At 72.9% G+C, this 51,065-nt stretch carries 42 protein-coding genes; 25 read left to right on the top strand and 17 right to left on the bottom strand.

The genetic code is table 11. The annotated features are described in order from the left end of the window. From IEZ03_RS38130 to IEZ03_RS24255, 4 genes are all read left to right on the top strand, one after another. The coding region (locus IEZ03_RS38130; RefSeq protein ID WP_506269204.1) for a phosphoketolase family protein at window positions 1–407 on the top strand (407 nt) is incomplete at its 5' end. 36 nt (window positions 408–443) lie between these two features. Then, window positions 444–1,511, top strand: a complete 1,068-nt coding sequence (locus tag IEZ03_RS24265) for an acetate/propionate family kinase (RefSeq protein ID WP_184881058.1) — start codon at window positions 444–446, stop codon at window positions 1,509–1,511. A gap of 424 nt (window positions 1,512–1,935) precedes the next feature. Beyond that, on the top strand, window positions 1,936–2,121 hold the full coding sequence (locus IEZ03_RS24260) for a DUF397 domain-containing protein (protein ID WP_184881056.1): 186 nt from the start codon (window positions 1,936–1,938) through the stop codon (window positions 2,119–2,121). 384 nt (window positions 2,122–2,505) lie between these two features. Further along, on the top strand, window positions 2,506–3,768 hold the full coding sequence (locus IEZ03_RS24255) for an HNH endonuclease signature motif containing protein (protein ID WP_184881054.1): 1,263 nt from the start codon (window positions 2,506–2,508) through the stop codon (window positions 3,766–3,768). Window positions 3,769–4,125: 357 nt separating this feature from the next. On the opposite strand, the gene IEZ03_RS24250 is transcribed toward IEZ03_RS24255, so the two are convergent. From IEZ03_RS24250 to galE, 3 genes are all read right to left on the bottom strand, one after another. Beyond that, window positions 4,126–5,394, bottom strand: a complete 1,269-nt coding sequence (locus IEZ03_RS24250) for an acyl-CoA dehydrogenase family protein (RefSeq protein ID WP_184881052.1) — start codon at window positions 5,392–5,394, stop codon at window positions 4,126–4,128. 187 nt (window positions 5,395–5,581) lie between these two features. After that, entirely contained in the window at window positions 5,582–6,442 is an 861-nt protein-coding gene (locus tag IEZ03_RS24245) for a hypothetical protein (RefSeq protein WP_184881050.1), read from the bottom strand. A gap of 316 nt (window positions 6,443–6,758) precedes the next feature. Continuing rightward, window positions 6,759–7,763, bottom strand: coding sequence for a UDP-glucose 4-epimerase GalE (galE, locus tag IEZ03_RS24240; protein WP_184881048.1), 1,005 nt, complete (start codon window positions 7,761–7,763; stop codon window positions 6,759–6,761). Window positions 7,764–8,062: 299 nt separating this feature from the next. Here galE and IEZ03_RS24235 point away from each other — a divergent pair, with 299 nt between their 5' ends. The 8 genes from IEZ03_RS24235 to IEZ03_RS24200 all read left to right on the top strand — a co-directional run bounded on the left by IEZ03_RS24235 (window position 8,063) and on the right by IEZ03_RS24200 (window position 18,340). Next, window positions 8,063–8,725 carry a response regulator gene (locus IEZ03_RS24235; protein ID WP_184881046.1) on the top strand — a complete coding sequence of 221 codons (663 nt, stop codon included), beginning with the start codon at window positions 8,063–8,065 and terminating at the stop codon, window positions 8,723–8,725. A gap of 110 nt (window positions 8,726–8,835) precedes the next feature. After that, window positions 8,836–10,290 (top strand): YveK family protein, encoded by a 1,455-nt coding sequence (locus IEZ03_RS24230; protein ID WP_184881045.1) that lies wholly within the window; start codon window positions 8,836–8,838, stop codon window positions 10,288–10,290. 4 nt (window positions 10,291–10,294) lie between these two features. Continuing rightward, window positions 10,295–11,443 (top strand): DegT/DnrJ/EryC1/StrS family aminotransferase, encoded by a 1,149-nt coding sequence (locus tag IEZ03_RS24225; RefSeq protein WP_184881043.1) that lies wholly within the window; start codon window positions 10,295–10,297, stop codon window positions 11,441–11,443. Between the two features lie 44 nt (window positions 11,444–11,487). Beyond that, window positions 11,488–12,624 carry an SDR family NAD(P)-dependent oxidoreductase gene (locus IEZ03_RS24220; RefSeq protein WP_184881041.1) on the top strand — a complete coding sequence of 379 codons (1,137 nt, stop codon included), beginning with the start codon at window positions 11,488–11,490 and terminating at the stop codon, window positions 12,622–12,624. Window positions 12,625–12,630: 6 nt separating this feature from the next. Then, window positions 12,631–13,893, top strand: a complete 1,263-nt coding sequence (locus IEZ03_RS24215) for a glycosyltransferase (RefSeq protein ID WP_184881039.1) — start codon at window positions 12,631–12,633, stop codon at window positions 13,891–13,893. Continuing rightward, window positions 13,890–16,646: an O-antigen ligase family protein gene (locus IEZ03_RS24210; RefSeq protein WP_184881037.1), complete on the top strand. Its 2,757-nt coding sequence runs from the start codon at window positions 13,890–13,892 to the stop codon at window positions 16,644–16,646. Before IEZ03_RS24215 ends, IEZ03_RS24210 begins: the two co-directional genes overlap by 4 nt. A 2-nt stretch (window positions 16,647–16,648) precedes the next feature. After that, the gene (locus tag IEZ03_RS24205; protein ID WP_132054445.1) at window positions 16,649–17,392 is read left to right on the top strand and encodes a sugar transferase; all 744 of its coding nucleotides are present in this window, start codon (window positions 16,649–16,651) and stop codon (window positions 17,390–17,392) included. A gap of 21 nt (window positions 17,393–17,413) precedes the next feature. After that, window positions 17,414–18,340: a hypothetical protein gene (locus tag IEZ03_RS24200; protein ID WP_184881035.1), complete on the top strand. Its 927-nt coding sequence runs from the start codon at window positions 17,414–17,416 to the stop codon at window positions 18,338–18,340. A 12-nt stretch (window positions 18,341–18,352) separates the two neighbouring features. On the opposite strand, the gene IEZ03_RS24195 is transcribed toward IEZ03_RS24200, so the two are convergent. After that, a complete protein-coding gene (locus IEZ03_RS24195; protein WP_165966328.1) occupies window positions 18,353–18,526 on the bottom strand; it encodes a hypothetical protein in 174 nt (57 codons plus the stop codon). A 182-nt stretch (window positions 18,527–18,708) separates the two neighbouring features. Continuing rightward, window positions 18,709–20,118 carry a Rieske 2Fe-2S domain-containing protein gene (locus IEZ03_RS24190; RefSeq protein WP_373293675.1) on the bottom strand — a complete coding sequence of 470 codons (1,410 nt, stop codon included), beginning with the start codon at window positions 20,116–20,118 and terminating at the stop codon, window positions 18,709–18,711. A gap of 461 nt (window positions 20,119–20,579) precedes the next feature. On the opposite strand from IEZ03_RS24190, the gene IEZ03_RS24185 reads away from it, so the two are divergent. The 6 genes from IEZ03_RS24185 (at window position 20,580) to IEZ03_RS24160 (ending at window position 25,838) form a co-directional block, all read left to right on the top strand. Next, window positions 20,580–21,341, top strand: a complete 762-nt coding sequence (locus IEZ03_RS24185; protein ID WP_184881031.1) for a sensor histidine kinase — start codon at window positions 20,580–20,582, stop codon at window positions 21,339–21,341. Then, entirely contained in the window at window positions 21,338–21,985 is a 648-nt protein-coding gene (locus IEZ03_RS24180; RefSeq protein ID WP_184881029.1) for a response regulator transcription factor, read from the top strand. Before IEZ03_RS24185 ends, IEZ03_RS24180 begins: the two co-directional genes overlap by 4 nt. 108 nt (window positions 21,986–22,093) lie before the next feature. Continuing rightward, the gene (locus tag IEZ03_RS24175; protein WP_184881027.1) at window positions 22,094–22,990 is read left to right on the top strand and encodes a cytochrome P450; all 897 of its coding nucleotides are present in this window, start codon (window positions 22,094–22,096) and stop codon (window positions 22,988–22,990) included. An 86-nt stretch (window positions 22,991–23,076) separates the two neighbouring features. Further along, window positions 23,077–24,405 (top strand): sensor histidine kinase, encoded by a 1,329-nt coding sequence (locus tag IEZ03_RS24170; RefSeq protein ID WP_184881025.1) that lies wholly within the window; start codon window positions 23,077–23,079, stop codon window positions 24,403–24,405. Window positions 24,406–24,433: 28 nt separating this feature from the next. Beyond that, window positions 24,434–25,135, top strand: a complete 702-nt coding sequence (locus tag IEZ03_RS24165; protein ID WP_184881023.1) for a response regulator — start codon at window positions 24,434–24,436, stop codon at window positions 25,133–25,135. 91 nt (window positions 25,136–25,226) lie between these two features. Continuing rightward, window positions 25,227–25,838 carry a response regulator gene (locus IEZ03_RS24160; RefSeq protein WP_184881021.1) on the top strand — a complete coding sequence of 204 codons (612 nt, stop codon included), beginning with the start codon at window positions 25,227–25,229 and terminating at the stop codon, window positions 25,836–25,838. Between the two features lie 33 nt (window positions 25,839–25,871). On the opposite strand, the gene IEZ03_RS24155 is transcribed toward IEZ03_RS24160, so the two are convergent. From IEZ03_RS24155 to IEZ03_RS38125, 3 genes are read right to left on the bottom strand one after another with little or no spacing between them, the layout of a single operon-like run. Further along, on the bottom strand, window positions 25,872–27,338 hold the full coding sequence (locus IEZ03_RS24155; RefSeq protein ID WP_184881019.1) for a serine/threonine-protein kinase: 1,467 nt from the start codon (window positions 27,336–27,338) through the stop codon (window positions 25,872–25,874). 22 nt (window positions 27,339–27,360) lie between these two features. Further along, a complete protein-coding gene (locus IEZ03_RS24150; protein WP_184881017.1) occupies window positions 27,361–29,031 on the bottom strand; it encodes a serine/threonine-protein kinase in 1,671 nt (556 codons plus the stop codon). Beyond that, window positions 29,031–31,100 carry a serine/threonine-protein kinase gene (locus IEZ03_RS38125; RefSeq protein WP_229808530.1) on the bottom strand — a complete coding sequence of 690 codons (2,070 nt, stop codon included), beginning with the start codon at window positions 31,098–31,100 and terminating at the stop codon, window positions 29,031–29,033. Before IEZ03_RS38125 ends, IEZ03_RS24150 begins: the two co-directional genes overlap by 1 nt. A gap of 272 nt (window positions 31,101–31,372) precedes the next feature. Here IEZ03_RS38125 and lysX point away from each other — a divergent pair, with 272 nt between their 5' ends. Beyond that, window positions 31,373–34,702: a bifunctional lysylphosphatidylglycerol synthetase/lysine--tRNA ligase LysX gene (gene lysX, locus IEZ03_RS24135; protein ID WP_184890369.1), complete on the top strand. Its 3,330-nt coding sequence runs from the start codon at window positions 31,373–31,375 to the stop codon at window positions 34,700–34,702. On the opposite strand, the gene IEZ03_RS24130 is transcribed toward lysX, so the two are convergent. Next, complete coding sequence (locus tag IEZ03_RS24130) at window positions 34,699–34,890, bottom strand: hypothetical protein (RefSeq protein ID WP_194506013.1); 192 nt, start codon at window positions 34,888–34,890, stop codon at window positions 34,699–34,701. The two genes, lysX and IEZ03_RS24130, sit on opposite strands and share 4 nt — an antisense overlap. 473 nt (window positions 34,891–35,363) lie before the next feature. On the opposite strand from IEZ03_RS24130, the gene IEZ03_RS24125 reads away from it, so the two are divergent. After that, window positions 35,364–36,548 (top strand): hypothetical protein, encoded by a 1,185-nt coding sequence (locus tag IEZ03_RS24125; protein ID WP_184881011.1) that lies wholly within the window; start codon window positions 35,364–35,366, stop codon window positions 36,546–36,548. Window positions 36,549–36,556: 8 nt separating this feature from the next. On the opposite strand, the gene IEZ03_RS24120 is transcribed toward IEZ03_RS24125, so the two are convergent. From IEZ03_RS24120 to IEZ03_RS24105, 4 genes are all read right to left on the bottom strand, one after another. After that, window positions 36,557–40,705 (bottom strand): hypothetical protein, encoded by a 4,149-nt coding sequence (locus tag IEZ03_RS24120; RefSeq protein WP_184881009.1) that lies wholly within the window; start codon window positions 40,703–40,705, stop codon window positions 36,557–36,559. 168 nt (window positions 40,706–40,873) lie between these two features. Further along, window positions 40,874–41,077, bottom strand: coding sequence for a PspC domain-containing protein (locus tag IEZ03_RS24115; protein ID WP_184881007.1), 204 nt, complete (start codon window positions 41,075–41,077; stop codon window positions 40,874–40,876). A gap of 186 nt (window positions 41,078–41,263) precedes the next feature. After that, complete coding sequence (locus IEZ03_RS24110; protein WP_184881005.1) at window positions 41,264–41,929, bottom strand: HAD family hydrolase; 666 nt, start codon at window positions 41,927–41,929, stop codon at window positions 41,264–41,266. A gap of 35 nt (window positions 41,930–41,964) precedes the next feature. Continuing rightward, entirely contained in the window at window positions 41,965–42,615 is a 651-nt protein-coding gene (locus tag IEZ03_RS24105; RefSeq protein WP_184881003.1) for an MBL fold metallo-hydrolase, read from the bottom strand. 105 nt (window positions 42,616–42,720) lie between these two features. On the opposite strand from IEZ03_RS24105, the gene IEZ03_RS24100 reads away from it, so the two are divergent. The 3 genes from IEZ03_RS24100 to IEZ03_RS24090 are packed head-to-tail and all read left to right on the top strand — an operon-like array spanning window position 42,721 to window position 45,124. Next, on the top strand, window positions 42,721–43,788 hold the full coding sequence (locus tag IEZ03_RS24100) for a phosphotransferase family protein (RefSeq protein WP_184881001.1): 1,068 nt from the start codon (window positions 42,721–42,723) through the stop codon (window positions 43,786–43,788). Then, the gene (locus IEZ03_RS24095; RefSeq protein ID WP_184880999.1) at window positions 43,785–44,885 is read left to right on the top strand and encodes an Rv3169 family protein; all 1,101 of its coding nucleotides are present in this window, start codon (window positions 43,785–43,787) and stop codon (window positions 44,883–44,885) included. Before IEZ03_RS24100 ends, IEZ03_RS24095 begins: the two co-directional genes overlap by 4 nt. Beyond that, window positions 44,882–45,124 (top strand): hypothetical protein, encoded by a 243-nt coding sequence (locus IEZ03_RS24090; RefSeq protein ID WP_184880997.1) that lies wholly within the window; start codon window positions 44,882–44,884, stop codon window positions 45,122–45,124. The genes IEZ03_RS24095 and IEZ03_RS24090 overlap by 4 nt, the downstream gene beginning before the upstream one ends. A gap of 71 nt (window positions 45,125–45,195) precedes the next feature. Here IEZ03_RS24090 and IEZ03_RS24085 read toward each other — a convergent pair whose 3' ends face one another. From IEZ03_RS24085 to IEZ03_RS24075, 3 genes are all read right to left on the bottom strand, one after another. After that, a complete protein-coding gene (locus IEZ03_RS24085; RefSeq protein ID WP_131955792.1) occupies window positions 45,196–45,495 on the bottom strand; it encodes a Fe-S cluster assembly protein HesB in 300 nt (99 codons plus the stop codon). A gap of 142 nt (window positions 45,496–45,637) precedes the next feature. Next, complete coding sequence (locus tag IEZ03_RS24080; RefSeq protein WP_184880995.1) at window positions 45,638–46,597, bottom strand: LLM class F420-dependent oxidoreductase; 960 nt, start codon at window positions 46,595–46,597, stop codon at window positions 45,638–45,640. A gap of 10 nt (window positions 46,598–46,607) precedes the next feature. Further along, complete coding sequence (locus tag IEZ03_RS24075) at window positions 46,608–47,375, bottom strand: SDR family oxidoreductase (protein ID WP_184880993.1); 768 nt, start codon at window positions 47,373–47,375, stop codon at window positions 46,608–46,610. A gap of 188 nt (window positions 47,376–47,563) precedes the next feature. On the opposite strand from IEZ03_RS24075, the gene IEZ03_RS24070 reads away from it, so the two are divergent. Both IEZ03_RS24070 and IEZ03_RS24065 read left to right on the top strand, forming a co-directional pair. Continuing rightward, entirely contained in the window at window positions 47,564–48,013 is a 450-nt protein-coding gene (locus IEZ03_RS24070; RefSeq protein WP_184880991.1) for a Zn-ribbon domain-containing OB-fold protein, read from the top strand. Window positions 48,014–48,027: 14 nt separating this feature from the next. Continuing rightward, window positions 48,028–49,218: a lipid-transfer protein gene (locus IEZ03_RS24065; protein ID WP_184880990.1), complete on the top strand. Its 1,191-nt coding sequence runs from the start codon at window positions 48,028–48,030 to the stop codon at window positions 49,216–49,218. 3 nt (window positions 49,219–49,221) lie between these two features. Here the strand turns inward: IEZ03_RS24065 and IEZ03_RS24060 are convergent, their stop codons facing one another. Continuing rightward, complete coding sequence (locus IEZ03_RS24060; RefSeq protein ID WP_184880988.1) at window positions 49,222–50,826, bottom strand: serine/threonine protein kinase; 1,605 nt, start codon at window positions 50,824–50,826, stop codon at window positions 49,222–49,224. Window positions 50,827–51,065: the final 239 nt, after the last annotated feature.

The following is a 51,065-nucleotide window of genomic DNA, read 5'->3' as shown; positions in this document are numbered from 1 at the left end:
ACGTCGTCGACCTCATGCGGCTGCAGCCCGACAGCGAGCACCCGCACGGAATGCCGGACCGCGACTACGACGGACTGTTCACCACCGACAAGCCGGTCATCTTCGCGTTCCACGGCTACCCGTACCTCGTCCACCGGCTCACCTACCGCCGCGCCGGGCACCCGAACCTGCACGTCCGGGGCTACAAGGAGGAGGGCACGACCACCACGCCGTTCGACATGGTCATGCTGAACGACCTGGACCGCTACCACCTCGTCATGGACGTCATCGACCGCGTCCCCTCGCTCGGCGGGCGGGTCGCCCACATCCGGCAGCGGATGGCCGACCAGCGGCTCGCGGCTCGCGCCCACACGCGGCTGCACGGCGAGGACGCGCCCGAGGTCAGCGACTGGACCTGGCCGTACTGAGACCCTCCGGTGACGGAGTGCTACTGAGGAGCGGTGATGAGGGTACTCACGGTCAACCCCGGGTCGAGCAGCCTGAAGGTGAGCCTCCTGGACGACGACGACACCGTCCTCGCGGTGGAGTCCGGAGTCGGCCACGAGATGGCCCCGATGGTGACCGACATGCCGCCCCCGGACGCGGTCGGCCTGCGGTTCGTCCACGGCGGCACCGACTTCCCCGGGCCGGTGCTCATCGACGCCAAGGTGACCGGGCGGCTGCACGAGCTGGCCGACCTGGCGCCGCTGCACCAGCCGGCGTCGCTGGAGGCGCTGGCGGAGATCACCGCGGCGCTGCCGGGCGTCCCCGCCGTCGCCTGCTTCGACACCTCGTTCCACGCCACCCTCCCGGACGCCGCCGCCACGTACGCGCTCCCCGAGGAGTGGCGCCGCCGGTTCGGGCTGCGCCGCTACGGGTTCCACGGCCTGTCGTTCGCCTACGCCGTCCGCCGGACGGCCGAGATGCTCGGCACCGTCCCCACGCGGACGGTCGTCTGCCACCTCGGCGCCGGGGCGTCCCTCTGCGCCGTCGCCGAGGGCCGCTCGGTCGACACCACGATGGGGTTCACGCCGCTGGAGGGCCTGGTCATGGCGTCCCGGGCGGGCAGCGTCGACCCCGGCATCCCGCTGTGGCTGGTCAGGCACGGCCTCTCCGCGGAGGACGTCAACACCGCGCTGGAGCGCGACTCGGGACTGCGCGGCCTCACCGGGATCGGCGACATGCGCTGCATCCGCGCACTGGCCGCGGAACGGGACGCGGACGCGCTGGCCGCCCTGGACGTCTACCACCACCGGCTCCGCGCCTGCGCCGCCGCGATGACCGCCTCGCTCGGCGGTCTCGATGCCCTGGTGTTCACGGGGGGCGTCGGCGAACACGACCCGTCCGTGCGGATGCGCCTGGCCGAAGATCTCGCCTACCTCGGCGTCTCCATCGACCCGGACCGCAACACGGCGGCGGACGACGACACCGACATCACGGCTCCCGGCGCCTCCGTCCGCACACTCGTGATCGAGGCCCGCGAGGACCTGGAGATCGCCACCGGGACCCGCCGGGTCCTCGGTAACGAGTAAGACCCAGCCGCCCCGACCGGCGGTCGAACTCCGCTGATGATGGGCTCTGGCCTGGGAGAGGGCGCATGGAAAACAAGTCCGTGTCGGTGTTCCTGGGATGTTGTGGCCAATTCGGTGACGACCGTACGGCCGATGTAGGCGCCCCCGGTTCCACGTTGGATTTCCTCTGCAAGTTATGAACGAGCCACTTCTTCGCGCACGCGGGAGATTTGAAGACGTCGCACCTACTTTCCCACGGCGGCCGCCGCTCTCGGAATTCTCCCGGATGGCGGCGAGGTAGGGTACAAAGACAACGCAGTCAGCGGCGACACGACCACCGATCGCCTCGAAATCAAACGGCTCACCGGGCTGTTGGCGTCAATTCAGTCCGCCGCGTACCCGGTGGACCAGTCCTCGAACTGATAGCAAAGGTGGCGAAGGAAAAGTGGACCTGAGCACCGCCGTATGGCGCAAGTCGAGCCGCAGCTCCAACAATGGCGGCGACTGCGTCGAAGTCGCCCGCATCAGCGACACCGTCGCCATCCGCGACAGCAAGAACCCCCACGGAGCCAAGCTCCTCCTCACCCCCCATGACTTCAAGAACCTGACCCGGTCTCTGAAGAACGCCTGATCTCCGGGGGCCCTGTCGGGTTCGCGTGCTGGCTGTACGTAGCCGCAGTTCGTGGTTCGCGAGCCCATATTCGGCGGCCGTGCGGTGGGGGCGGCGCTGCTTACGGGGCCGCCCCCACCGCCAGCCAAGAAGCTCCGCCGTCAGCCCTTCCAGCGTTGACCCTTTCAGTGTTGGCCCTTCAGCGTTGGCCCTTCAATTTGCTTCGTTTCTTTTGTGACACGGAGTCGATGGGGTGGGCGGCAGGTTCAGCTAGGCGAGGCGGTGCCCGAATTTTCGGGTTAGTTCTTTTGTTGGTCGCCGCGAACTCCGACGTGGCTTAAGGGTGACAATTTTGGCTCCCCGCTATGGGCTTTTAGAGGGGTGGGTGGGCCTTAGAATTGAGGCATGGAAAGAGTTGCGGTCGATCTGGCGGTGGCGTCCACCATGGAATTGGTGAACGCCGCGTCCGCGATCGCGGCCGAGCTCGCCCGGCGTGAGCCGCCTGAATCGGCGGCCGCCTGCCTGGAACTCACCGAAGCCCTTTCCACGGCCAACGACATGAACGAGGCCGCCCTCACTGGATTCGTCTCCGTTGTGGACGCCGGTCGTGAGGTGCAGCGCTGGGGTTTCCCGTCCACGCAGTCGTGGCTGCGCAACCGGCTCGGCATGCGCGACGCCCGAGCCAAGGAACGGCTCGTCCTCGCCCGGCAGCGGCACCGCCTGACCGAGGTCACCGGACGGTGGAGCGCCGGTGACCTGCCCCTCGGCTACGCCGCCACCATCGCGGGAGCGGTCGCCCGGCTTGACGATGAGGACTGCGCAGCAGCCGAGAAGATCCTGCTCGGCATGGTCGACCAGGACTTCTCCGCTGGGAAGGTGGCTTCGTTCGGCCGCCGTATCCGCGACGTGATCGCAGAGCGGGATGGCACCGAACCCGCACCCGACGGTGCTCAACGGGGCTATGACCGGTCCTGGATCGACTCGACGCGTTCCCTGGACGGCGGGCGGTACATCAAGGGATGGCTGAACGCCGAAGACGCCGCCATCTGGGACGGAACGCTCGGGCCGCTCGCCAAGCCCGCCGGTAGCGATGACCGCCGTGACCTGTCCGAGCGGACCGCGGCGGCGTTGTCCTCCGTGCTGTCGGGCGGGCACAAGGCCACCAAGGTCACCGTCATCTGCGACCTGGACACCCTCACCGGCGGCACCGCACCCGGAAGACTGACCGACGGTACTCCCATCCCCGCCGAGCAGGCTCGCCGGATCGCTCTGGCGGCCGGGGTCTCGCCCCTGCTGCTGGGACGCGGTCACGTGCCGCTCTACCTCGGCTACCGGGAACGGTTCGCCACACCTGGGCAGCGACGGGTCCTTGAGGCCCTCTACCCCACGTGCGCGGTGGTGGGCTGCGAAGTCCCCGGGACGTTGAGCGAGGTCGACCACGTCAACGGATGGGCGCTGGGCAACAGCCCCACCGACATCGACCAGCTCACTCTCACCTGCGGATTCCACAACCGGTACAAGGCCGCGCACCCTGGTCGGATCACGGTCCGCCGAGATACCGAAGGCCGCTACAGCTACCGCCTCCAGCAGCCCGGAACCGACGTCGGACGCGAAACCGGGACGCCCATCGCGGTCGGCCGTCCACCCCCTTGGAATCAGGCCGCCTGAACTTCGGCCGCCCCGTCCTTCGGCTGCGCACCCGTTCCGCCAGAAGATGCAGCCGCCCATCACGCTGCTCAGTGCCTCATGGGTGTGCTGTGGACGGTGTCGTCAAAGGCCGAGGGCAGATCACACCGAGCCTCAGCACCGCCGCCCAGATCCGTGGCTCCGGCGGCGCCCCAGAGGACGCCGGTCGGGCAGGGCCCTGGGGAGGTGCGACTGCCCGGGAGCGTGATCGGCGACACGGTTCACTTCGATGACCGTGGCTTGGGAAGACGTCGCCGTCCGCCCCAGCAGGCCGGCCGTCGCGGCCGCGGTGCGTGCGGTGGGTGAGCAGGGCCTTGGTCGCTCGCACCGCGCCGCTCCTCAGCCCTTGGCGTCGGCGACCTTGTGCGGGCCGGCGAAGCCGAACAGGTAGCCGGCGACCCTGCGCATCTGGATCTCCTCGGCTCCTTCGGTGATGCGGTAGCGGCGGTGGTGGCGGTAGATGTGCTCGAACGGGGTGTGCCGGGTGTAGCCGAGGCCGCCGTGGACCTGCATGGCGCGGTCGGCGGCGTCGCACACGAACCGGTTGGCCCGGTAGTTGCACATCGAGACCCGGTCGCTGATCTCCATGTGCGGGACGCGGTCCAGCTCCCAGGCGGTCTTGCGGACCAGGCCGCGCAGCATCTCGGCCTCGGTCTGCAACTCCACCAGCGGCCACTGGATCGCCTGCCGGGTGGCCAGCGGCCGCCCGAACGTGACCCGCTCACGCGCGTAGGCCACGCTGCGGTCGATGCAGTACTGCCCGGCCCCGACCCCGGAGGCCGCCTGGCGGATCCGGTTCTCGTGCACGAACGTCTGCGCCACCGCGAGCCCCTCGCCCACCTCCCCGAAGACCGCGGAGTGCGGCACCCGCACATCGCGGATGGTCACCTCGGCGTGGTCGGTGGGCATGTTGAAGGTCCACCAGTGGAAGTCGACCGAGAAGCCCGGCGCGTCGGTCGGCACGAAGAACGCGGTGCTCCCGCGGGCGTCGCCGGGCTCGCCGCCGGTCCGGGCGAACACCACGTCGTGGGTGGCCGAGTGCATCCCCGAGTTGAACCGCTTGGCGCCGTTGACGACCCAGTCGCCGCCGTCGCGGACCGCGCTGGTCTGCATCCAGGTCGCGTCGCTACCGTGATCGGGCTCGGTCAGCCCGAAGCCGATCCGCTTGGCGCCGGTCAGCATCGGCTCCAGGTACTCCTGCTTCTGCTCGGGCGTCCCGAACTCCAGCAGCATGTGCGCGAACGGGAAGTTCCCGACGACGGACGCCTCGTTCTGCAGGTCGTTGTGCAGGCCGAGCCCCTTGTGCGCCAGATGCTCGCGGATCACCGCCATCTCCAGGTTCGTCCCACCCGAACCCCCGGCCTCCTCCGGCAGGCCGTAGCGCAGCCACCCCGCCGCGTCCGCGCGGCGGAACATCTCACCCAGCAGTTCCTCCCACTCCGTGCGCGGCACACCCCCGTTCTCGAAATCGGTACGGGAGTACTCGCGGCGGTGGTCGAAGAACCGCTCGTTGTCGTCCTGGGCCTGCAGCGGCACGATCTCCCGCTCGATGAACGCGTCCAGGTCCGCAAGACGCCGGGTCAGCTCCTCCGGAAGATGGAAATCCATACAATCTCCTCAACCTTTGTGGTGCGGGCCAGCATGGCACCCGCCGCCGCCCGGCAGGAAGGGCGGGGTCACCGCACGCTTACTTCCGCCCTGCCGACGTCGGCGGCCTCGCGCTGGCGCGTCCGTCGGCCGACCCCGCACGCTCCTTCCGCCGATGACGCCACCCGGGGACGGGTGGCGCGGGTCATCAGGCCGCCCGCAGGACGGACAGTTTCCGCGGCGCGACGGTGCGGACCGTGACGCGCACCCGGCGCCCGCTCCCGCGCGGTCTGGAAGCGCGCGGATGCTTGAACACCGTGCGGCCGAGCACCGCCGCATAATCGGGGTGGTCGACGGATGGCGGCGGGGGCGGGGGCCGGGAATCCCAGTCCCCGGGAGCCAGTCCGGAAATCCATTCCCATACGTGGAAGAAACGCCCCCAGGGTATTTTCACCGTATAGGCGCTGGCGACTTTGAACTCCGTGCCGAGACTCCAGGAACGCCGGGTCATCGGCGCCACGTCCTGCCCCACGACGTCCACTTCGGGAAGTGAGACGTACCTGGACCGGAAACGGGTGCGGAAGTGCGACGTCTTGACGTCCATATACGCCTGCAGCCGGCCGTCCCCCGACATCGTGAGGCCGAAGTCCGGCGGGTTGAGAAAGCGCAGCCGGCCGCTCATCGAGGCCCGTGCCTCGTAGGAGAGCCCGGTGTTCCGCATTCCCAGCGCCGAGCCCACGGAAAAGGAGCCGCCGACGCCGGCGCCTCCTTCGAAGGTGAGCGCCATGGCGTCCCGGGTGAGCGTACTGGTCACCCCGCCGCCGATTCCCCGGTAGAAACTGAACTTGAGGTCGAGGCCGGCGTCGTCCACGGGGATCGAGACGGCGGAATCCCGGCCGGCGTCCGCGTTGTCACCGGAATTTCGCCGCAGCGCCGCCCGTGCGGCGGAGTACGGCACGTTTCCCGGTAACGGCCCCTCGCCGGAGAGATCCCGCGAGGCGCAGGAGACGTCGACGACACAGCCGCAGGCGCGGACGAGATCCGTCCGCGCCTTCGGGACGATCAGCATGGCCGGAGCGGCCAGGACCATGGCGGTCACCATGATGATCCGGACACGCCTGTCCCTGCATGCTCGTTTCATGATTCCTCAGTCCGCACACCTGCCCCACCCGTACAGAACAGCGACACTATAACTCTAAGTATCCAAAGAAACACATAGAGTAACCACTGGCTTCTTTACGCGACATAGCGGCGTGGGCCGGGTATGTGGGGCGGATGGCACGGGATGCCCCCGGCACGGGAGGAACACGACGAGCCGGGCCCGGCGCACCGCCTCCGCGAGATGGGGGGAGGCGGTGCGGCGGGCCCGGGAGCGGATCGGCCGGTCAGGACGCGGCGAGTTCGCGCCGGCGTTCGGCCCACTGGAGGGAGTGGCGGATGGCGTCCTCGATGGTGTACTCGGCCTTCCAGCCGAGCAGGTCCCGCGCCTTGGCCGGGTCGACGAACGCGCCGACGACGTCCCCGGGGCGGGCGGGGGCGTCCTCGGCCCGGAAGCCGTCGCCGACGACCTCCCGGAAGGCGTCCACCAGCTCGCGGACGGTGGTCCCGTCGCCCGTGCCGAGGTTGATCACCTGGTAGCCGGAGCGGTCCCCCAGCGGCGGGATGATCGAGTCGAAGCGCAGGGCGGCCTCGTAGAAGGCGCGGGCGATGTCCCAGACGTGGATGTAGTCGCGGATCGCCGTGCCGTCCCGCGTCGGCCAGTCCACCCCGGTGATCTTGAAGGGGACGCCGAGGTCGTGGCACTCGATCATCTTGCCGAGGGCGTGCGTGGGCTTGCTGCTCTGCAGGCCGGTCCGCAGCCGCGGGTCCGCGCCGATCGGGTTGAGGTAGCGCAGCGAGACCACCCGCAGCCTCGACGCCTTGGTGAGGTCCTCCATCAGCAGCTCGGCCATCATCTTCGAGCGGGTGTAGGGGTTCTGGGGCTCCAGCGCGGAGGTCTCCGACACCGAGAGGTCCGGCTCGGGGCGGTACATCCCCGCGGTGGACGCGAAGATCAGCCGGTCCCGGCCGTTGCGGATGAGGTGGCCGGCGAGGTCGAGGGTCTTGCTGAGGTTGACCCGGTAGTAGCGCAGCGGGTCGGCCATCGAGTCGGGCACCACGATCAGTGCGGCGCAGTGGACGGTCGTGACGATGTCGGGGTGCTCCCGGAAGATCCGGTCCACCAGCTCGCCGTCGCCGATGTCGCCCCGGTAGAAGATCCTCCCGTCGGTGAACTCCGGCCGGCCCGTGACGAGGCTGTCGAGCACCACGGGCGTCACTCCGCGTTCGGCGAAGGCGGAGGCGATGGTGCTGCCGATGAAACCGGCTCCCCCGGTGATCAGGACTTTCATGTGGCATCCCCTGACAGCCGTGCGTCCCCTGAAACTGGTCACGCTCAGGATCAGGAGGCGGTCGCGGAGGGTCAACGGCCCGCACCCCAGGTGACCGGGTCCGGACGCCGGTGAACCGGCGGGACCCTCCGGACGTCCGCGCACGAGTTCTTCTGCGGCCGTCACCAGCGGGGATCCCGGGAGCGCGCCGGACGGCCCGGCGGACGTCCGAAACGGGCGGCGGGCGGACGGGTGCGGCGGGCGGGCGAGTACAGCATTTGCAGGATCCCCCGCGCGCCGGCAGCGGTCATCGTCGGTGGATGCAACCGACCCGCGTCCTCATCGTGGACGATCACGCGCTCTTCGCCGAGGCCCTCGCGGCCCGGCTGGGGCGCGAGCCCGATCTGGTGATCCTGCCGATCGCCGCCGATGTGCGGCGCGCCCTCGCGCTGACCGCCACCGAGCGCCCGCGGGTGCTCGTCCTGGACCTGACGCTCGGCGCGGAGAACGGGCTCGACGTCCTGGACCGGGTCCGCGAAGCGCACCCCGACGTGCGGGTCGTCGTGCTGACCGCGATGAGCGATCTGGACGCGCTGGTCCAGGCCGTCCGGCGCGGCGCCGTGGGCTGGCTGGAGAAGACCGAGAGCGCGGACCTCGTCGCCCGGGTGATCAGGTCCGCGGCCCGGCGGGGCGGCTGGATCCCGCCGGACGTGCTCGGCGAGGTGCTGCGCCGGCTCGTGCGCGGCGACGGGGAGCCGGTCGGCGGGGCCGCGCTCCTGGCCGGGCTGACGCCGCGCGAACGCGAGGTCCTGCAGTGCATGGTGGACGGCCTCGGCCGCGCGGAGATCGCGGAGCGGCTGGGCCTGTCGGCGAACACCGTCCGCACCCACACGCAGAACCTGCTCTCGAAGCTCGACATGCACTCCGCGCTGGAGGCCATCACGCTCGCGATGCGCGCCGGCATGCGCCCCACCGACCCCTGACCCCCTCCCCGCACCTGGTGCAAACGGCGTAGACGGGGGTCGTCTTTTGGGCGATTGCCCGCGTGACGGGCCTTCCTACGCTCGCCGTGACGAGGCCGAAGGGGAAGATCGTGGAGCTCGACGAAGTCGCGGCGCGGGTGGTTCGCAGCTACTGGGTGCTCTTGACGGTCATGACCGTCCTCCCGCTGACGCTGGTGGCGCTGCTGATGAGCGGCCGGGAGCCGGTGGCGGTGGCGCAGTCGCGGCTGCAGGCCGGTGCGACGTCGGCGGACGCGGCGGCCGGCGAGGCGGGCGCGAGCGTCGTGGTCAGCCAGGTGAAGGCGTTCGCGACCAGTGAGGGCCTGCTGACCGAGGTGCTGCTGGAGCAGAAGGTCGACCGGTCCGCGCGCAAGGTCGCCAAGTCGGTCGAGGTGACCGGGCTCGGGTCCTCCACCGTGGTCGAGCTGTCGGTGAAGGACCGGGACCCCGCCGTCGCGCAGCGGCTCACCGACGCCATCGCGACCAAGGTCGTCCGGCAGATCAACCACTCCAACCAGGACGCGATCCGCAAGCAGGTCGACGAGATCGACGAGCGGATCGGGGACCTGGAGGACAAGCTCGGGCCGCTGGCGCGGCGGGCGGGCGGCGCGTTCCCCGACATCTCGGCGGCCAACGAGCGGGAGCGGGTGCAGGCGGAGCTGAGCGGCCTGCGGTCCAACCGCTCGGACCTGATGACGCAGCTCACCTCCGCGGGGACGGCGTCGGTGGTGCAGCACGCGGTGCCGGCGCCCCGGCGCGACCCGACGGTCATGATGGCGGCGATCGCGGGGCTGGCCGGGCTGGTCGGCGGCATCCTGATCGCGGTCTTGGCGGAGATGGTCCGGCCCACGATCCCGGGGCCGCGGCGCGTCGCGCGGCGGCTCGGGGTGCCGATACTCGGCTGGGCCGACCGCGGCCCCGCGCAGCTCGCCGACCTCGGCCGGCGGGTGCGGCTGGCGGCGAAGAAGGAGGACGTCGGCCGGGTCACGCTGGTCGGCGCGCCCGGACCGCTGCCGCCGCGGCTGGTGTCGACGGTGGCGGCGGCCGTCTACGGCGACGAGACGCGGCCGGTGCAAGCCGGGGCGGCGGGGGCCGGGGCGGCGGGGGCACGTCCCGGCCGCGCGTCCGAGAACGGCGTCCCTGACGGCGGCGCCCCCGAAGGCGGGGAGGACGCCGGCGACGGCCCTTCCCTGAACAGCGACGGACCCGGCGGCCGGAGCGGCACGTCCGTGGTCCGCGCCGGCGGCGGCACCGCGGTCATGGCGAAGAAGCCGGGCGAGGTGTCGCCGTCGGAGACCACCCAGCCGGTCGCGGTCCGGCGCGCGTGCCACGTGCACGCGTTCGAGGACATCGACCCGGGCGCCGACGAGACGGTCGGCGTGGTCGTGGTGGTCGGGCGGGTGACGACGGTGGCGGGGCTGGAGACGGTCCGCGACCTCGTCGCCGCGTCCGGCTGGCCGCTGCTCGGCGTCGTCGGCGCGTCGCGCAAGGCGACGACCCGCATTTCCGCACGCAGGCCCGCCAAGGGGCGCGAGACCAAGGAGTAGCCAGATGAGTTCAGCCGTTCCGTTCTGCGTCCCGCCGCTCACCGAGGGGGTGCCCGAGGCGGTCGCGAAGGTGCTCGACGGCCGGTGGCTCACCACGGGGCCGGACACCGCCGCGTTCGAGCAGGAGTTCGCCGACCACCTCGGCGCCGCGCACGTCGTCGCGGTCGCCTCGTGCACCAGCGCGCTGGAGCTGAGCCTGCGCGCGATGGGCCTGCCGCCGGGGTCGCCGGTGCTGACGCCCAGCCTGACGTTCTGCGGCGCGATCAACGCGATCCTGCACGCCGGGCACCGCCCCGTCTTCGCCGACATCGACGAGGAGACGCTGGTGCCGAGCCCGGACACGGTCGCCGCCGCGGCGGCCCGGGTGGCGCCCGCCGCGATGGTCACCCAGAACCAGGCCGGCTACCCGGTGGACGTGCCGGCGCTCGCCGAGGCGGCCGGCCTCGACCGGTCGCGGGTGGTGGAGGACACCGCGCACGGGCCCGGCGCGGCGCGCGGCGGCGCCCCCGTCGGCTCGTCCTCGCATGCGGCGTGCTTCTCCTTCTACGCGACGAAGAACATGCCGATCGGCGAGGGCGGGGCCGTCGCGACGAGGGACGAGGAGTTCGCCGACCGGGTCCGGGCGATGCGGCTGCACGGGATGAGCAAGGACTCGTGGAAGCGGTACCTGCCGGGCGGTAGCTGGCGGTACGACGTGAAGGAGATCGGGCTGAAGGCGAACATGACCGACGTCCAGGCGACGATCGGCCGCGCCCAGATCCGCTCGCTGCCGGGCTGGCAGCAGACCCGCCGCGAGCTCGTCGCCCGCTACGACGAGGCGCTCGCCGGGGTGCCCGGGGTCGTCCTCCCGCAGCGCGAGAGCCTCGACGGCGTCCAGCACGCGTGGCACCTCTACCAGGTGCGCATCCCGGACCGCGACGCGGTCGGCGACGCGATGCGGGAGGCGGGCGTCGGGACGTCCGTGCACTTCATCCCGGCGCACCAGCTGTCGGCCTACCGGTCGATCCTCGGCGAGGACGAGTGCGGCGGCCTCCCGGTCACCGACCGGGTCGGCGAGGAGCTGCTGTCGCTGCCGCTCTACCCGGGCCTGACCGCGGACGGCCAGGACCGGGTCGTCGCCGCCCTCACCGAGGCCCTGCGGACCCGGGCCTGACCGTGCGCTGGATCCCGCCGCACCGCCCGTCCCGGGGGTTCCGCATGTCGTTCGGCAACCGGGCCGCCGCGCCGCCCGCCGCGCCGCCGGCCGGTCCGTTCAGCCCGCTGCTGGACCGGGCCGAGATCCCGCTCGGCGACCCGCGCGGGCGGCGCCTGCTGCGCGGCCGGCGGGTGCTCGTCACCGGCGCGTGCGGGACGGTCGGCGGCGCGCTGTGCCGGCGGGTCTGGCGGCTCGGCCCGGCCGCGCTGTGCCTGGTCGACAAGGACGGGCGCGGGCTGGAGCGGCTCGCCCGGGAACTGGCCGCGCGGCCGGGCGGCGGGCGCGTCACCCTCGCCGAGGCGGACGTGCGGGACGCCGCCCGCGTCGACGCCGTCGTCGGGGAGGCGCGGCCCGAGCGGCTGTTCCACGCGGCGGGCCGGTACCGGCTGGCCGAGGTCGAGCACGACCCGTGCCGCGGCGTCGCCGACAACGTGCTCGGCACCAGGCACGTCCTCGACGCGGCGGTGCGGCACGGGGTGCGGCGCCTCGTGCTCGTCTCGTCCGACCGGGCGGCGGAGCCGACGTCGGTGCTCGGCGCGACGATGCGGCTCGCGGAACTGCTGCTCCAGACGGCGACGGGCGGCCCGACGTGCTTCGCCGCCGTCCGCGTCGGCGACGTCATCGGCGCGCCGGGCACGCCGTTCGGCCCGCTCGCCCGCCGCATCGCCGCGGGCGAGGTCGTCACGATCGCGCACCCGGAGGCCGCGCGGCACGTCATGACGGTGACGGAGGCGGCGGGCCTGCTGATCGAGGCGGCGGCGCTGGCGGAGGAGGCGGAGACGTTCGCCCTCGACATCGGCAGCCCCGTCCCGGTGCTCGACCTGGTCCAGCGGTACGCCGCGCAGCTCCGCTCGCCCGCGGTGACGATCAGGTTCCGCGGGCTCGGTCCCGGCGAGAAGCTCGCCGAGAAGGCGTTCGCCGACTCCGAGCGGCGGATCCGCACCGCCCACCCGAAGATCTGGGGGACCCGGCCGCTGCCGCCGCCCGGCGGGGTGCCGCGGCTGCTCGACGCGCTCGCCGCGGCGGCCGAGGCGGGCGACGCGGACGAGGTGCGGCTGCTGCTGCGCCGCCTGCTGCCGGAGTACCGGCCGGCCAGGCGTTCCCTCCCGGCCAGTGAGGTGATCCGTGAGTACAGGTAGGAACCCGTGAGTACAGGTAGGAAGCTGCGCGTCGCGCAGGTCATCACCCGCTTCAACGGCGGCGGCGGCCGGGTGGCGCTGAACGGGGCGCTCGCGCTGCCGGACGGCACGTACGAGCGCGCGATCGTCACCGGCGGCGTCGGCATGGACAGCGAACCCTCGGCGGGCCGTTCCGCCGCGGGCCGCACCGCGATGGGCCGCGACGCCGTCCTGCACGGCGACGAGGCCGTGGCGAACGCCGCCGCCGGGGACCTCACGCCCGCGGCGTACCGGGCCGGGATGGAGATCGTCCAGGTGGGGCCGCTGGTGCCGCAGATCTCGCCGCGCGACGACCTCGCCGCGCTGTCGACCCTCACGAGGGTGCTGGCGGAGGGGCGGTACGACGTCGTCCACACCCACTCGTCCAAGGCGGGCGTCATCGGGCGGCTCGCGGCGGCCCGCGCGGGTGTGCCCCGCATCGTGCACACCTGGCACGGGTTCCCGTTCAACGAGTTCCAGTCGTGGGCGCGGCGCACCGCCTACATCCGCCTGGAGCGCATCGCGGCGAAGCACACCGACGCGTTCCTCGGGATCGGGTCGGAGACGGTGACGACCGCGCTGCGGCTCGGCCTCACGACTCCGGAGCGGGTGCGGCTGTCGTGGCCGGCCGTGGACGTCGACGCCTACGCGCCCGCCCCCGGGGCCAGGGCGCAGGCGCGCCGCCGCCTCGACCTGCCCCTCGGCGTGAAGGTCGTCGGGTCGGTCGGCCGGCTGACCTTCCAGAAGGGCCCGGAGATCTTCGCCAGGGCCATCGCCCGGCTGCCGGACGACGTGTTCGGGCTGTGGGTCGGCGGCGGCCCCATGGCGGAGCGGCTGGCGAAGCTGACCGCGAAGCTCGGCGTCGAGGACCGGATGCGCTGGCTCGGGCACAGCGACGACGTCGCCGCCGTCCTGCCCGCGTTCGACCTGATGGCGATGGCGAGCCGCTGGGAGGGCCTGCCCTGCGTGCTGGTCGAGGCGATCAGCGCGGGGATCCCGCTGGTCGCGACGGCCGTCCCGTCCAACCAGGACCTCGTCCTCGCCGGGGAGACCGGCCTGCTCGTCCCGCCGGAGGACCCGGAGCGGCTCGCCGGCGCCATCGCGGCGCTGCTGGACGACCCGGCAGCCGCCGACCGGATGGCCGAGCGCGCCCGCGGCCGGATCGGCGAGTGGTTCTCCCCCGCCCACCTCGGCACGGTGCTGGACGAGACGTACCGCGGCACGTCCCGGCGGCCCTACCGGCGGTCATGACGGCGACCGCGACCAGGACAGCCCCGACGGCCGCCCCGGCCGCCGGGGCGCCGCCGCTCGCGCCCCCGCCGCCCCGGCGGGGGCGGCGGCTGGAGGCCGCCGCCCTGGTCGCCGGCATCGCGTCGCTGCCGATGCTGATGCCCGCCGGGCTCGCCCCCGGGCCCGGCAACACCGCCCTGCCCGACGCCGTGCTGGGCGGCCTCGTCCTCGTGACGTTCCTGTGGGCGGGGACGCGGAAGGTGCCGCTCCGCTGGCCGTACCTCGTGCCGACCCTGCTCACGGTCATCGCGGGCGGCGTCGCGGCGCTCGCCAACGACGGCGCCGGGGGGCTCACGCTCGTCAAGGACCTGTACGTGCTGCTGTGGGCGGTCTGCATCGCCAACCTCGGCCGCGACCCGTCGCTGCTCCGCGTCGCGCTGCGCGCCTTCGTCTGGACCGGCACGGCCTACGCGCTCGTGATGATGGCCGGCTTCGCGATCGGGAACGACGCGCTGTCCGGCAAGCAGGTCGACGGCGAGCGCCTCATGTTCACGTTCGGCGACGCCAACTACGCGGCCAACTGGTTCATCTGCGTCTTCTTCATCGTGCGCGCCACCCGCTTCCCGGAGCGGACGTGGGCCCGCCGCGCCGTGTGCGGGATCCTCCTCGCCGCCGAGCTGCTGACCGGCTCGAACGGCGGCCTGCTCGCGCTGTGCTGCGCCCTGGTGCTCGGTTACCTGTTCCGGCTGTTCCGCGAGGGCAAGGCCCACCACGCCGTCGCGGTCGGCGCCGCGGCCGCGCTCTTCGGCGGCGGCGCGGTCGTCACGGTCACCCAGGTCGACATCCAGCCGTTCCTGGACCGCGCCGGGCAGGCGTCCCCGATCCTGCGCGACTCGATCGGCCGGACGACCGGGGAGAGCACCGAGTCCCGCAGCACCGTCTTCGCGACGACCTGGGACATGCTCGAGGCCCAGGAGCACCCGTGGGGCATCGGCGCCGCGCAGACCGAGCCGCAGATGCGCGTCCGGCAGGAGCCGTACGTCCAGGAGGCGCACAACGACTACATCGCGTCCGTCCTCGAACGCGGGTTCATCGGCGGGGTCGCGCTGATCCTGCTGCTGGCGGTGCTGATCCTGCGGACCCTGCGGATCGCGCGGCGGGACGCGCTGAAACCCGAGTACGCGCGGCTCGTCCCGCATCCCGAGCTCTTCGGCGCCCTCCTGGTCGTGTTCCTCGTCTGCGGCCTGTTCTACGAGGTGCTGCACTACCGGCACGGCTTCGCCGTCTTCGGCCTGATCGCCGCCCTCGACCTCTTCGGCCGCCGCGCGCCCGCCGCACCCGCCTTGGCCGCGAACGTCACCTCGCCCCGGCTCGCTCCACCGCGCCGCTCCACGCCCGGGTTGTCCGTCCCTCCCCAGGTTTTCGTCCCCGCTCAGCAGGCGCCCTTACGCGAGCGCGGCACCGAGCGGAAGCAACCCGATGAAGAACGCCCGCCGCCGGGTGCCGAGACCACGGCGGTCAAGGACGCCGAGGAGAAGGGGCTCTGCAAGCGGCTCGTGTCGCTGGTCGCCGGGAACATGGCGGCGCGGGTGGGGGCGCTGGCGTCGCTCGGGCTCGCGACGGTCCTCGTCGCGCGGGTCGGCGGGCCCGAGCTGGTCGGGGCGTTCACGCTCGTCCGGATCCTGCCGGGTCTGCTCTGCCACCTGTCGAACGGCGGGCTCCCGGCCGCCGCGCCCTACTTCCTGGCGCGGGACGAGCGCGGCCCGAGCCGGATCCGGCCGACGCTCGCCTGGCTGACCGTCATCGGGGCGGTCCTGGCCGCGCTGACCTGGCTCGCGCTGAGCCCGCTGCTCTTCCACGTGTTCTTCACGTCGTTCGGCGTCTGGGTGACGCTCGCCGCGGCCGTCCCGGCGTTCACGCAGGGGTTCGTGTCCGTCGGGAAGGGGCTGCTCCAGGGGACCGACGACCCGAACGGCGCGAGCCTCGCCATCGCCGTCGAGGAGTTCGTGTTCCTGCCCATCTACGTCGCGATCCTGCTGGCCTGGCACGGGGCGGGCGCGCTCGTCGCCGGGCTCGTCCTCGCCGACCTCGCCGCCGCGGCGTGGATCGCGCGGCGGCTGCGGCGGCGCGGGTTCTTCCGCGGCTGGGGACGGCCCGACGCGCGGCTCGGCAGATCCATCGCCGGGTACGGGTTCCGCGGCTACGTCGGCCAGCTCATCGACCTCCTCCAGCTCCGCTTCGACATGGCCCTGCTGGGCGCGCTCGCCGGGCCGAAGGTGCTGGGCGTCTACACGGTCGCCAGCAAGTTCGCGGAGCTGGTGCAGCTTCCAGGGCTCGCGGTGAACTACGTCCTGTACCCCGACTTCGCCAGAGAGGACAAGCGCAGCGCCGCACGCCGCACCGCCGCGCTCATCCTGCCCGCGCTCGGCATCTCCGTCCTCGCCGCGCTGCCGCTCGCGCTGATCGCCGGGACGGCGCTGCCGTGGGTGTTCGGCGACGTGTTCGACGACGCGGTCGTGCCCACCTACATCCGCCTCGCCGGGGTCGTCACGTTCGGGGTGACCGGCCTGATCATGGCCTACCTGTACGGCGTCGGACGGCCCGGTGCGGCGTCCACCGGGCAGGGCATCGGCCTGCTGGTCGTCGTCGCGCTCGGCGCCGTGCTGATCCCGGCGCACGGCGCGGAGGGCGCCGCGGTCGCGACGTCCGTGTCCTTCCTCGCCACCACCGCCGCCCTGCTGGCCTGGTTCCAGCACGTCAGGAATAAGGGGTGACCATGTCCGACGACCTCATCGCCCGGCCCGTCGACCCGTCCGGCGGGATCCCGCCCTCGGCCGGCCGCCGGGCGCTCGACATCGCGGGGGCGCTGGCGGGGCTGGCGCTGTTCTCGGTGCCGCTGGTGCTCATCTACGCGCTGGTGCGGCTCACGAGCCGGGGCCCGGGGATCTTCCGGCAGACCCGGGTCGGGCAGGGCGGCCGGCCGTTCACCATCCTCAAGTTCCGGACGATGCGGCAGAACGCCGGCGGCATGAAGGTCACCGCCACCAGCGACCCGCGCGTCACCCGCCTCGGCCGGGTGCTGCGCCGCTTCTACCTGGACGAGCTGCCCCAGCTCGTGAACGTCCTGCGCGGCGACATGACGCTCGTGGGGCCGCGCCCGGAGACCTACGACCTCGCGGTGTACTACGACGCGCGCTGGCGGTGGATCTTCGACCACCGGCCGGGGATGACGGGCATGTCGCAGGTCAGGTTCCGCGACTCCGACGTCCTGCCGCCCGGCGAGGAGGTCGACCTGGCCTTCTACGTCGAGCGGCTCGTCCCGGCGCAGGCCGCGGTCGACGCGGTGTACCTGAGCGACCCGTCGATGCGCGCGACGCTCCGGACGCTGGCCCAGACCGTCTGGTACGTCCTCGGTTTCACCGTCCCGCCGCTGCGGGTATCGGGGGACGGGAACGTGCGGGAGGCGGCGCCGCCGCCGGACACCGCGCGTCCCGCGGAGCGGCCCGGATCCGCCGCCTAGCGGCCCGCCAGAAAGGTTCGCATGCGCTTCCGGAGCGTCCGGTACCTGACCACGGCCGTCGCCGCGGTCGCCGCGGTCATCCTGCTCACCGGCCTCGCGCTCCGGCTGCACACGGAGCCGCCCGCCCCGGAACCGCCGTACCGGGGGCCGCCCGCCGCGCCGGGCACGCCCGCGGCGGAGGCGACCGGCACGCGCCGCATCGCGCTGAACACCGAACCCGCCGACTACCCGCGCCTGCGCGCCCTCGGCTACGACCTGGTGGACGTCGCACCCGACGCGGAACAGGTCGACGGCGTCCCTCCCGGCATGGAGGCGATGCTGTGGGTCGGCAACTACCACTGCGACGACTTCGTCCTCGGCTTCCAGGAGTTCAAGGACGCCGTCGACCGGTTCGGCCGGGACCCGCGGGTGTTCGGCTGGTACCTGTCGGACGAGCCGAACGCCGGCGACTGCCCCGGGGTCGCCGGGGAGATCCGCCGCCGCGCCGAGTACATCGAGCGGAACGCGCCGGGGCAGGTCTCGTTCGTCTCGCTCACCGACTTCCCGATGGAGCCGCTGACCCCCGGTCGCGTCGGCGTCGACCTGTTCGGCCTCGACCCCTACCCCTGCAAGGGTTCGGCGGACGTCCTCGAACGCTGCGACATCGGCGCCATCGACCGGATGGTCCGGATGGCCGACGACGCCGGCATCCCCCGCGACAGGATCGCGCCCGTCCTGCAGACGTTCGGGCAGAGCTGCTCCGACGGCGACAAGCAGTACTGGCTGCCGACCCGGGCCCAGTTCCTCGGGATCCTCGCCCGCTGGGACCGCCTCGCGCCGCGTCCCCCGCTGGAGATCTCCTACTCCTGGGGACACCAGGACGAATGGGCCTGCCCCACCCTCGCCGACGCCGCCGGCGGCGAGCACCCGGACCTGCAGAGCATCATGAAGGCCCGCAACAGCGGCTGATCCGGCCGGGGATCAGTTCTGGCTCGGCCTCTCGCTGACCTGAGACTGCCTGTCGGCGACGGTCGGCTGCTCCGGCCCGGTCGGAATCGGAAGCTCCATCGAGCCGAGCTTCAGGGCCAGCACCTCCATGACACCCACGACCAGAACGAACGCGACGACCATCAGGCCGAGCCTCTTGCGGTCCACCCCGCGCACCCCTTCAAACCCCCAGCTAAACCGGCATAAAACCTAACACACCATGATCCAAAACCCATTCCCGGATGCACCCTCCGTACCCACATCGTTACCGATTTCCGAGCCGTCGAGTTGCGGCGTGTTGTCGTTATGGCGGAGCGGATAACAACAACACGCCGCAAGGGAACGCGGGTTCAGACTCGGTGGCTGGTGAGGTTGGCGGCTCTTGCGTTGACGCACTCGCCCGTTGCCAGGTCGAAGGCGAAGTTGTGCGCCAGGCAGTGGATCCGGCCGTCGCGGACGACGGCGCCCACACTCAGGTCCTCGCCGGCGTGCGGGCAGTAGCGGGGGATGTCGTAGCGGTCGCCGTCGCATTCGACGGTGATGCGCTCGCTCTCGTCGCGTCCGGTCTCGTACTCCTCGACGGCCGTCAGCGCGGGCGCGTTGGCGTGCTTGAGGAGGCCGACCAGGTAGTCGTTGTAGACGTCGGGGTCGCGGTAGAGGCTGACGCGGAACGAGATCAGGAGGTCCTCCCAGGCCATCCGGCCGTCGAGGACGGCGTCGACCCAGCGGCCCGCGGCGGTGATGCGGTAGTGGGGGCGGACGTCCGGGGACGCGTGCGCCACGGTGAGGCCGTCCGGGGCGAAGTCCACGTCCCAGACGCCGCCGTTGGGCCCGGTGACCTCGAAGCGGACGACCATGGCGATCTGGCGGAGGAAGTAGTCGCTGAGTCCGCCCAGGTACGCGAAGTGGGCGGCGAACCGGTCGTAGAGGCCGAGCCCGGGTTCCGGATGCTCCGCGATCACCTCGGCGATGGCGGCCGCGCGGTCGGCGGCGTAGCGGTCGAGGTACTCGCCGGCGTCGGCGAAGGAGAACTCGGCCGAGACCGGGTCGCGGGTGCACTCGCCGGTGTCGAGGTCGAGGACGTCGCCCGGCTTGAAGTAGTCCCAGCGCTGCTGCGGGAGGTGCTCGCGCAGCCATTCGGCGGAGACGTCCGGGTCGCAGAACGCGCCCTCGCGCCGGTCGAGGACCCAGTTGAGGTGGCCGACCTCCGCGTCCAGGAAGCAGGGCGGGCCGGCGAACGGGACGGCGAGCTCCGGCGCGGTCTGCCGGACGAGGCGCTGCACGGAGCGGAGCTTCGAGATCCGCTTGTCCATGGAGATCCGGGCCATCTCCTCGGCCGGGTACTCGTAGCAGATCGGGTGCCAGGACGCGCCGGACGTCTGCACGGCCATCAGGTCGAGCGTGCCGCCCGCCAGGTGCTTGGCGCGGCGGGCCTGCGCGGCGGTGAGCCGGGCGTCGTTGCAGTGCAGGATTCCGCGCCCGTCGGCGACGATGAGAAAAGCCGCATCGTGACACATCGGGGATAGTTCCGGAATCGCGGTGATCCAGGACCCACGATTGTCAAGCGGAAATTTCTCCCAGGCCGGCAACTCGATTACCTGGCGGCCACCGGCGGCGGCCATCATCCGCTCCCGGAAGGCCGGTCCGGGATAGTGCGGAATGAGGATCCGGGTGCGCTCCGGAAGCCGCTCCAGCACCCACGGGTCGAAATGATCTAGATGCTCGTGCGAGACCGCGATCCAGTCGGCGTCGAGCAACACGGCGGTATCGAGATGATCGTTTCTCGGGTACTGGTGCCAGGCTCCGAGAAAGGCCCCCGTCGGAGCGAGCCACGGGTCCGCGAGCAGGTGGAAGGCGGTCGCGTCCACCGCGACCCCCGCATGTCCGAGAAAGGTTACCTTCGGCATGTGGAGACTGTCTCTCCCCGGCCGCTCCACCGCACCCACAGGAATGCGCAAAGCGGCTACGCCGTAGGGATGAAAGAAAAGGCCGGCGGAGATCTGACTATCGCGACTGAGACGCTTCCATAAAGCACATAGTTTACGTTACTCGCGTGTATGTCCACTTCTGGACATACACGGGTCTGTTGCGGTCAATTGACTGGACACGCGCAGGTGAGCGGGGTGACCGTCTATAGCGGGTGCAGTAAGAACAGACGGGGGTTCTCATGAGCAACGGGCGGGCTCGGTCGTCCCCGGCGGACGCTCCGAGGGGCGCTCGGGTGGGCGTGGGCACGCTCACCGGAACGGGTCCGGGCGCCTCCCGCGGCGCCACCGGGGAGGCGGGCGCGGAACGCGCGGAGGAGGGCCTGTGGCGGAGGCGGCTCCGGCACGACATCAGGCACGAGCTCGGCACGATCATCATGCTGGCGTCGGCCGTCGTGGTCGCGGACGACATCGGCGACACGAGCCGGGGCCGCGTCGAGCAGCTCCTCGGCGAGACCCGCTGGCTGGACCATCTGCTGCGGCAGCTCGACGACGGTGACGGGCCCGACCGCGACGACGGCCGGGCGCTGCCCGCCCCGGAGCGCATCCGGGTGGACGACCTCACCGCCGAGGTCGTCACCGGGATGCGCCTCGCCACCCCGCACGAGGTGTGCTTCACCGGCGGCGAGGCGTGGGCCCACATGGACCCGGTCGCGCTGTGGCGCGCGGTCCGCAACGTCCTCGACAACGCGTGCCGCGTCGCGGAGGGGCGGGTGAGCGTGCGGGTCGAGGCGGACCAGGGCTGGATCGCCATCCAGGTCGACGACGACGGCCCCGGCTTCGGCGCGGACCGCGGCACGCACCGGCCCGGCCTCGCGTCGCTCGGGCTCGGCATCGTCCACGACCTCATCTCCGGCTACGGCGGCAGCCTGGAGATCCGCACCTGCGAGATGGGCGGAGCCCGCGTACGAATGCTCCTGCCCGCCGCCCCACCCCCCGACCCGCCACCGGACCCGGCCGCCGATCCGCGCGCCGACGACTGGCGGCCCTATCCATGAACGTGCTGATCTGCGATGACCATGCGGTCTTCGCCGAGTCGTTGTCGCTGGTGCTCGCCGACGCCGGGCACAGCGTCGTCGGGGTGGCCTTCTCCCCCGCGGACGCGCTGCCCGTGCTGCGGGCCCGGCGGCCCGACGTCTGCCTGACCGACCTGCGGTTCCCGGCGGGCACGGCGCTCGACTGGATGCCGAGCCTGCGGGCCGCGTCCCCGGGCACGAGCTTCGTCGTCCTCACCGGTTTCCTCGAACCGGAGGTGCTGGACGCGGGGGTCCAGGCGGGCGTGCGGGGTTTCGCCCACAAGGGCCAGCAGGCCCGCGACATCCTCACCGTGCTGCGCCGCGTCGCGGACGGCGAGGTCGTCGTCGACCAGGCGGCCCGGCGGGACGAGGCGCGGCCGCGCAACCAGGCGCAGCGGGTCGCGCGGTTCCTCACCCCGCGCGAGCGCGAGGTGCTGACCCGCCTGGTGCGCGGGGAGTCCACCCAGGCGCTGGCGAAGGCGATGGGCGTGACGCGCAGCACGGCGCGCAGCCACGTGCAGAGCGTGCTGAGCAAGCTCGGGGTGCATTCGCAGCGCGAGGCGGTGATCGCGGCGGCCCGGCACGGCCTGGTCAGCGTCGAGACCGGGGAGTGGCTCGCGGGCTGAGCGGCCGCGCGTTCCGCGGTTTCGCGGGCCGGGAGCCGGGGAACGGCCGAATCCGGACCTTCATGGTTCGGCCGGGACGCGTTAGCGTCCGCCTGGAAGGAGGTTCCCATGCCGCAACGGCACGGTGCGCCGCCCCTCTCCGACGCGGGCGCCCTCGACTGCGCCGCCGTCTACACCCGCGGGGTCCCGCACGGCAGGTTCGCGCGGCTCCGCTCCAGGACGCCCGTGGTGTGGCAGGACGGCCGCACGGCGGGCCGGCCGGGCGCCTGGGCGGTGCTCCGGTACGCGGACGTCCACCGGGCCCTCACCCGTCCCGGGCTGTTCCGCCCGCTGAGCGACGGCGTCCTGCACGGCCCCATGATCGCGGACGTCCCGGACGGCGCACGTCCCGCTCAGCGCCCGCCCGGTACCGCGCTCATCGACATGGATCCCCCGGCCCGCGCGATGCTCGGCCGCATCCCGCGCCGGGAGCCGGCCGACTTCGTCGCCGACGTCGCCCCCGACCTCCCCGAAACGCTGCGGAACACGCTGGCCGGCGGCCTCTACGCGCTGCTGCGCCACCCCGAGCAGTACGGCCGGCTCCGGGAGGAGTGCTCCGACGAGCGGCTCGTCGACAGCACCGTGGAGGAGATGCTGCGCTGGTGGACGCCCGTCCTCCAGGTCTGGCGGACCGTGCGGCGCGGCACCGTCGTCGGCGGCGTGCCGCTGCTGGCGGGTGAGCGGGTCACACTCTGGCTGGTCTCCGCCAACCACGACGACGAGGAGTTTTCCGAGCCCGAGCGGTTCGTCCCGGAACGGTTCGCCCTGGGCGCCCGGCCGCACCTCTGCTTCGGGTCCGGGCACCGGGCGTGCCTGGGCGCGCGGCTCACCCGCGTGCACCTGCGCGCCCTGCTGGTCGCGCTGCTGGAGCACCCGCGCACCCTCCGGCTCGCGGGCGAGCCGCTGCCGCTGCGGTCCAGCACCCGGCACGGCTTCGAGCGCCTGCCCGTCCGCTGGACCGCCTGACCCGGCCCCGGCTACCTCCCGCGGAGTAGGCGCGGGCACTCCCCGCGGCCGACGCCGGCCGGGGACCGATGACCTAACGTGCAAACATGAGCACTTCACCGCCGCACGGCCCTGCGCGGCCGACCCTGCCGCGCCCCGGCCTGTGGCCGGTGTGGGTCGTCCCGGCCTTCCTCGCGTTCTTCCAGATCTTCGGTTCGCTGGGCGCGCAGCACGGCGGCGGACAGCCCGGCGGCGGCACCGGCGGCGGCTCACCGGGCCCGCCGTGGGCCGAGGGCGGCGGGCCCGGCGCCGGGCTCACCGAACTGGACGCGCTGGGGTTCGGCCTGCTCCTCGCCGGCCCGGCGCTGCTGCTGCTGCGCCGCCGCCATCCCGTGCTCGTACTGGCCGCGACCGCGGCGGTGACCGTCCTCTACCTGCTGCGCGCCTACACCTACGGCCCGGTGATCTTCTCGATGGCCGTCGCGATGTTCGCGGCCGTCGTCGCCGGGCACCGGCTCGCCGCCTGGGCCGGGACGGGCGCCGTCCTCGCCGCCTACTTCGCGCTGACCACCGTCATCGGCGTCTCCGCGGACGAGCGGGGGTCCGGCGGGCTCTTCCCGGTGGAACGGCCGTCCCTCGTGGCGATGACGTTCGTGACCGCCTGGGCGCTGGTGGTCCTGGTGACCGCCGAGCTGGTCCGGATGCGGGGGCAGCGCGCCGCGGAGGCGGCCCGCATCCGCGCCGAGAAGGAACGCCGGCAGGCCAGCGAGGAGCGGCTGCGGATGGCCCGCGAGCTGCACGACGTCCTCGCGCACAACATCTCGATGATCAACGTTCAGGCGGGGGTGGCGCTGCACCTGCTGGACGAGAACCCCGAGCAGGCCCGGACGGCGCTCGCCGCCATCAAGGACGCCAGCAAGGAGGCGCTCACCGAGATGCGCGGGGTGATCGGCGCGCTGCGGGCGCAGGGCGAGACCGCGCCCCGCTCCCCCACCGCCGGGCTCGACGGGCTGGCGGACCTCGCCGCCCGCGCGCGTTCCGCCGGGCTGGCGGTCGAGGTCGAGATCACCGGGGACCGCCGCCCGCTGCACGCGAGCACGGACCTCGCCGCGTTCCGCATCGTCCAGGAGTCGCTGACGAACGTGACCCGGCACGCCGGGCCCGGCCCGGTGACGGCCCGGGTCGCCATCGCCTACCGTGAGCACGAGATCGTGGTGCGGGTCGAGGACGACGGCCAGGGGGTGTCCCTGCTGGACGACCACCCGGCCGGCAGCGGGATCCGGGGCATGCGGGAGCGGGCGGCCGCGCTCGGCGGCGGCTTCGACGCCGGGCCGCGGCCCGGCGGCGGGTTCCGCGTGCAGGCCCGCCTGCCGCTGACCGGCGAGCCGGACGGCGCGCCCCCGGACACGGCCGCGCCCGGAAAGGGCACCCAATGAGCCGACGTCATCCTCGGAAGGGCTGAACATGCGGGTCTCTGGTGGAGCGCCGGACGGCGACTCGGCGATCAAGGTCATGCTGGCCGACGACCAGGTCCTGGTCCGGGCCGGGTTCCGGGCGCTGCTGGACGCGCAGCCCGACATCGAGGTCGTCGGGGAGGCGAGCGACGGCGAGGAGGCGGTGGCGCAGGCGCGGCGGCTGCGTCCCGACATCATCCTGATGGACATCCGCATGCCGGGCCTGGACGGCCTGGAGGCCACCCGGCGGATCGCCGCCGACCACCGCCTCGCCGACGTCAAGATCGTCATCCTCACCACGTTCGAGCTGGACGAGTACGTGTTCGAGGCGCTGCGCGGCGGCGCGAGCGGCTTCCTCGTCAAGGACACCGAGCCGGTGGAGCTCATCCACGCCGTGCGGGCCGTCGCCGCCGGCGACGCGCTGCTGTCGCCCAGCGTCACCCGGCGGCTGATCGCCGAGTTCGCGATGCGCGCCAAGGAGCCGGCGCCGTCGCCGCGGCTGAACGCCCTCACCGACCGTGAGCGGGAGGTCATGGCGCTGGTCGGCGAGGGCCTGTCGAACGAGGAGATCGCGGCCCGGCTCGTGGTGAGCCCCGCGACCGCGAAGACCCACGTCAGCCGCACGATGGTGAAGCTCGACGCGCGCGACCGCGCCCAACTCGTGGTGTTCGCCTACGAGTCCGGGCTGGTCAAGCCCGGGTGGCTTCCGTAGCGATTCTCACTGTGCGGCGATTCCCTGTCGTCGTCCGCCGGGACGTGACAGGGTGGAAGCACCCAGGCCGTCATGGACGCGAAGGAGCCCGGTGCCGAACGACACGAGGATCCTGGCCGTCGACGACCGCGAGGAGAACCTGACCGCCCTCGCGGCCGTCCTCGACGCCCTCCCGGTGGATGTCGTGCCGGTCACGTCCGGCCAGGCGGCCCTCAAGGAGCTCCTGAACGACGAGTTCGCGCTGATCCTGCTCGACGTCGTCATGCCGGAGATGGACGGGTTCGAGACCGCCCGGCACATCAAGTCCCGGCCCCGCACCCGCGACATCCCCATCATCTTCCTCACCGCGGGGGGCGCGGCGGGCGAGCAGGCGTTCCGCGGGTACTCCGCCGGCGCGGCCGACTACCTCACCAAGCCGTTCGACCCGTGGCTGCTGCGCGCCAAGGTGTCGGTGTTCGTCGACCTGCACCGCCGCAACCTGGAGCTGCAGCGGCAGGCGAAGCTGCTGCGGCAGACCCTCGCCGAGGGGGACGGCGGCGACGTCCTGGCGGGCTGCGAGCGGCTGATCTCCGCCCTCGACGAGCGGCTGCAGAAGGTCGAGGAGGACGCCGCCCTGATCCGCGCGGGCGAACCGGCCGGCGACCTCGACGAGCACGTCGCCGACCTGCGGCTCGTCCTCGACGCCCTGGCCGCCGGTACCTGACGCCCTGGCAAGATCGCCCGGCGTGCGGCCGGGTCAGCCCGGCGCGGCCGGGATCGCGGGCGGGCGGGCCGCCGCGTCCGACTGGAGCTTGCCGCGCAGGATGAACGCGCCCACCAGCACCGCCGCCACCACCAGGACCACCGCGATCGTGACGACCAGGACCGTCTTGCGGCGCTCCACCCGGCCGCCGCCCAGGCCGTGCACGGGCGGCGGCGGAGGCTGCTGCCAGTTCGTGTACTGCTGGGGCTGCTCCCACGGCGGAGGCGTCTGGCGGCCCGGGGCCTGGCGGGTACGGGACGGCGGCGGCGCCCACTCGGTCTCCAGGAACGTCCGCGAATCCGGACTCCCGCCGGCGGGCGGCGGCTGCGCGTAAGGCGCCCCGTTCTGCCCCAGGCCACGCCCCTGGCCGGCACCCTGGCCGGGCGCCTGGCCGCGTCCCTGACTGGGGCTCCGGCCGTGGCCCTGTCCGGGGCCTCGACCTTGGCCCTGGTCGCCGAAACGGACCGGGTCGTGGCGGGTGATCGGCTCCGGCTCGCCCGGGTCGCGGCGGGTGACCACGTCCAGCTCGTCCGGATCGAGGACGGTCTCCGCCGCGTCGGCCGCCCGTCCGCCGCCCTGCAGATAACGGCCGGGCTCGTCGTCCGTCACCGTCTCGGTGGCCCGCGGGGGAATCGGGCGCGACGGCGGGAGCATCGCCGCGACCCGGGTGAGCAGCGGCTGCGCCTGCGCCGCCGTCATCCGGTTCGCCGGCTCCCGCGCCAGCAGCCCGTCCAGCACCCGCGCGAGCGGCCCCGCGTTGCGGGCCGGCGGCACCGGTTCGGTCAGCGCGGCCTGCAGCGACGACATCGCGTCCGACCGCTCGTAGGGTGAGCGGCCCTCCACGGCCGCGTACAGCGTCGCGCCCAGCGCCCACAGGTCGGACGCCGGCACCGCGCGCTCACCCTGCACCCGCTCCGGCGGGATGTAGGCAGGCGAACCCATGACCAGGCCCGTCTGCGTGAGGGTGGCGTCGCCCTCCACCTGCGCGATGCCGAAGTCGGTGAGCACGACCCGCCCGGTGTCGGTGATCAGCACGTTGCTGGGCTTGACGTCGCGGTGCAGGATGCCCTTCTCGTGGGCGTGCCGCAGCGCGCCGAGCATCTGCAGCCCGATGTCGGCGACCCTGCGGTGCTCCATGGGGCCGCGGTCCAGCAGGTCCTGCAGGGACGGGGCGAGGACCAGCTCCATCACGATCCACGGCCGGTCCGACTCCTCCACCACGTCGTGGACGGTCACCACCCCGGAGTGGTTCAGCCGCGCCGACGCCCGCGCCTCGCGGAACGTCCGCTCGTACAGCACGGCGCGTTCGGAGTCGTCCAGGCCCGGCGGGAGCACGACCTCCTTGACCGCGACCTCGCGGTCGAGCATGACGTCGAAGGCGCGCCACACGGTGCCCATCCCGCCCCGGCCGACCACTGAGTCGAGCCGGTAGCGATTACCGAGCAGACGCGCCTGTGCCATGACTAGAGGGTCCCCCCGTTTATCATCCCACCCCGGAGGGACGGAACGTGTCGAGCACATTCTTCACGAGTGCCTCGTTCTCGTTCCACTGGGACGCGGGAACCGCGACCACCACCGCGTACGACCGGCCCCCGGCGATCACCCCGCGGTCGCGCGCGCGGGTGAGGCCGCTGTCGCGGGTCCAGGTGAACTCGATGTCGGCCGCGGCCACGCCGGCGACGCTCGTGCGGGTGATCGAGAGCCGGTTGAAGTTCCGCAGCTTCCCGTCGGCGATGGCCTCCCGCTCCCAGGTCAGCCAGTGGTCGTACGGGTCGCCCGTCCAGGGCGTCCGGTCGACCTGGACGTAGGCGGTGCCCGCCGGGTCGTTCCAGATGGTGCTGTTGCCCCGGTCGGAGCGCCGCCACCCCTTCGGGACCCCGATGGTGAAGCCGGGGCCGGGCGCCCGGACGAGCCCGTCCGGCAGGAACGCCTCGGACGGGCCGCCGGACGATGCCGGCTCGGGCGCGGTGGGCGTGTCCTGCGGGCCGGGCGTGGACTGCTTCGCGACGGTCGTCGGCTGCCGGGACTCCTCGGGCCCGCCGCCGGACGAGCCGTCCGGCCACATCAGGACCCCGGCGACCGCCAGGATCACCGTCGCCACGGCCGCCCCGGCGAGGATCGGCGCCAGCACCGACCTGCGGCGCTCCGTCCCGGCCGGGGCGAGCGGCGGGTAGTGGGCCGTCATCCCCGGGACCGGCCCGGGGAAGGACGGCGCCGGTGGCGGCGGCGCGGGAGGCGCCTGGCTCGCGGCGGGCGGTGCCGGGGGCGGGGCGGGGCGTGCGCCGGACAGTGCGCCGGACAGTGGGCCGGACGCGGTCGGCTCGGCGGCGAGACCCGGTGCCTGCCCGGCGGCGACCGCGTTGAGGGCCTCCTCCGCCCGGTCGCCGGTGAGCCGCCGGCCGGGGTCGCGTTCCAGCAGGGCGGTGAGCACGGGCGTGAGCGGCCCCGCGTTCCGCGGCGGCGGGACGTCCTGCGTGAGGATGGCCGCGAGCACCGCCATCGCGTCGCCGCGATGGTGCGGGGCCTTCCCCTCGGTCGCGGCGTAGAGGGTGGCGCCGAGCGCCCACAGGTCGGACGCGGGGACCGCCGGGGAACCGTTCACCCGCTCCGGCGCCATGTACGCGGGCGACCCGATGAGCAGCCCGGTGCCGGTGAGCGTGGCGTCCCCCGCCATCTGCGCGATGCCGAAGTCGGTGAGGACCGCCCGGTCGTCCTCGGCGACCAGCACGTTGGCGGGCTTCACGTCCCGGTGCAGGATGCCGATCGCGTGCGCGGCGCGCAGCGCCCCCGCGATCTGCCGCCCGATGGCCGCGGCCCGGCCGGGCGGCAGCGGCCCGTCCCCGTCCACGATGTCCTGGAGCGAACGGGCCCGGACCAGTTCCATGACGATCCACGGACGGTCGTCCTCGTCCACGACATCGTGTACGGTCACGACGCCCGGATGGTTCAGCCTGGCCGAGGCGCGGGCCTCGCGCAGCGTCCGGCGGTGCCGGTTCTCGCGCTCGTCGTCGCCCAGCCCGGCGGGCAGCACGACCTCCTTCACCGCGACGTCCCGGTCGAGGGTCTCGTCGCGGGCGCGCCAGACGGTGCCCATCCCGCCGCGCCCGACCACGGATTCGAGCCGGTACCGGCCTGCGAGGAGGCGGCCTTCCATCAGTCGTCCGCGGGCTCGAAGTGCCGGTAGACCGGCTTGAGCTCTGCGAACACCTTGTCCCACTCCTTGTCGGGGGCGCGGAGCAGGATGGCGTAGCCGTGGCCCTCGGTCACGAAGCCGCGGTTCAGGACGCGGACGCGGCCGCCCTGCCCGGCGTAGGTGAACTCCCAGTCGGCGGAGTCGTCCCCGTCGCCGGTGTCGGGCACCGGCGGCTGGTCGCCGGTCGGCCGGATCCCGATCAGCTTGTAGCCGGGCCAGCCGGAGCCGCCGCGCTCCTGCCGCCGCCAGTCGTCGATCGCGCTGTCGCCCGGATCGTCGGTCTGGTCGATCTGGAGGTAGACGTCGCGGTCGGGCGAGTAGAAGAAGTCGCCGCCGTTCTTGCGCTCGGGGCCGCTCCACCCCTTCGGGACGAGCACGGTGTAGCCGCTGCGGTCCTTGTGCTTCTTGAAACCGGCGGGGACGCCCGCGCTCGGCGTGCCGCTGGGCGTGGTGGAGGTGGCGGAGACGGACACGGTGGCGCCGGTCGCCGGCGCCGTCGCCCCCTGCTGGCCCGCGTCCTTCTTCTCGTCGCCGCCGCTCCGCGCGAGCGCGATGCTCGCGATGAGGACGATCACGAGCAGCACCACCGCGGCGATGATCACCACGTTGCGGTTGGAGGCCAGGGCGGGGCGCCGGGTCGCGTGGGTCGTCGGCGGGAAGTGCGTCGCCGTCCCTCCGCCGGCCCCTCCGTGGCCGAGCGATCCGTGCTGGACGGTCCCGTGGCCGGGCGACCCGTGGCCGGGCGACCGGTCGGCGGGGACCGTCGCGCCGGCGGGTTCCGTCCGCGGGCCGGAGCGCCAGGACGAGGCGCGGTCCGGGTCGGGCGTCGTCTCCCCGGGGCCGGCCTTGCTCTCGCCGCCTTTCCCGGAGTCGCGGGCGGTACCGGTCCTGGCCGCCTTGCCGGTGGGGATGTCGAAGCTGGTCAGCTGGTCGGGGCGGGCGTCCGCGGCGCCGGGCGCGGCCGGGGCGGCGGACGCGCGGACCGGGTCGACGCTCGTCGCGCCGCCGGGGTCGCCCGTCTCCTCGGGGAGCGGCTGGTCGGGGGCGTAGGTCTCCGGGTACGGCTCGGCGTAGCCCTCCGCGTAGGGGCGGGCCCCGTGCGATCCGGGCTCGGCGGGCTCCGGTGCGGACCGGCCCGAGGGCTCGTCCAAGGGGAACTCGACCGCCATGGTGCGCTGCGTGTCGACGCTCTCCTGCCGGACGATGTCGTCCAGGAGGGCACCGGCCTCGATCGCGTCCATCCGCTGGGCGGGGTCCTTGCGCAGCAGGCCCTCGATGACGGGGATGAGCCGGCCGCCCTTCTCCGGCGGGTCGGGCTCGTCGGAGATCACCGCGATCAGCGCCGCCATCGGCTCGGAGCGCTCGAACGGCGACTTGCCGTGCAGCATCGCGTAGAGGGTGACGCCGAGCGACCACAGGTCGGAGGCGGGTCCGGCGGTCCGGCCGCGGGCCCGCTCCGGCGCGATGTACGCGGGCGACCCCATGACCAGGCCGGTCTGGGTGAGGGTGGCGTCACCGGAGGCGGTCGCGATGCCGAAGTCGGTGAGCACGGCGCGCTCGCCCATCCGCCCGGTGCCGGTGATCAGCACGTTGCTCGGCTTGACGTCCCGGTGCAGGACGCCCGCGTCGTGCGCGGCGTGCAGCGCGGCGAGCATCTGCCGGCCGATCTCGGCGGCGCGGCGGGTCTCCAGCGGGCCGTCCTGCTTGATCACCTGATCGAGGGAGCGCGCCTTGATGAGCTCCATGATGATCCACGGACGGCCGTCCTCCTCGACGACGTCGTAGACGGTGACCACGCCGGGGTGCCCGAGCCGCGCGGCGGTGCGGGCCTCCCGGAACGTGCGCTTGTGGTGGACGGCCCGTTCCTCATCGGTGAGACCATGCGGGAGGATGACCTCCTTCACCGCGACGTCACGACCGAGGACCTCATCGTGCGCTTGCCAGACCGTACCCATGCCGCCCCGGCCGACCTGGGTCACCAGTCGGTAACGGCGGGCGAGCAACCGCTCACCGGTGGGTTCACTTGGCATATCCGCGACCATATCGACTTTTGCTGACAACCTTGGAACGAGCTTGCAAGCCACTTCCCCCTACCCGTACGACGTCCGGCGTCACACCGAGGTTCGCCACCACCGGACTCACCAGCACGGATGGAAGCACGGTGGACGTGACAGCCGCCATTGACGACCCCGCCACACCCTCGATGAAGGGGTCGGCCGCGGGAGACGCCGCACCGGAAGGCCGGACCGTGAAGGGCCGGGCGACGCGGGAGCGGGCCCTGCCGCGGGTGCTGCCGTGGGCCATGCCGCGGGCCGGCCGGGGGGCCGCTGCCGGACGGGACTCCCGGGGCGGGGGCGGTCTGCTGGGCAGATGGGGACGGCTCGTCCGATCCGCGCCCACGATCTTCTTCTGGTACACCCGTCTCTCCGGGATCCTGTCGCTGCTCGCCTGGGTCTCCCATGGTCTCATCCTCGAGATGGCCGACATCTGGGCGCTGCGGTGGCTCGGCTATCTCGGCTGGTTCCCGAGCGTGCCCGTCGGCCTCCTCTGGATCCTGCTGTCGATGGGCGTCCGGCGGCGCAAGAAGGCCGCCTGGCGGATCCTCGTCGTGGTCTTCTGCCTGCCGACCGCGGTGGGCGTCACCGCGGTCGCGACGGCGTCCCTGAAGCCGGACGAGCCGCTGCACACCGGGCTGCTCATCACCGCCGCCGCGCACCTCGCCGTCCTCGTGCTGCTGGTCTCCGCGCGGGGGCAGTTCACCACGCTGCCCGACCGCGCGAACCGCCGCCTCGCCACCCAGGTCTTCACCAACCTCCTCGTGGTGACCTGCGGGATCGGGACGCTCCTCGTCACCGTCACCGACCGGGACGACAGCGGCGCCTTCTGGACGCACCCGCTCTACGCGATCTCCCAGACCGTCCTCGGGCCGCGGGTCACCGGCACGCCGATCAACGTCCACGTGCCGTTCTGGGTCAACGCGATCCTGTGGGTCCTCGGCACCGGGCTGCTGATCGTCACGTTCTGGGCGATGTTCCGGCCGGGGCGCCAGGACCCCGTCCTCGGCGCGCGGGAGGAGCTCACGGCGCGGTCGCTGCTCGCCGAGTACGGCGACCAGGACTCCCTCGGCTACTTCGCGCTGCGCCGCGACAAGGACGTCATGGTCGCGCCGAACGGCAAGGCGGCCATCGCCTACCGGGTCGAGGGGTCGGTCTCGCTGGCCAGCGGCGACCCGCTCGGCGACCCCGAGTCGTGGGACCAGGCGATCGAGGCGTGGCTGGAGGAGTGCCGCGCGCACGCCTGGATCCCCGGCGCCGTCAGCGTCGGCGAGCGCGGCGCGCACGTCTACCGGCGGCACGGGTTCGCCGCGCTGGAGCTCGGCGACGAGGCCGTCATCGACCTCGCCGGCTTCACCCTGGACGGGCGCGAGATGCGGCAGGTGCGGCAGGCCGTCCGGCGCGTCGAGCGGGCCGGGTACGGGGTGCGGATCCGGCGCCACTCGGAGATCCCCGCCCGGGAGATGGCCGCGCTGATCCGCAGCGCCGACGCGTGGCGCGGCGAGGACGCCGAGCGCGGCTTCTCGATGGCGCTCGGCCGGCTCGGCGACCCCACCGACGGCCGCTGCGTCATGGTCGAGGCGTTCGACGCCCGCGGCGAGCTGCGCGGGCTGCTCAGCTTCGTCCCGTGGGGGCGCGCCGGCCTGTCCCTGGACCTGATGCGCCGCGACCGGCTCGCCGAGAACGGGCTGAACGAGTACATGGTCGCCAAGCTCGCCGAGAAGGCCGCCGCGGTCGGCGCGCAGCGGCTCTCGCTGAACTTCGCGATGCTCCGCTCCGCGTTCGCCCGCGGCTCGCAGATCGGCGCCGGGCCGGTCGCCCGGCTCTACTACCGGTTCCTGTCGTTCGCGTCGAAGTTCTGGCAGCTCGAATCGCTGTACCTGTCGAACGCGAAGTACCTGCCGGACTGGCGTCCCCGCTACATCTGCTACATGCAGAGCCGGCACCTCGTCCGGCTCGGCCTCGCCTACGCCCGCGCCGAGGGGTTCCTGCCCAACCTGAACCGCCCGAAGCTGGAACGGGCCGCGGCCATGGCGCCGTCCGGCGACCTGGTCGACCGGGTCCGGAAGATCGAGGAGGCCGCCGACGCGGCCCGCGCGCCGCGGCGCCGGCTGTCGGAGCAGGAGCGGGTCAGGCACGCCAAGCTGGACCGGATCCGCGCCGCCGGCCTGGACCCCTACCCGGTCGGCTGCGAGCGGACCGACGTCGCCGCCGGCATCCGGGAGCGCTTCGCCGGCCTCGCCCCCGACGCCGCCACGGGCTGCCGTGTCGCCATCGCGGGACGCGTCGTCCTCGCCCGCGAGCACGGCCGCCTCATCTTCGTCACCCTGCGGGACGAGACCGGTGACCTCCAGGTGATGCTGACCGCCGACGCGCTCGGCGAGGAGTCCCTGCGCAGCTGGAAGGCGCTGATCGACCTCGGCGACCAGGTCGGCGTGGCGGGCGAGGTCGTCACGTCCAGGCACGGCGAGCTGTCGGTGCTCGCCTCGTCCTGGCAGGTCGCCGCGAAGTGCCTGCGGCCCCTGCCGAACAAGCGCTCCGGACTGTCGGACCCGGAGGCCCGAGTCCGGCAGCGGTACGTCGACCTCATCGTCAACGACGACGCCCGCCGGATGCTCCGGATGCGCGGCGACGCCATCGCCGCCGTCCGCGACGGCCTGCGCGGCCGCGGCTACCTGGAGGTCGAGACGCCGATGCTGCAGCCCGTGCACGGCGGCGCCGCGGCCCGGCCGTTCACGACGCGCATGAACGCCTACAACATGCAGCTCCACCTGCGGATCGCGCCCGAGCTGTACCTGAAGCGCCTCCTCGTCGGCGGCGTCGGCCGCGTCTTCGAACTGAACCGCAACTTCCGCAACGAGGGCGTCTCGCCGAAGCACAACCCCGAGTTCACGATGCTGGAGGCGTACGAGCCCTACGGCGACTACGACACGATGGCCGCCCTCACCCGCTCCCTCGTCGTGGACGCCGCCCGCGCCGCCCTCGGCACCACCGTCGTCGTGCGCGACGGCGTCGAGTACGACCTGGCCGAACCGTGGCGGGAGGTCACCGTCTACGGGGCCGTCTCCGAGGTCCTCGGCGAGGAGATCACCCCCGACACGCCGCTGACCACCGTCCGGTCGTTCGCGGTGAGCCTCGGCCTGAACTTCGACTCGCATTCGGGGCAGGGCAGAATCGTCCAGGGAATCTTCGAGGCGCTGGTCGAGGAGAAACTCACCGCCCCCACATTCGTGCGCGACTATCCGGCGGAAACGTCCCCGCTCACCCGCCCGCACCGAACCGAACCGCGCCTCGCCGAGAAATGGGACCTCATCATCTTCGGCCTCGAACTCGGCACGGCCTATTCCGAGCTGATCGACCCCGTCCTGCAGCGCCGCCGCCTCACCGAGCAGTCCCTGCGCGCCGCCGGCGGCGACCCCGAGGCCATGGAACTGGACGAGGACTTCCTGCGCGCCCTGGAGTACGCGATGCCGCCCGCCGGCGGCATGGGCATGGGCATCGACCGCCTCATGATCACCCTCACGGGCCGCAGCATCCGCGAGACGATCCCCTTCCCCCTGGCCCGCCCCGGCTCCTAGAGGCCGCGCGGCACGGCCCGGTACCCCTGCTCCGCCAGCCACCGCCGCGCCGCCCCCCGCCGGGCGTCCTCCCCCTCGGGCAGGACGCCCGGCGGAATCGGCACGCCCTCTCCCCCTTCGTCCACCGGGACGACATCGCCGTACTCGACGTCCAGCACATGGAACCCGTCATCCATCGCCGCGGCCACCGCCCCCAGATCAACGGGAAGCCCGGCAAGCCCCGAAACACCCTCAATCTCGTCGGCGAGCTCCGCGTCCCCTGGAAGGCCCCGCCGCCTTAACTCCTCGACACACTCCCGGGCAAGCGCCGCACCCCCGGGCAACCCCCTGGCGGCCACCGCGACGTCCCCGGCGTACTGCAGCACCGGCCCGAGCGGACGCCCCGCCAGCACCTCAAGCCCACGGCCCCCGTCCCCACGGTGGACGGCCCCCCGCAACCGCGCCAGCGCCTCCCCGTCCCATTCAGCCACGCAGACATTTCTACAGACATCCACCGACATGGACATGCAAATTCGACAACACCACCCGCCCCGCACCGAGCACCGAGCACCGAAGTCGATCACGCCTGAAGCATGCGCGTCATCGTAGAGAACAGCGTGCCCCTGACACCCGACTGGACGATCGAGGAGAACCGGCTTTTCGAGTGGTTGCATCCGCAGCAATGACCTCGGCCCTCACTCCGGATCACCACGGTTCGCACCGGCATCTGCTCTGGAATCCCGACGACGCGACTCCGGCACGAGCGCGAATCGACGCCATCATCGTGCCTACCAACCGTGCTCCGGCCCATCTCGGCGAGGCCGCCCGCATCGCGGCCTTATTGGAGTGTCCGCTGGTCACACTACACAGCGGCAGATTCACAAGTGCCCGGGACACGGCGCGAAGGCTTCCCCCGGACACCGATCTGATCGCCATCGACGTACCCGGCCAGGAGGCTCTGAGGCTTCCTGAATTCGAGACGTCCCGGCTGCTTACCGGCAGGTTCGCACGCAAGACCGACATCAGCGCCAAGCGCAACTTCGCGCTGATGCTCAGCCATCTCGTCGGCTGGGAACGCATTGTCTTCCTCGATGACGACATCACCGTCCAAGCCCCGGAGAACCTCAGGACGGCGGCCGGCCTTCTCGACACCTACAGCGCCGTCGGGCTGTCCATCGGCGGTTTTCCCGACAACTCGGTCGTCTGCCACGCCTACCGTGCCGTGGGCGGCCCCCAGCAGTCGTTCATCGGCGGCGGTGCACTCGCCATCGAGGTCACCCGCCACCGCTCGTTCTTTCCCAACATCTACAACGAAGACTGGTTCTGCCTGCTCGACGCCAAGGTCGGACTCCGGCAGCTCGCGGTGACGGGAACGGTCGTCCAGCAGCCGTACGACCCTTATAGGACTCCCGACCGAGCTCGGGGTGAGGAGATCGGTGACGTCCTCGCGGAGGGCGTGTTCTGGCTCCTCGACCAGGGACGCACCGTAGCCGAGGCGGACCTGCGCCACTGGGCGGACTTCATCGCGCGGCGCGGCAGGTTCATCGACCACGTGCTGCGTCTCGCGCGGGCGTCCACGCTCATCGAGGACGATGGCGAGCGAAAGCGCATGATCGCTGCTTTGCTGGCGGCCAGGGGGCGGCTGGCGCACATCACGCCGGAGTTGTGCCAGGGGTTCATCAAAGCCCTGGCGATTGATCAGGAGCGTTGGCAGCGGCATGTCGACAGGCTTCCCAGGCGTCCGTCGATCGAGGCGGCGCTCAACTCTCTGACGAAGTCCGGTCGGCCACCGCTCGTCCGGCACATCAGCCGGAAAGCGGCGCGGCCCCTGCGGGTGGCCTCCGCCGAAGGCGGCAGGACGGATTAGGCCACTCCCTACCCTTCGGAACTGCCGCGGCCGGCCTGTTTCCGGTACACCTCGACGGCGTAGCGGAGCCGGGCGCCGACCAAGAGCTCCTCGTCCTCGGGGCAGCCGAGGAGGCGGGTGACCAGTTCGATGATCTGGTCGTCCGACAGGTCCGGCTCCCGCGTGGCGATCCGCCCGACGATCTCGACCAGTTCGGGCCGCTTGTAGGTGGCGATCGACTGCCCGCGCCTGACCTGCGCCGACCCGGCCGCCGGTTCGCTCGGCCGCCCGCCGGGCCTTCCCCAGAGCGCCGGAATCTCCGCGGGAGGGTCCGCCGGTGGCGGCGGCTCGGCCGGTTCGGACCGGGGAGCACGCCCCGGGGCATCGAGCCGCCGAGGCGGTCCGAACGGCACGTCCGAACCGCTCTCCGCGGGCCCCCCACCCGGCGCACGCGCATCGAGCCGCGGCGCATCCAACCGCCGAGGCGGAAGCCCGGCCCCGGCCGCCTCACCGGACGCACGCCCCTCACGATTCCGCGCATCGAGCCGCTGCGGCGGCATCCCCCGCCCGCGCGGGTCACGCCCTCCCTCACCCGCCGGCGCAGCCGACTCCGGAGGACGCGACCGCTCCTCCCGCGCCCCCGGCCTATCCGCAGGCACCCCGAACGGGACCCCCCTACGCGACGGCGTGGACGGCCCCGCAGGCCGCGAAGCCGGATCCTGATCCCGCTCGTCCGGGCGCTGCGGCGGGCCGCTGTTCACCGGCGCGGAGGGGAGCCTGCGCGGCGGCCTGGGCGGCTCTACGGGACGCGAAGACGGATTTTGATCCTGCTGATCTGGGGGCTGCGGCGCTCCGCCGGGGCTCGGGGCGGCCGGACCTCTTCGCGGCGGCTCCGAGGCGCGCCGGTACGGAGGCTGTTTCGGCTCGTCCGGATGCTGCGGCGGGCCGCTGGGCACCGGCGTGGACGGGAGTCTGCGCGGTGGCGTGGAGGGCTCTGCGGGGTGTGAGGCCGGACTCTGATCCCGCTCGGCTGGTGGCCGCGGTGGGCCGCCGGGGGCCGATGCGGTCGGCTGCCTGCGCGGTGCCATCGGTGGCTCCGACGGGCGGGGGCGGGGAGGCTGTTTCGGCTCGTCCCGTTGCTGGGGTGGGGCGCTGGGTGCTGGTGCGGAGGGGAGCTTTTGCGGCGGTCTGGGCGGCTCTGCGGGGCGTGGAGACGGGTGCTGTTGGCGGTCGTTCGGTCTTGGGGTGGGTGGGGACGTGGGGAGGCCGGGGTCTGGGGTGGTGTCGGCTGGGCGGGCGGGAGGTTCTGTGGTCAGGGCCGTGAAGAGGGTGGTGGTGGGGGTTATCGCGCGGAGGTGGTGTGGGAGGAGGGTGTCGGGGGGTGGGCCCTCAAGTGGGGGCAGGTCCGGGCCGGGTGGGCCCACGAGGATGATGCGGGGGGCCAGCCAGAGGAGGAAGAGGGCTTCGGCGCCGGCGCCGTGTTCGCCGTCCACGATGACGACGTCGAAGGAGTCCGCGGTGGGCGGGAGGGTCTCGGGGATGCGCCAGAGCGGGAGGATCCACGCGGGGATGACGTCGGACGGGGCGGCGGGTGAGTCGGGGACGGTGTCGAGGGCGGCCCTCCAGGCGCGGGCGGCGGTGAGGTCGGCGCGGATGACGCGGAGGCGTTCCTCGGCCTCGGTGAGGGCGGCTTGCAGGCGTTCCTTGGCGGGGACGGTCTGCCGGGTGGCGTGGTGGGCCGCCGTCCAGGCTTCGTCCCAGCGCGGGGTGCGCTCTTGCCACGCCTCGTCGCCGTCGGTGGCGATCATGAGGTTGGCGAGGTCGGGGTGGACGGAGCGGACGCGGTCGAGGAGTTCCGTGCAGCGGATCTGGCGGGAGCGTTCGTGGCGGGCCTCGGCCAGAGCGCCGAGGGCGCGGCCGTAGGCGGCGGCGTCGCGGGCGTCGATGGCGTCCAGGGCCGCCTGGAGTTCGGGGGGATCGTCGTCGTCCACGGGGCCGATGGAGTCGCGGAGGGCGTCGAGGTCGGCGGCGGCACGGCTGACGCCCAGGCCCTCCAGGGCGTTGCGGAGGGCGGTGACGTAGCTGTGCCACTGGTGGGGGTGGCCCAAGGGGATGTTGAGGCCGGAGCGGCTGAGGAGATCGCGGGTCTCTTGCACGGCCGTCATGGCGTCCCGGATGCGGGCGAGGCGGGCGTGGGCGCGGACGAAGCGGGCGACGCGTTCGGCGGGCGGGAGGTCGGCCGGGAAGGAGATGCCGGCGGCCTCCCACACGTACTGCAACTCGCGGCACGTGATCCGCACCATGAGTGCGGTGTGGACGAGGTCGAGCAGTTCGGGGGTGGTGGGCGCGGCGCCGTCGACCTTCACGGTGGTGAGGAGGGGCTCGGCCTGGCGTTGCGCGGACGAGCGCAGCGGTCCCCGCTTGAGGGTGCCGCCGCCGGCGAGGTGGGCGCGCAGGTCGAGGGCGGACGCGGCGAGCCCGCGCAGGTCCGCGCCGTCGGGGAGGTCGATCTCGTGGCCGTTGAGTTCGGTCAGGGCTCCCTCCGCCCACTGGGCGCGGGCGGTCATCTCGTGGACGCGCGCCCAGATGAGGGGGCGGCGGTCCGCGAGGGCGTCGCCGAACGCCTGGGCGGCGAGGTCGGCGGGGTTCCAGCCGCCCGGGTCGCCGTCGAGGCCGAGGTCGCGGAGCGCGGCGGCGACGGTGGATGCGTGGCCGTCGAGGCGGGCGAGGAAGGTGACGTCGGTCTCGCGCAGGCGGCGGGACAGGTCGGTCTTGGACCGTTCGGCGCGTTCGGCGGCCGCGGCCTCCGCCTCGACCAGGGTGCGGACGTAGGCGGCGCTGGGCAGCGCGCCGGGGTCGACGTCGCGCTGCTCGGTGCGGGCCTTGCGCGCCGCGGTCTCCTCCGCGAGGAGGACGACGAGTTCCGCGGCCTCCGACCGGGAGATCGGCGGGTCCGGCGGCATCCCGGCGCGGACCGGCATCCACGCCAGGTCGGGCGCCTCGGCGCGGAGCCGCTCGCGCGGGTCGGCGGGCTCGTCGGCGCCGCCGAGGCGCTCGCGGATCTCGGTGACCTGCGCGGCGGCGGCCTCCTCCCGTTCGGCCAGCGCGTCCAGGTCGGGCGGGGCGCTGCGCGCGAGGATCGCTTCCGCCGCGCGGCCGGCCACGGCGGGGTCGGCGACCGTGAGGTCGGCTAGGCCGGGCGGCAGCGCCGCGTGCAGGGCCCCCGACGCGGTGGCGCCGCTGGTGGCGACGAGCACGCGGTGGCCGCGGGTGAGCAGCCCGGCGAGCAGGTCGGGGACGGTGTCCGCCTCGCGCTCGGGCACGTGCATGACGTGCGGTCTCCTGGACGGCGACACCAGCCGCGCGATCCCCTCGGGGACGCCGCCGGGCACCCGGTCGAGGAGGGCGGCGTGGTAGTCGGCGGCGGCGCGGCGGCCCGGCGGGCGGACGACCAGCGCGGGCGCGAGGCGCAGCCGCGGGACGGGCGACGGGGCCGCCGCGTCCGGGTCCCAGTCGTCGCTGTAGTCGGCGGGGGCGGTGAGCGCGGCGGAGCACCATTCGCGCAGGACGTCCCCTACCGAGGGGTTCAGCCCGAAGCCCCGCCCGGCGCGCACCGCGTCCGGCGGGCCGGGGGCGGGCCGGTAGCCGGGGTGGCCGGACAGCAGGTCCCGGTCCCGCAGGCTCGTGCGCCCGGCGAGGACCACGTCGATGCGGTCGGTGCGGTCGTCGACGACGATCCGCACGGGCGTGTTCAGCAGGTGGTCGTGGACGGCGGGCCGCCACGCGAGCAGGCCCGTGGCGAGCACGACGTCCTCCCCCGCGAGGTCGCGGAGGATCCGGTACCAGTTGCGGAGGGCGAGCCAGCCGTCGAACTCGTCGAGCACGACCGGCGGGGTCAGCGGGATGACCGGCACGCTGAACAGGACGTCGCCGGGCCCCGCGTCCGTCTCCACGTAGACGTCGCCGGGCAGCTCCGCCAGCCAGTGGACCCGGTCGTGCGCGGACAGGTCGCGGGACGGGCGGCGGCGGCCCCGCGCCAGGTCGCGCAGGAACCTCAGCAGCCGCGCCGCGTGCTCGGACTCGCGCGCGTCCACGGCCCCGGGCTGGTCCCGGGGGGCGCGGGGGACGCGGGGGGTCGTGCCCGGAAACCGGCCGTGACCCGGGCCCTCCTCAGGCACCGCGGCTCCTTCCCTTCCCACGGGGGAACGGATCTCTCACCTCGGCCGTCCCGGGCGGCGGAGCCCCGGTGCCCGGCCGGTGCGAGGTCCGATGGTGGTGCCACGATCTAACACCCCCGGGCGGGCCCGGCCAAGCGCTATCAATGATCTTGCGGTGCCGGAGGCGTCTCAGCGGCTGCCCGCCATGTGCCGGTCCTCGTTCGGCATCATCACCCAGAGGACGAGGTAGACGACGAACTGCGGGCCGGGCAGGAGGCAGGACAGGACGAACAGCAGCCGGACGGTCCCGGCCGACATGCCGAACCGGCGGCCGAGGCCGGCGCAGACGCCGGCGATCATCCGGTTGCCGCGCGGGCGAACTAGACCGTTCATGGCTTCTTCTCTCCCCATTCAGCCGTGCAACGAACGTGGCCGCGGATTTTCGCTTCCACGTTCTCCACGCTACGAACCGGACAGGGGCACCGCATCAACCGCGGGGACTGTTCCCGAGCCATCCTCCGGGATTAGGGGATCGCCCCTAAGGGGACCCCGGTACCGGCCGATACTCGGCCGTGCGGGTCAGGCGGCGTTGTGCTCGGCGACGAGTTCGGGCAGGCCGGCGAGGTCGTCCAGGACGAACAGGCAGTTGCCCAGCGCTTCGTCGTCCTCCTGGATGTGGCCCCAGGGGCCGCGCCGCAGGAACGCCGTCCGCATCCCGAACGCGAGCGCGGGCCGGACGTCGTTGTCGATGCGGTCGCCCACGTAGAGGACGCGGTCGGGCAACACGTCGGCGAGTTGGGCGCAGCGCTCGAAGAACTCCCGCGCCGGTTTCTGGATCCCCCACACGTCGGAGATGCCGACGACGTCCGCGTCCAGGCCGAGCGCCGCCATCTGCTCGGCGGCCTCGACCGGCTGGTTCCCGGCGATCCCGATGTAGAGGCCCTGGTCGCGCAGGCCGGACAGGCAGGCGCGCGCATCCGGGTACAGGTCGTCGGGCCCGAACCCGTTGGGGACGCCCGCCTCGGCGCGCCTGCGCTGCTCCTCTTCCAGGTCGAATCCCGGCCGGAAGTATTCGAGGAGGTCCATGTGGCTGCCGCCCGTCGCGAGCACCGCGCCGAGTTTCGCGAGGAACGTGTGCCTGGGGACGCCGAGCCAGTCGGCCCACCGTCCGTAGATCTCGCCCTCGTTGATCAGCGTCTCGCCGATGTCGAAGAACACGGCCTGGACGCGGCGGGGGCTGCGCACGGTTCCCGTCCCTCCGGGGGTCGAGGGATCGCCGGTCACGGCTGGGCCAGGTCGACCGTGGAACCCGGGGCGATGCGGGTGAACTCCTTCCCGAGTTCCTTGCCGGCCCCGGTGAGGACGCGCTCCATGACGCTGAGCCCGATGTCGTTGAGGAGGCCGTCGTGGATGGCGAAGGCGCGTCCCGGGTTCACGGCGCGCGTGTACTGGTAGAGGTCGACGGCCTTCATCCAGGGCGCGTTGCCGGGCAGGCACAGCGTGGGCACGGGCTCGGACGGGACGGTCAGCGCGTCCCCGGGATGGAAGAGCTCGCCGTCCAGCATGAACCCGACGTTGGGGATCGGCGGCATGTCCGGGTGCATGATCTCGTGGTCCTCGCCGTAGACGTGGACCTCGAAGCCCGCCACCGTGACGGCGTCGCCGTGGCCGACCTGGTGGACGCGCCCGCCGAGGTCGGCGAGGCTCTCGGCGACGACGCGGGACGTCCACACCTCCAGGGAGGGCCGCTCGGCCATCGCGGCGCGCAGGGTGTCGGCGTCGAAGTGGTCGAAGTGCTCGTGGGTGACCAGGACGGCGTCGGCGGTGGCGAGCGCGGCGGACGCCTCGCTGAACGTGCCGGGGTCGATGACGACGCTCCGGTCGTCCTTGCTGATCTGGACGCAGGCGTGTCCGAGCTTGGTGAGGCGCATCAGGCGATTTTTCCACGGCCGTCCACCTGGGCCATTGACCACCCCCGCTCCCGTTGATAGAACACGTTCTAATTCTGGGGCCGTGACCGGCGCAAGGAGGCGGCGATGCCCGTTCCCGACCAACGCGACTCCGAGGTGACCAGGCGCAGCCTGGCGGACTGGCTGGAGCGGCGGCTTCCCGGAGCCCGCATCCCCCACGTGGAGACCCCGCAGACCAGCGGCTTCTCCAACGAGACCCTGATGTTCGACGCCGAGTGGACCGGCGGCGACGACGTCCGGCACAGCGAGCGGCTCGTCGCGCGGGTCGCGCCGGTGAAGTACCAGGTGTTCCCCGAGCCGCGGTTCGAGGAGCAGTACCGGCTGATGCGGGTCCTGGACGAGCGCACCTCCATCCCCGTGCCGCCGATCCGCTGGTACGAGCCGTCCGCGGACGTGCTGGGCGCCGCGTTCTTCGTGATGGGGCGGATCGACGGCCGCGTCCCGACCGACATGCCGCCGTACCACATGGACGGCTGGGTGACCGAGGCCCCGCCGGACGAGCGCGCCGCGATGTGGTGGTCCACGCTGGAGATCCTCGCGGATCTGCACCGGCTCGACGCGCGGGAACTGGGCCTCGGCTTCCTCGACCAGCCGGCATGGGGCGCCCCCGGCCTCGACCAGCGGCTCAACTACTACGAGCATTTCCTGCACTGGGCCTACAAGGGGCCGCAGGAGACGGCGCTCAAGGCCCTGGACTGGCTGAAGGCCAACCGCCCCGACGAACCCGACGAGCCCGCCGTGCTGTGGGGCGACGCCCGGATCGGGAACGTGATCTTCCAGGAGGGCGTCCCGGCGGCCGTCCTCGACTGGGAGACCGCGACGCTCGGCGCACCCGAGGAGGACCTCGCCTGGTTCATGTTCCTCGACCGCCACCACTGTGAGGGCGTGGGCGCGCCGAGGCTGGACGGCTTCCCGTCCTACGCCGAGACGGTCGCCCGCTACGAGGAGCTGCTCGGGCGCCCGATGCGGCACATGGCGTACTACGAGATCCTGTCCGGCTTCAAGTTCTCGGTGGTCATGGCCCGGATCGGGCAGGCGATGATCGACTTCGGCTGGATCGACGAGACCTCCGACTTCCCCTACAACAACAACTGCACGCAGCTGCTCGCGCGCATCCTTGGAGAGACCACGTGACGCTCTCGCCGCTCGACGATTACCCGATCCACCAGGCACCCGAGGTGATGCGGCACGTCACGACGTCCGACCGAAACTTCTACGACCGGTACTACTTCAACGCCCACCCCTGCTCCGACGAGCTGATGCTGATCATCGGGATCGGGCAGTACCCGAACCTCGGGGTCATGGACGCGTTCGCGGTCGTGCGGCACGGGCCGGTGCACAAGGTCGTCCGGGCCTCGCGCGAGCTGGGCGCCGACCGCATGGACACCACGGTCGGGCCGTTCCGAGTGGAGGTGATCGAGGGGCTGAAGCGGCTCAGGGTCGTCCTGGACGAGAACGAGCACGGCCTGGCGTTCGACATGACCTGGGAGGGGACGATCCCCGCCACGCTGGAGCCCCCGCACTACCTGCGCTGGCAGGAACGGGTCATGTTCGACTCGCGGCGGCTCGCGCAGACCGGCCGCTGGACCGGCACCATCACCATCGACGGCGAGACCATCGAGGCCACGCCCGACCACTGGTGGGGCTCCCGGGACCGCTCCTGGGGCATCCGTCCCGTGGGCGAGCCAGAGCCGCCCGGGATCCAGATCAACAACGCGGGCACGTTCTACTGGCTGTACACGCCGATGCAGTTCGAGGACCACTCGATCCTCTGCATCGTCCAAGAGGACGAGAAGGGGCGCCGGGTCCTGGAGGAGGCCACACGGGTCTGGCCGGACCGCGAACCCGAGTACCTGGGCCGTCCCGAGTACCTCCCGGTCTACGCCGAGGGCACCCGCGACGTCGTCAGCGCCACGCTCCGGTTCGCGCCGCCCGGCGCGGCGGCGTTCGAGGTCCGCGCGACGCCGATCCTGCCCGTCCATCTGATGGTCGGCACCGGGTACGGGCTGGAGCCGGACTGGAAGCACGGCATGTACCAGGGCCCCGACATCAAGGTCCAGGGCGTCACCTACGACACGCGGAAGCCCGACGACGCCGCCCGCATGTGGGGCCTCGTCGACGCGGTCGGGCGGTACGAGTACCTGGACGGCGCGCAGCCGACGGAGGTCACGACGGGTTACGGCCTCTACGAGTACTGGGCCCTCGGCCCCCACCCCTCTTTCACCGCGTGATTCTGAAAGGCCGGATGATTCTGAAAGACTGGGCGACCGTGACGACCCCGCCTTCGCCCGACCCCCCGGACGCGGGACGGCCGTCCCGGGAAGAACTGGACCGGCTGGTGCGCGACCGCATTGCGAACTGGCGTGATCAGCCGCGCGGGCTTGCCTGCGCGGTCATCGCCGCTTTCATGATCCTCACTACCGCCGCGTTCGTGTTCGCGGTGGTGGCGGTGGTGGGCGCCATGGGCTGAAGTCCGCGAATGCCGCGGAGCCGTCGCACCGACCGGGGTCGGCGCGACGGCTCCGCGGGCACTGCACAGGTCTAGGTGGGGATCCCTCCGGACCCCTCCGCGATGGTGAACGCCACGTCGCCCTGAGGGTCGACCTGGGCGTCCAGGGTCTTGTCGTCCAGCATCTCCGCGACGCTCGGCTCCAGGTACACCTTCGCGCCCTCCTCCTCGACGACCTGGTCGCCCGCTTCGGGGGCCGGGGCCACCGAGAGCCGGAGGGCGTCCGAGCCGTCGAGCCCGGACTCGATGCGGATACCGGTCTCCGGCGGAAGCTCCGGGTTGGCGGTCACGGTACGGATGACCTGGACGGCACCGCTGGTCAGCGTGAGCACGATCAGCTCCTCACGTCTCTGTCTCTCTCGCTTCGGATCTGCCCCACCCTCCCCGATCCGGACGGCCGTAAACATCGGGACGTGACCGCGCGATCTCGCTCGGCGAGCACCGGCCGGGCGCCGGCCGGTGCCCGGCCGGGCGTCAGCCGGCGTTCGGGGCGAGGGCCCGCACCGCCTCCTGCGGGGAGAGACCGCCGCCCGGGACCACGGCGAGGATGGGCGTGGTGAGGCCGCTGTCCGCGTACTCGCGGACGCGGGCGCGGCACTGATCGGGCGTGCCGTGCACGATCAGGTCGTCGACGACCTCGTCGGGGATGACCTCCAGCGCCTTCTTGCGGTCGCCGGCGGCCCACGCCTCGTTCATCGGGCGCAGCGCCTCGCCGCGTCCGAGCCACTCGTGGAACGCCCGGTAGACGGGGACCGTCATGTACGCGGCGATCATCCAGCGGCCGATGGCGCGGGCCTCCGCGGCGTCGCCGGTCGGGCAGACGAACAGCCGCGCGATCAGCTCGGTCTCGTCGCCGACCACGCCGCGCACCGTCCGGACGTCCTTCGGCGCGAGCCAGTTGGTGATCGCGCCGTCGGCCTCGCGGGCGGCGAGCCGCAACATGCCGGGACGCAGCGCGGCCAGCACGATCGGCGGCGGCGTCGCGGGCGCGTTGTCCAGCTTGAAGCCGTTGACGGCGAAGGTCTCGTACTCCTCCTTGACCTTCTCGCCGGCGAGGGCCCTGCGGAGGAAGCGCAGCGTGTCACGGGTGCGCTTGTAGGGCTCCTCGAACGGGATGCCGTTCCAGCGCTGCACGATCGTGTCGGACGAGGTGCCGATGCCCAGCACGAACCGTCCGGGCGCGAGGCCGGCGAGCGTCGCGGCCTGCTGCGCCAGCAGCGCGGGCCCGCGCGTGTAGACCGGCACGATCGCCGGGCCGAGCCGCAGCTCGGGGGCCCACTGCGAGGCGAGCGCGAGCGGGGTGAACGCGTCGGTGCCGTTGGTCTCGGCGGACCAGGCGTCGGTGTAGCCGAGCCCCGGGAGCTCCGCGACGATCTCGCGCAGCTCGCCGAGCGGAAGCCCGGTCATCGGAATCGTCAGTCCCCAGCGTGACATTCTCGTCTCCTCAGGCGAGCGAGGCGCGGATGGTGGCGCCGCCGTCCACGACCATGGTCTGCCCGGTCATCCAGGACGACGTGTCGCCGACCAGGAACACCGCCGCGTTCGCGATGTCCTCGGGCTCGCCGAGGCGGCCGAGCGGCGTGTGCTTGCTGATCTCCGCCTCGTGGGGCTCCCACAGGGCGCGGGCGAGGTGCGTCTTCACCAGGCCCGGCGCGATGCAGTTGACCCGGACCTTCGGCGCCAGCTCCATCGCGAACTGGCGGGTCAGGTGGATCACGGCGGCCTTGGTGGCGTTGTAGTACCCGATGCCGTGCTCGGTGATCATCCCGCCGACGGACGCGATGTTGACGACGGCGCCGCCGCGCTCGGCCAGCGACGCCTTCAGCGCGAGCTGGGTCCACTGGACGACCGCGAACTGGTTGACCTCGACGGTCTTGGCGGCGGCGGCCGGCTCGATGTCGGCCATCGGGCCGTAGTAGGGGTTGGTCCCGGCGTTGTTGACCAGGATGTCCAGGCCGCCGAACTCGGCGACGGCGGCGTCGACGCAGGCGGCGGCCTCCTCGGCGCGGCCCACGTGGGCGGCCTTGGCGAGCACTCGCGCGTCCGGGTGCGCGGCAGTGATCTCCTTGGCGACCTCGTCCAGCGCCTCCTGCTTGCGCGAGGAGATCACCACGTTGGCCCCCTCGGCGGCGAAGGCGGTGGCGATCGCCTTCCCGATCCCGCGGGAGGCCCCGGTGACCAGGGCCGTCTTCCCTTCGAGTCCCGTCCGCATCCGCACTCTCCCTACCTTCTCGCACCCTGTGAGCCGCCGAGCAGAATCCGCCTCGGCTCACTGTACAGGAAGTGACTGACGAGTCAGTTACCTGGGGGCGGGACGTCCGTCCCGCTCACCGGACAGCCTCCTTTCTAACGATCGTTTGCTTGTTACGCTGCGCCGGTACCGGATGAGGGAGGAGCCGCGTGACCACGACCAAGGAACGTCGTCCGGCCGTCGAAGGGTGGTTCACCACCGAGGACGGCGGCGTACGGCTGCTGGGCACCCGCTGCGCGTCCTGCGGGACGCCGTACTTCCCGCGCAACGAGCTCGCCTGCCGCAACCCCCGCTGCACGGGCCCGAAGGACGGCTCCGAACTCGAGCCCTACGCGCTCTCCTCCCGCGGCCGCGTCTGGTCCTACGCCGACTCCCGCTACAAGCCGCCGCCCCCGTACGTCTCGCCCGACCCGTTCGTGCCCTACACCGTCGCGGCGGTCGAACTGGAGGCCGAGCGCATGGTCGTCCTCGGCCAGGTCGCCCCCGGCCACACCGTCGACGACCTCGCCGTCGGCATGGAGGTCGAGCTGACCGAAGGCACCCTCTACGAGGACGACGAAGCCGAGTACACCGTCTGGATGTGGAGGCCCGTCCAGTGAGCAGCGTCGGCCGAATGAGCAGAGAGATCGCTGTGCTGGGTGCGGGGATGCACCCGTGGGGCAAGTGGGGGCGGAACTTCGTCGAGTACGGGCTGGCGGCCGCGCGGGCGGCGCTGGCCGATGCCGGGCTCGCGTGGACGGACGTGCAGTACGTGGCGGGCGCGGACACCATCCGCAACGGGTACCCGGGGTTCATCGCCGGGGCGACGTTCGCGCAGGCGCTCGGCTGGTCGGGCGCGCGGGTGTCCAGTTCGTACGCCGCCTGCGCCTCCGGGGCGCAGGCCATCGACAACGCACGCGCGCGGATCCTCGCGGGCCTGTGCGATGTGGCGCTGGTCGTGGGCGCCGACGCCGCGCCGAAGGGCTTCTTCAAGCCCGTCGGCGGCGACCGTCCGGACGACCCGGACTGGCTGCGGTTCCGGCTGCTCGGCGCCACGAACCCGATCTACTTCGCGCTCTACGCGCGCCGCCGGATGGCCGTGCACGGCGCGACGCTGGACGACTTCGCCGCGGTGAAGGTGAAGAACGCGCGGCACGGGCTGGCGAACCCGAACGCCCGGTACCGCAAGGAGGTGACGCTGGAGGACGTCCGCGAGTCCGCCGTGGTCGCCGACCCGCTGCGGCTGCTGGACATCTGCGCCACCAGCGACGGCGGCGCGGCGCTGGTGCTGACCTCGATGGACTTCGCGCGGCGGCACGGCATCGCCGATCCGGTGCGCATCCCGGGCCTGTCCACGGTGACGCCGACGTTCCCCAAGACGGTTCTCGACCTGCCCGACTTCGCGACCGACTCGGCGATGACGGCCGATGAGCCGGAGCGGCCGTTCCGGTCCGCGATCGCGCACGCCGCCTACGAGGAGGCGGGGATCGGGCCGGAGGACCTGTCGCTCGCCGAGGTCTACGACCTGTCCACGGCCCTCGAACTGGACTGGTACGAGGACATCGGCCTGTGCGAGCCGGGCGGCGCCGAGGAGCTGCTCCGCTCCGGCGCCACCGCGCTCGGCGGGCGCGTCCCCGTCAACCCGAGCGGCGGCCTCGCGAGCTTCGGGGAGGCGATCCCGGCGCAGGCCATCGCGCAGGTCTGCGAGCTGACATGGCAGCTCCGCGGCCAGGCCGAGGGACGCCAGGTCGAGGACGCGCGCGCGGGCATCGCGGTGAACCAGGGCCTGTTCGGCCACGGCTCGGCGGTCATCGCCGTCCGCTAGCCACTACGCGACCGTGAACCCGTCGCAGCCGATGTAGAAGGCGTCCCCGTTGGGGTGGACGTGCAGCCAGACGACGGTCCACACGCCCGAGGACAGGGGCCCTGAGGACCCCTCGAAGTCGTTCGGGAAGGTGAGGTCCAGCCCGGTGTCCCCCGGGTACAGGCGGGGCTTGCTGTTGACCCATCCGGGCCCGGCGCTGCCGTGCGGCCCCGGCGGGCGGATCTGGGCCGCCACGTAGTAGCGGGACGGCGTCTCGTACTTGAAGCGCATGCCGAACTCGACGGTGGCGCCGCTGTAAGGCTGCCGCGGCGCCGAGACCTGCAGCTGGCCGGACAGCGCGTCGTCCTCGGGTCTGACCGCGGGCAGGCAGGTGAGGTCGTCCGGGGAGAACTCCACTTCGCGGAAGTCAGCGGTGGGCTGCTTCACGAGGATGTCGTCGGGCGGGCGGCCGTCGGGGCCGGGAGTCCGCGTGGGCGCGTCCACCGGGGCCGTGGCGCCGCCGCCCGTCCCCGCCCCGTTCGCCGCCGGTCCGTTCGCCGCCGGTCCGCTCTGGGCCGTGTTCGCGCCCCGCCCGCCGTCGTCGCCCGTCAGGACGGACCGCGCGACGAACGCACTGCCCAGGACGACGGCGGCCACCCCGGCGACCGCCGCGATGACGGCGGCACGCGAACGCAGGCCCGTGCCGCCAGGCGCGCTCGTCGTGGTGCGCTCGGCGGGGACGAGGCCGGACGCGACGGCGTCCGGGACGCTGGCGGGCACCGGCCGAGAGGTCCCCGCGACCCGCAGGTAGGCGGGGTCGCCGGCGAGCCCGGCCGGGGACGCGGCCAGCTCGATCAGCCGCTCCAGCCGGACCCGGGAGGCGGGCTCCTTCGCGGCGCAGAGCCGGACGAGCTCGGCGACGCGGGCGTCGACGCCGTCGAGGTCGATCTCGCCGTCGAGCGTGCGGTGGATGATGGCCTCGATGCGGCCGCCGCCGAACGGCGGGCGCCCCGTGGCGGCGTAGGCGATGGTCCCGGCGAGGGAGAACACGTCCGAGGCCGGCACGGGCTCCTGCTCGCGGACGACCTCCGGCGCGACGTACCCGGGGGTGCCGTTCCACATGCCGGTCTGGGTGATCTGCGTCTGGCCCTCGCCGCGGGCGATGCCGAAGTCGATCAGCCGGGGCCCGTCCGGGGCGAGGATCACGTTGCCCGGCTTGAGGTCGCGGTGCTGCACGCCCTGCCCGTGGATCTCCAGCAGGCCCTGGGCCAGCGCGGCGAGCAGCCGCAGGCAGGTGTCCGGCGGCAGCGGCCCGTGCTCGGCGACGGCCTGGCGGAGCGTCGGGCCCGGGACGTACTCGGTCGCCAGCCAGTACGGCGGCGCGTCCAGCCCGGCGCCGACCATCGCGGCGGCGAACCGGCTGCGCACCCGCTCGACGGTGGCGACCTCGCGGCGGAAGCGGGCGAGCGCCTGCGGGCCGTCGAAGTCCTCGCGGATCACCTTGAGCGCGATGTGCCGGCCGGCGCCGGTGAGGCCCAGGTAGACCTGGCCCATGCCGCCCGCGCCGATCCGGGCGATCAGCGGGTATCCGCCGATTCCGGCGGGGTCCTCGGGGCGTAGGGGCTCCACGTCAGCGGCCGTCCGATCGTGCGTCCATGCCGGGCATGATCTCACCGCGCGCGGCCCGGTGCCGACGGGACGGGGCGTTTCCCGGCGGGCCGCGCGGACCGGATCAGGCCCCGATCCGCAAATGTGACCTAAGTCACCGCCTAGAAGTCGTGTGACCTGCGATGTAGCGGTCAGGTGTCCCTGTGTTACGCGAATGCGCGCCGTTCGCGTGGCACGACTCCAGGGACGGTCGCACGGCC

The organism is Actinomadura livida, from assembly GCF_014648675.1.
GTDB classification, from domain to species: Bacteria; Actinomycetota; Actinomycetes; order Streptosporangiales; family Streptosporangiaceae; genus Spirillospora; species Spirillospora livida.
Note: the sequence above shows the minus strand (reverse complement) of the source record. Positions and strands in the feature narration are given on the sequence as shown.

What these genes read in the sequence shown, in the direction of transcription:
- IEZ03_RS24265 (WP_184881058.1), top strand. Translation starts at nt 444, where the DNA reads ATGAGGGTACTCACGGTCAACCCCGGGTCGAGCAGCCTGAAGGTGAGC.
- IEZ03_RS24255 (WP_184881054.1), top strand. Translation starts at nt 2,506, where the DNA reads ATGGAAAGAGTTGCGGTCGATCTGGCGGTGGCGTCCACCATGGAATTG.
- IEZ03_RS24250 (WP_184881052.1), bottom strand. Translation starts at nt 5,394, where the DNA reads ATGGATTTCCATCTTCCGGAGGAGCTGACCCGGCGTCTTGCGGACCTG.
- IEZ03_RS24245 (WP_184881050.1), bottom strand. Translation starts at nt 6,442, where the DNA reads ATGCTGATCGTCCCGAAGGCGCGGACGGATCTCGTCCGCGCCTGCGGC.
- galE (WP_184881048.1), bottom strand. Translation starts at nt 7,763, where the DNA reads ATGAAAGTCCTGATCACCGGGGGAGCCGGTTTCATCGGCAGCACCATC.
- IEZ03_RS24235 (WP_184881046.1), top strand. Translation starts at nt 8,063, where the DNA reads ATGCAACCGACCCGCGTCCTCATCGTGGACGATCACGCGCTCTTCGCC.
- IEZ03_RS24225 (WP_184881043.1), top strand. Translation starts at nt 10,295, where the DNA reads ATGAGTTCAGCCGTTCCGTTCTGCGTCCCGCCGCTCACCGAGGGGGTG.
- IEZ03_RS24220 (WP_184881041.1), top strand. Translation starts at nt 11,488, where the DNA reads ATGTCGTTCGGCAACCGGGCCGCCGCGCCGCCCGCCGCGCCGCCGGCC.
- IEZ03_RS24210 (WP_184881037.1), top strand. Translation starts at nt 13,890, where the DNA reads ATGACGGCGACCGCGACCAGGACAGCCCCGACGGCCGCCCCGGCCGCC.
- IEZ03_RS24205 (WP_132054445.1), top strand. Translation starts at nt 16,649, where the DNA reads ATGTCCGACGACCTCATCGCCCGGCCCGTCGACCCGTCCGGCGGGATC.
- IEZ03_RS24200 (WP_184881035.1), top strand. Translation starts at nt 17,414, where the DNA reads ATGCGCTTCCGGAGCGTCCGGTACCTGACCACGGCCGTCGCCGCGGTC.
- IEZ03_RS24180 (WP_184881029.1), top strand. Translation starts at nt 21,338, where the DNA reads ATGAACGTGCTGATCTGCGATGACCATGCGGTCTTCGCCGAGTCGTTG.
- IEZ03_RS24175 (WP_184881027.1), top strand. Translation starts at nt 22,094, where the DNA reads ATGCCGCAACGGCACGGTGCGCCGCCCCTCTCCGACGCGGGCGCCCTC.
- IEZ03_RS24170 (WP_184881025.1), top strand. Translation starts at nt 23,077, where the DNA reads ATGAGCACTTCACCGCCGCACGGCCCTGCGCGGCCGACCCTGCCGCGC.
- IEZ03_RS24165 (WP_184881023.1), top strand. Translation starts at nt 24,434, where the DNA reads ATGCGGGTCTCTGGTGGAGCGCCGGACGGCGACTCGGCGATCAAGGTC.
- IEZ03_RS24155 (WP_184881019.1), bottom strand. Translation starts at nt 27,338, where the DNA reads ATGGCACAGGCGCGTCTGCTCGGTAATCGCTACCGGCTCGACTCAGTG.
- IEZ03_RS24150 (WP_184881017.1), bottom strand. Translation starts at nt 29,031, where the DNA reads ATGGAAGGCCGCCTCCTCGCAGGCCGGTACCGGCTCGAATCCGTGGTC.
- IEZ03_RS38125 (WP_229808530.1), bottom strand. Translation starts at nt 31,100, where the DNA reads ATGCCAAGTGAACCCACCGGTGAGCGGTTGCTCGCCCGCCGTTACCGA.
- lysX (WP_184890369.1), top strand. Translation starts at nt 31,373, where the DNA reads ATGCCGCGGGCCGGCCGGGGGGCCGCTGCCGGACGGGACTCCCGGGGC.
- IEZ03_RS24125 (WP_184881011.1), top strand. Translation starts at nt 35,364, where the DNA reads ATGACCTCGGCCCTCACTCCGGATCACCACGGTTCGCACCGGCATCTG.
- IEZ03_RS24115 (WP_184881007.1), bottom strand. Translation starts at nt 41,077, where the DNA reads ATGAACGGTCTAGTTCGCCCGCGCGGCAACCGGATGATCGCCGGCGTC.
- IEZ03_RS24105 (WP_184881003.1), bottom strand. Translation starts at nt 42,615, where the DNA reads ATGCGCCTCACCAAGCTCGGACACGCCTGCGTCCAGATCAGCAAGGAC.
- IEZ03_RS24100 (WP_184881001.1), top strand. Translation starts at nt 42,721, where the DNA reads ATGCCCGTTCCCGACCAACGCGACTCCGAGGTGACCAGGCGCAGCCTG.
- IEZ03_RS24080 (WP_184880995.1), bottom strand. Translation starts at nt 46,597, where the DNA reads ATGTCACGCTGGGGACTGACGATTCCGATGACCGGGCTTCCGCTCGGC.
- IEZ03_RS24075 (WP_184880993.1), bottom strand. Translation starts at nt 47,375, where the DNA reads ATGCGGACGGGACTCGAAGGGAAGACGGCCCTGGTCACCGGGGCCTCC.
- IEZ03_RS24065 (WP_184880990.1), top strand. Translation starts at nt 48,028, where the DNA reads ATGAGCAGAGAGATCGCTGTGCTGGGTGCGGGGATGCACCCGTGGGGC.